The 57,671-nt window shown below is 68.2% G+C and carries 46 protein-coding genes and 1 tRNA gene (1 of these 47 only partly in view); 17 read left to right on the top strand and 30 right to left on the bottom strand.

Annotated features, from left to right (window positions below):
- Positions 1-5 precede the first annotated feature (5 nt).
- The 4 genes from ACZ0AA_RS17065 to ACZ0AA_RS17050 all read right to left on the bottom strand — a co-directional run bounded on the left by ACZ0AA_RS17065 (position 6) and on the right by ACZ0AA_RS17050 (position 3,731).
- On the bottom strand, positions 6-803 hold the full coding sequence (locus ACZ0AA_RS17065; protein WP_400862224.1) for a DUF1206 domain-containing protein: 798 nt from the start codon (positions 801-803) through the stop codon (positions 6-8).
- A gap of 64 nt (positions 804-867) precedes the next feature.
- A complete protein-coding gene (locus tag ACZ0AA_RS17060; protein ID WP_463513666.1) occupies positions 868-1,500 on the bottom strand; it encodes a GyrI-like domain-containing protein in 633 nt (210 codons plus the stop codon).
- A 109-nt stretch (positions 1,501-1,609) separates the two neighbouring features.
- Positions 1,610-2,473 carry an AraC family transcriptional regulator gene (locus ACZ0AA_RS17055; protein ID WP_463513665.1) on the bottom strand — a complete coding sequence of 288 codons (864 nt, stop codon included), beginning with the start codon at positions 2,471-2,473 and terminating at the stop codon, positions 1,610-1,612.
- Positions 2,474-2,561: 88 nt separating this feature from the next.
- Positions 2,562-3,731 (bottom strand): ROK family transcriptional regulator, encoded by a 1,170-nt coding sequence (locus ACZ0AA_RS17050; protein WP_463513664.1) that lies wholly within the window; start codon positions 3,729-3,731, stop codon positions 2,562-2,564.
- A gap of 86 nt (positions 3,732-3,817) precedes the next feature.
- Between ACZ0AA_RS17050 and xylA the strand changes: the two genes are divergently transcribed.
- Positions 3,818-5,005 (top strand): xylose isomerase, encoded by a 1,188-nt coding sequence (gene xylA, locus ACZ0AA_RS17045; RefSeq protein WP_463513663.1) that lies wholly within the window; start codon positions 3,818-3,820, stop codon positions 5,003-5,005.
- A gap of 5 nt (positions 5,006-5,010) precedes the next feature.
- A complete protein-coding gene (xylB, locus tag ACZ0AA_RS17040; protein WP_463513662.1) occupies positions 5,011-6,297 on the top strand; it encodes a xylulokinase in 1,287 nt (428 codons plus the stop codon).
- 151 nt (positions 6,298-6,448) lie between these two features.
- Here the strand turns inward: xylB and ACZ0AA_RS17035 are convergent, their stop codons facing one another.
- The 3 genes from ACZ0AA_RS17035 to ACZ0AA_RS17025 are packed head-to-tail and all read right to left on the bottom strand — an operon-like array spanning position 6,449 to position 9,368.
- Positions 6,449-7,510, bottom strand: a complete 1,062-nt coding sequence (locus ACZ0AA_RS17035) for a Gfo/Idh/MocA family protein (protein ID WP_463513661.1) — start codon at positions 7,508-7,510, stop codon at positions 6,449-6,451.
- The gene (locus tag ACZ0AA_RS17030) at positions 7,507-8,241 is read right to left on the bottom strand and encodes a cupin domain-containing protein (protein WP_463513660.1); all 735 of its coding nucleotides are present in this window, start codon (positions 8,239-8,241) and stop codon (positions 7,507-7,509) included. Before ACZ0AA_RS17030 ends, ACZ0AA_RS17035 begins: the two co-directional genes overlap by 4 nt.
- Positions 8,238-9,368 carry a Gfo/Idh/MocA family protein gene (locus ACZ0AA_RS17025; protein ID WP_463513659.1) on the bottom strand — a complete coding sequence of 377 codons (1,131 nt, stop codon included), beginning with the start codon at positions 9,366-9,368 and terminating at the stop codon, positions 8,238-8,240. The genes ACZ0AA_RS17030 and ACZ0AA_RS17025 overlap by 4 nt, the downstream gene beginning before the upstream one ends.
- A 100-nt stretch (positions 9,369-9,468) precedes the next feature.
- Here ACZ0AA_RS17025 and ACZ0AA_RS17020 point away from each other — a divergent pair, with 100 nt between their 5' ends.
- From ACZ0AA_RS17020 to ACZ0AA_RS17010, 3 genes are read left to right on the top strand one after another with little or no spacing between them, the layout of a single operon-like run.
- On the top strand, positions 9,469-10,455 hold the full coding sequence (locus ACZ0AA_RS17020) for a LacI family DNA-binding transcriptional regulator (RefSeq protein ID WP_463513658.1): 987 nt from the start codon (positions 9,469-9,471) through the stop codon (positions 10,453-10,455).
- Between the two features lie 31 nt (positions 10,456-10,486).
- Entirely contained in the window at positions 10,487-11,422 is a 936-nt protein-coding gene (locus ACZ0AA_RS17015) for an NAD(P)-dependent oxidoreductase (RefSeq protein WP_463513657.1), read from the top strand.
- A 39-nt stretch (positions 11,423-11,461) separates the two neighbouring features.
- Complete coding sequence (locus tag ACZ0AA_RS17010) at positions 11,462-11,857, top strand: VOC family protein (RefSeq protein WP_400862244.1); 396 nt, start codon at positions 11,462-11,464, stop codon at positions 11,855-11,857.
- Positions 11,858-11,864: 7 nt separating this feature from the next.
- Here ACZ0AA_RS17010 and ACZ0AA_RS17005 read toward each other — a convergent pair whose 3' ends face one another.
- The 3 genes from ACZ0AA_RS17005 to ACZ0AA_RS16995 all read right to left on the bottom strand — a co-directional run bounded on the left by ACZ0AA_RS17005 (position 11,865) and on the right by ACZ0AA_RS16995 (position 14,749).
- Entirely contained in the window at positions 11,865-12,839 is a 975-nt protein-coding gene (locus tag ACZ0AA_RS17005; RefSeq protein ID WP_463513656.1) for an NAD-dependent epimerase/dehydratase family protein, read from the bottom strand.
- A 40-nt stretch (positions 12,840-12,879) separates the two neighbouring features.
- The gene (locus ACZ0AA_RS17000; RefSeq protein ID WP_463513655.1) at positions 12,880-13,536 is read right to left on the bottom strand and encodes a GntR family transcriptional regulator; all 657 of its coding nucleotides are present in this window, start codon (positions 13,534-13,536) and stop codon (positions 12,880-12,882) included.
- Positions 13,537-13,708: 172 nt separating this feature from the next.
- On the bottom strand, positions 13,709-14,749 hold the full coding sequence (locus tag ACZ0AA_RS16995; RefSeq protein ID WP_400862250.1) for an aldo/keto reductase: 1,041 nt from the start codon (positions 14,747-14,749) through the stop codon (positions 13,709-13,711).
- A 188-nt stretch (positions 14,750-14,937) separates the two neighbouring features.
- Here ACZ0AA_RS16995 and ACZ0AA_RS16990 point away from each other — a divergent pair, with 188 nt between their 5' ends.
- Positions 14,938-16,269, top strand: coding sequence for a DUF1254 domain-containing protein (locus ACZ0AA_RS16990; RefSeq protein WP_463513654.1), 1,332 nt, complete (start codon positions 14,938-14,940; stop codon positions 16,267-16,269).
- Between the two features lie 181 nt (positions 16,270-16,450).
- Entirely contained in the window at positions 16,451-19,069 is a 2,619-nt protein-coding gene (locus ACZ0AA_RS16985; protein ID WP_463513653.1) for an excinuclease ABC subunit UvrA, read from the top strand.
- A 37-nt stretch (positions 19,070-19,106) separates the two neighbouring features.
- On the opposite strand, the gene ACZ0AA_RS16980 is transcribed toward ACZ0AA_RS16985, so the two are convergent.
- The 9 genes from ACZ0AA_RS16980 to ACZ0AA_RS16940 all read right to left on the bottom strand — a co-directional run bounded on the left by ACZ0AA_RS16980 (position 19,107) and on the right by ACZ0AA_RS16940 (position 28,418).
- Positions 19,107-19,195: transfer RNA gene (locus ACZ0AA_RS16980), tRNA-Ser, on the bottom strand.
- 206 nt (positions 19,196-19,401) lie between these two features.
- Positions 19,402-20,409, bottom strand: a complete 1,008-nt coding sequence (locus ACZ0AA_RS16975) for a LacI family DNA-binding transcriptional regulator (protein ID WP_463513652.1) — start codon at positions 20,407-20,409, stop codon at positions 19,402-19,404.
- A 43-nt stretch (positions 20,410-20,452) separates the two neighbouring features.
- On the bottom strand, positions 20,453-21,130 hold the full coding sequence (locus tag ACZ0AA_RS16970) for a hypothetical protein (protein ID WP_463513651.1): 678 nt from the start codon (positions 21,128-21,130) through the stop codon (positions 20,453-20,455).
- A gap of 2 nt (positions 21,131-21,132) precedes the next feature.
- Positions 21,133-22,074, bottom strand: coding sequence for a carbohydrate ABC transporter permease (locus ACZ0AA_RS16965; protein ID WP_400862259.1), 942 nt, complete (start codon positions 22,072-22,074; stop codon positions 21,133-21,135).
- Positions 22,071-23,072 (bottom strand): carbohydrate ABC transporter permease, encoded by a 1,002-nt coding sequence (locus ACZ0AA_RS16960; protein ID WP_400862261.1) that lies wholly within the window; start codon positions 23,070-23,072, stop codon positions 22,071-22,073. The genes ACZ0AA_RS16965 and ACZ0AA_RS16960 overlap by 4 nt, the downstream gene beginning before the upstream one ends.
- A 67-nt stretch (positions 23,073-23,139) precedes the next feature.
- Positions 23,140-24,435 (bottom strand): ABC transporter substrate-binding protein, encoded by a 1,296-nt coding sequence (locus ACZ0AA_RS16955; protein WP_400862263.1) that lies wholly within the window; start codon positions 24,433-24,435, stop codon positions 23,140-23,142.
- Between the two features lie 163 nt (positions 24,436-24,598).
- Complete coding sequence (locus ACZ0AA_RS16950) at positions 24,599-25,525, bottom strand: glycoside hydrolase family protein (protein WP_463513650.1); 927 nt, start codon at positions 25,523-25,525, stop codon at positions 24,599-24,601.
- Entirely contained in the window at positions 25,522-26,613 is a 1,092-nt protein-coding gene (locus ACZ0AA_RS16945) for a Gfo/Idh/MocA family protein (RefSeq protein ID WP_463513649.1), read from the bottom strand. The genes ACZ0AA_RS16950 and ACZ0AA_RS16945 overlap by 4 nt, the downstream gene beginning before the upstream one ends.
- Before the next feature lie 29 nt (positions 26,614-26,642).
- Complete coding sequence (locus ACZ0AA_RS16940) at positions 26,643-28,418, bottom strand: ABC transporter ATP-binding protein (protein ID WP_463513648.1); 1,776 nt, start codon at positions 28,416-28,418, stop codon at positions 26,643-26,645.
- A gap of 65 nt (positions 28,419-28,483) precedes the next feature.
- Here ACZ0AA_RS16940 and ACZ0AA_RS16935 point away from each other — a divergent pair, with 65 nt between their 5' ends.
- From ACZ0AA_RS16935 to ACZ0AA_RS16915, 5 genes are all read left to right on the top strand, one after another.
- Entirely contained in the window at positions 28,484-29,449 is a 966-nt protein-coding gene (locus ACZ0AA_RS16935; protein WP_463513647.1) for a serine hydrolase domain-containing protein, read from the top strand.
- Positions 29,450-29,717: 268 nt separating this feature from the next.
- A complete protein-coding gene (locus tag ACZ0AA_RS16930) occupies positions 29,718-36,005 on the top strand; it encodes a rhamnogalacturonan lyase family protein (protein ID WP_463513646.1) in 6,288 nt (2,095 codons plus the stop codon).
- Between the two features lie 109 nt (positions 36,006-36,114).
- Positions 36,115-36,522: an L-rhamnose mutarotase gene (locus ACZ0AA_RS16925; RefSeq protein ID WP_463513645.1), complete on the top strand. Its 408-nt coding sequence runs from the start codon at positions 36,115-36,117 to the stop codon at positions 36,520-36,522.
- Complete coding sequence (gene rhaI / locus ACZ0AA_RS16920) at positions 36,519-37,685, top strand: L-rhamnose isomerase (RefSeq protein ID WP_400862275.1); 1,167 nt, start codon at positions 36,519-36,521, stop codon at positions 37,683-37,685. The genes ACZ0AA_RS16925 and rhaI overlap by 4 nt, the downstream gene beginning before the upstream one ends.
- Positions 37,686-37,761: 76 nt before the next feature.
- Positions 37,762-38,592, top strand: a complete 831-nt coding sequence (locus ACZ0AA_RS16915; protein WP_463513644.1) for an alpha/beta hydrolase — start codon at positions 37,762-37,764, stop codon at positions 38,590-38,592.
- A 36-nt stretch (positions 38,593-38,628) separates the two neighbouring features.
- On the opposite strand, the gene ACZ0AA_RS16910 is transcribed toward ACZ0AA_RS16915, so the two are convergent.
- The 6 genes from ACZ0AA_RS16910 to ACZ0AA_RS16885 all read right to left on the bottom strand — a co-directional run bounded on the left by ACZ0AA_RS16910 (position 38,629) and on the right by ACZ0AA_RS16885 (position 45,695).
- Positions 38,629-40,044 (bottom strand): xylulokinase, encoded by a 1,416-nt coding sequence (locus ACZ0AA_RS16910; protein ID WP_463513643.1) that lies wholly within the window; start codon positions 40,042-40,044, stop codon positions 38,629-38,631.
- Entirely contained in the window at positions 40,041-41,096 is a 1,056-nt protein-coding gene (locus ACZ0AA_RS16905; RefSeq protein WP_463513642.1) for a 2-hydroxyacid dehydrogenase, read from the bottom strand. Before ACZ0AA_RS16905 ends, ACZ0AA_RS16910 begins: the two co-directional genes overlap by 4 nt.
- Before the next feature lie 95 nt (positions 41,097-41,191).
- Positions 41,192-42,190, bottom strand: coding sequence for a sugar ABC transporter substrate-binding protein (locus ACZ0AA_RS16900; RefSeq protein WP_463513641.1), 999 nt, complete (start codon positions 42,188-42,190; stop codon positions 41,192-41,194).
- A 60-nt stretch (positions 42,191-42,250) separates the two neighbouring features.
- Positions 42,251-43,255 carry an ABC transporter permease gene (locus ACZ0AA_RS16895; RefSeq protein WP_400862283.1) on the bottom strand — a complete coding sequence of 335 codons (1,005 nt, stop codon included), beginning with the start codon at positions 43,253-43,255 and terminating at the stop codon, positions 42,251-42,253.
- Positions 43,252-44,775, bottom strand: a complete 1,524-nt coding sequence (locus ACZ0AA_RS16890; RefSeq protein ID WP_463513640.1) for a sugar ABC transporter ATP-binding protein — start codon at positions 44,773-44,775, stop codon at positions 43,252-43,254. The genes ACZ0AA_RS16895 and ACZ0AA_RS16890 overlap by 4 nt, the downstream gene beginning before the upstream one ends.
- Before the next feature lie 170 nt (positions 44,776-44,945).
- Positions 44,946-45,695 carry a DeoR/GlpR family DNA-binding transcription regulator gene (locus ACZ0AA_RS16885; RefSeq protein WP_463513639.1) on the bottom strand — a complete coding sequence of 250 codons (750 nt, stop codon included), beginning with the start codon at positions 45,693-45,695 and terminating at the stop codon, positions 44,946-44,948.
- Positions 45,696-45,772: 77 nt separating this feature from the next.
- Here ACZ0AA_RS16885 and ACZ0AA_RS16880 point away from each other — a divergent pair, with 77 nt between their 5' ends.
- The 3 genes from ACZ0AA_RS16880 (at position 45,773) to ACZ0AA_RS16870 (ending at position 50,059) form a co-directional block, all read left to right on the top strand.
- Positions 45,773-46,537: a DeoR/GlpR family DNA-binding transcription regulator gene (locus tag ACZ0AA_RS16880; RefSeq protein ID WP_463513638.1), complete on the top strand. Its 765-nt coding sequence runs from the start codon at positions 45,773-45,775 to the stop codon at positions 46,535-46,537.
- Positions 46,538-46,628: 91 nt separating this feature from the next.
- Positions 46,629-48,665 carry a bifunctional aldolase/short-chain dehydrogenase gene (locus ACZ0AA_RS16875; protein WP_463513637.1) on the top strand — a complete coding sequence of 679 codons (2,037 nt, stop codon included), beginning with the start codon at positions 46,629-46,631 and terminating at the stop codon, positions 48,663-48,665.
- Positions 48,662-50,059 (top strand): rhamnulokinase, encoded by a 1,398-nt coding sequence (locus tag ACZ0AA_RS16870; RefSeq protein ID WP_463513636.1) that lies wholly within the window; start codon positions 48,662-48,664, stop codon positions 50,057-50,059. Before ACZ0AA_RS16875 ends, ACZ0AA_RS16870 begins: the two co-directional genes overlap by 4 nt.
- Positions 50,060-50,321: 262 nt before the next feature.
- On the opposite strand, the gene rhaS is transcribed toward ACZ0AA_RS16870, so the two are convergent.
- Genes rhaS through ACZ0AA_RS16850 form a run of 4 tightly spaced genes read right to left on the bottom strand, consistent with a single transcriptional unit; the run spans position 50,322 to position 55,033 of the window.
- Complete coding sequence (rhaS, locus tag ACZ0AA_RS16865; protein ID WP_463513635.1) at positions 50,322-51,371, bottom strand: rhamnose ABC transporter substrate-binding protein; 1,050 nt, start codon at positions 51,369-51,371, stop codon at positions 50,322-50,324.
- Positions 51,372-51,426: 55 nt separating this feature from the next.
- Positions 51,427-52,479 carry an ABC transporter permease gene (locus tag ACZ0AA_RS16860; protein WP_400862297.1) on the bottom strand — a complete coding sequence of 351 codons (1,053 nt, stop codon included), beginning with the start codon at positions 52,477-52,479 and terminating at the stop codon, positions 51,427-51,429.
- On the bottom strand, positions 52,476-53,507 hold the full coding sequence (locus ACZ0AA_RS16855) for an ABC transporter permease (protein ID WP_311244790.1): 1,032 nt from the start codon (positions 53,505-53,507) through the stop codon (positions 52,476-52,478). The genes ACZ0AA_RS16860 and ACZ0AA_RS16855 overlap by 4 nt, the downstream gene beginning before the upstream one ends.
- Complete coding sequence (locus ACZ0AA_RS16850) at positions 53,504-55,033, bottom strand: sugar ABC transporter ATP-binding protein (protein WP_463513634.1); 1,530 nt, start codon at positions 55,031-55,033, stop codon at positions 53,504-53,506. The genes ACZ0AA_RS16855 and ACZ0AA_RS16850 overlap by 4 nt, the downstream gene beginning before the upstream one ends.
- A gap of 150 nt (positions 55,034-55,183) precedes the next feature.
- Here ACZ0AA_RS16850 and ACZ0AA_RS16845 point away from each other — a divergent pair, with 150 nt between their 5' ends.
- Positions 55,184-56,191: a LacI family DNA-binding transcriptional regulator gene (locus tag ACZ0AA_RS16845; protein ID WP_400862303.1), complete on the top strand. Its 1,008-nt coding sequence runs from the start codon at positions 55,184-55,186 to the stop codon at positions 56,189-56,191.
- A 147-nt stretch (positions 56,192-56,338) separates the two neighbouring features.
- On the opposite strand, the gene ACZ0AA_RS16840 is transcribed toward ACZ0AA_RS16845, so the two are convergent.
- Positions 56,339-57,382, bottom strand: a complete 1,044-nt coding sequence (locus ACZ0AA_RS16840) for a M24 family metallopeptidase (RefSeq protein WP_463513633.1) — start codon at positions 57,380-57,382, stop codon at positions 56,339-56,341.
- 73 nt (positions 57,383-57,455) lie between these two features.
- On the opposite strand from ACZ0AA_RS16840, the gene ACZ0AA_RS16835 reads away from it, so the two are divergent.
- Positions 57,456-57,671, top strand: the 5' portion of a protein-coding gene (locus ACZ0AA_RS16835) for a LacI family DNA-binding transcriptional regulator (protein WP_463513632.1). Its footprint extends 789 nt past the window's final position; 216 of the gene's 1,005 nt are visible here — the first part of the coding sequence; the start codon lies at positions 57,456-57,458; its stop codon lies beyond the right edge, outside the window.

The following is a 57,671-nucleotide window of genomic DNA, read 5'->3' as shown; positions in this document are numbered from 1 at the left end:
GGACGTCACATCCGGGCGAAGCGCGCGCGAACCATCGAGAAGACGCCGTAGATCGCGAGTCCGACCCCGACGAGCCACAGGATCGCACGCCCCTGGGGCAGGTCGATCAGACTCCGCAGGGCACCGTCGAGGCCCGCCGCCTTCTCGGGATCCTGGGTCCACGCGGCGACGACGAAGAGCAACCCGGTCGTCGTGATCGCGATTCCCTTGGCGATATAGCCCGCGACGCCGAGGGCGATGATCCCGGGCCGCGAGGGCCCGTCCGGAACATCCATCGTCTTCTCGAAGCCTCGGGTGAATCCGATGACGATGAAACCGACTCCCACACCCGCCACGGTGAGTCCGAGGAGGATGAGCAGCACGATTCCGCCTGGCGCGCCGAGGATCACCGCGCTGAGAGTGCGCAGCGTCGTCTCGGACTCGACATGCCCTCCGAAGGCGAAGATCAGCGCCAGCCCGGCGATCACGAGGTACGCGCCCGCGATGCCGATCAGCTTCACCCTCATCCCCCACTTGCGGGGCTCCTTGCCGCCGGCGAGGAGACCGCTGGCGACCTGCCACACGGCCAGCGCGATCAGCGCCACCGCCACCACCCCGAGGACCAGTCCGCCGACGGGCGTGGAGCGGATCTGCTCCATCGCCCCGTCCTGATCGGCATCACCGCCACCGCCTGTGGCGATCGAGACGGCGATCGCCCCGATGATGATGTGCACGAGGCCGACCACGACGAAGCCCGCCCGCGCCGCGCGCCGGAATGCATCGGATCGCTGCGCCGTGCGCGCGGCGCCCTTCGCTGAGGTCATCCGAGCAGGATATCGCCCGGCACGAAGAACGTCAGAGGGGTTGCGCTAGCGCGCTCGGTCCCGCTCAGCCGGTGCGCTCGACAGGTTGGCGCAGGATCGTTCGGAGCTTCGCCGGTTCGACGCGCCTGACATCGCTGAGGTAGATCTCGTGATGCAGTCCCGTCATCGCCAGACCGTTCTCGGGGATGAACCGGTGGTGCAGTTCGTCGAGCACCGGGGCCTCATCGTCGTATGAGCCGACATGGAGGGTCTGCACGCACAGGCCTTCATCGAGAGTCTCGAGCCGCACGGAGCGCAGAGCGGGAGAAGGCTGCTTCTTCTTCGCGAGCTTTGCTTCGACCGCGTCGGTCGCCTGATCGAACATCTCGTGGGTGATGTGCTCCGGCACCATGATCATGAGCGTCCACTGCCACGCCGACTTGTCGCGGCGCGATGTGAACGATTCCATGTCGGGCGCGTGCCACTGCCCCTCGAGCGGCATCACGACCGTGTCGATCCCGAGCTGCGCCCTGCTCGCGAACTTGAGCGTGTAGGCGAGGGGGAAGAGTGCGGACACCGCATCTTGGTACGCCTGGGCACTGTTGGGATCACCCGCGCCGTCGACCATCAGGTATCGCATCGGGGGAACATCGAGGATGCGGAACTCACCGCGCTTCGCCCTGTAGGCGTCGAGGGTCTTCTTCGGGTCGAGCGCCATCGCCGGCTCCTCTCACGGCGGCATCCGCATCCGACCGTCGCCACAGTGTCGCACGGGCGGCGGACATCCGGTGGGCGGTGCATCATCCGCACCGCCCACCCGATCGTGCTCAGGCGGGCTCGACCGCGAGCCAGAGCTCGCACGACGCATGCGAGCCGGTGAACTCGAGGTACCGGACGATAGACGGGCCAGGACGCAGCCGCCAGGGATTCGACGGGAACCACTCGGTCGCCGTGGCCGCCCAGAGGGTCTGCAGGGTCTCGGGGAACGGCCCGGACGCGGCGAAGACCGCCCAAGCGCCCGCCTCGACCCTGATGACATCGAGGTCGCCGGGCACGGCAGTCGTCGGCTGCACGGAGACGCCGTGCAGATACGTGAGCTCGGTCCCTTCCGCGGCATCCGGAGCGATGTCGCCGGTCACGGCCAGGATGCCCGCAGGCTGCGCATCGCTCAGCGCCTTGAGCCTCGCGTGCTCCTGCGGCGCGATCGACGCGATGTGCGCCTGGATGTGAGGGTTCGCGCCCTCATGGATGAGAGGCACTCGCGCGGCATGGCCGACGAGCACGAGCTCGGGGGTGGTGGTGATGGTGACGTCCATCTGGATGCTCCCTTCGACGCTCAGGCGGAACCGGAGCGTGGGTTGTGTGCGGAGAGGGCCCCCGTCTCGGCGCGCATCGACCGGGCCGATCCCGTGCACGGCACGGAAGGCGCGACCGAAAGCCTCGATCGACCCGTATCCGTGTCGCACCGCGACATCGAGCACGTTCGGGGCTCCGGCGGCGAGTTCCGCCCCGGCGAGCGTCATCCGGCGACGGCGGACGTACTCCGACAACGGCATTCCGGCCAGAGCCGAGAACATCCGCCGCAGGTGGTACTCGGTCGTCCCGTGAACCCGAGCGAACCCGGCGACATCGACCTCGTCTGCGGTGCCCGCCTCGACGAGATCGACCAGTGCGTTGAGCGTTCCGATCATGGGGTCCTCCTTTCCTCACCATCGTGCGGTCCGAGGGCGACCCGTGACCCGACTTTCCGCGTCGGATCCGATCAGCGGCCTCGACCGGTCAACTGCGCTCCCCCGGATCGGCGAGCAGGTCCGCGAAGGCCAGTTCGGCCGCGCCGATCAGCAGCCGGTCGGCGCCGAGAGCGGCAGGACAGATCTCGAGCGCCTCGGCGCTCTCCGACATCGCGAGCGCCTTCACATCGTCGGCGATCTGATCCGCCCGCAGGTCGGCGAGCGTGGCCAGGAATCCGCCCAGCACCACGAGAGCAGGATTCAGCACGTTCACGGCGTTGGCCAGCGCCCCCGCGAGCACACGCGCCTGACGCGTGATCTCGTCGGCCACCACGGCCGATTCGGACTCCGACAGCTCGACCTCGAGCGTCTCGTCGTCAGCCGCATCGAGGCCCACCGCGTCGAGCAGCAGTCGGCGACTCACCTCTGCTTCGAGCACGCCGTCGGCGGTGCGTCGATCGGCGTCCGCGGAGATCCGCGGCCTGTTCTGACCGAACTCCCCCGCGTAACCGCCCGCGCCCGCGACCGGCTTGCCGTTGACGATCAGGCCGCCTCCGATGCCGGACGCGCCGCCGTTCAGATAGACGACGTCGTCGATCCCCCGGCCTGCGCCATAGCGGTGCTCCGCGATCGCCCCGAGCGTCGCGTCATTGTCGACGAAGGCCGCAGACGACGTCGCCGTGCCGACGAGGCCCGCGAGAGGCACGTCGGTCCAGCCCAGATGGGGCGCGTTGCGCACGACTCCGTCGGAGGTGCGCACGAGACCGGGCACGGCGATTCCGACAGCCGCGATCCGCACGTCCGCGAGGGGCCCCGCGCGCCACGCGGCGATGCGCTCGGCGATGGTCGCCACGACGACTGCGGGTGTCGGCACGGTCTCGTTCGGCAGGCGCTCGCGCACGAGGATGCTGCGGTCGAGGCCGACCGCGGCGATCTCGATCGCGTCGACCTCCGGGTTCACCGCGATGGCGACGACGTGAGCCGAGGCCGTCACGACCGGCGAGGGTCGACCCACGCGACCGGCGACGTCGGGGACCCGCTCGTCGACCAGACCCCGCCTGACGAGCTCGGCGACGAGGTCGGCGATCGTCGAGCGGTTGAGCCCCGTCTGCTCGGTGAGAGCCGCTCTCGACTGGGCGCCGTTCTCGTGCACGAGCCGCAGGATGAGGGAGAGATTGTGTGGGCGGGTGCCCAGCGCGGGGCTCGACTGCGACGGCATCCCTTCACTGTAGGGGGTGGACGGAGCTCCTGTCATGAGATATGTTGTCAACCACAACTTATTCGCTGACCTGCACAGGAGCAGACATGCCCACTCCCACCCGTGACGACAAGTTCTCCTTCGGCCTGTGGACCGTCGGCTACAACGGCGCCGACCCGTTCGGCGGCCCCACCCGCCCCTCGCTCGACGTGGTGCATGCCGTCGAGAAGCTCGCCGAACTCGGCGCATACGGCCTGACCTTCCACGACGACGACCTGTTCGCCTTCGGCTCGACCGACGCCGAGCGCCAGACGCAGATCGATCGGCTCAAGGGTGCTCTCGACGACACCGGTCTCGTGGTGCCGATGGTGACCACCAACCTCTTCAGCGCGCCGATCTTCAAGGACGGCGGCTTCACCTCGAACGACCGCGACGTGCGCCGCTACGCCCTGCGCAAGGTGTTCCGTCAGCTCGATCTCGGCGCAGAGCTCGGCGCGAAGACCTTCGTCATGTGGGGTGGCCGCGAGGGCGCCGAGTACGACTCCGCCAAGGACATCCGCCAGGCGCTCGAGCGCTACCGCGAGGCCGTGAACCTGCTCGGCGACTACGTCACCGACAAGGGCTACGACATCCGCTTCGCGATCGAGCCGAAGCCCAACGAGCCGCGCGGCGACATCCTGCTGCCGACCCTCGGCCACGCGATCGCCTTCATCGACTCGCTCGCACGCCCCGAACTCGTCGGCGTGAACCCCGAGGTCGGGCACGAGCAGATGGCGGGACTCAACTTCACCGCGGGCATCGCTCAGGCTCTGTTCCACGGCAAGCTCTTCCACATCGACCTCAACGGCCAGCGCGGCATCAAGTACGACCAGGACCTCGTGTTCGGTCACGGCGACCTGCACAACGCCTTCTCGCTCGTCGACCTGCTCGAGAACGGCGGCCCCGGTGGAGTGCCCGCCTACGAAGGCCCCCGCCACTTCGACTACAAGCCGAGCCGCACCGAAGACGAGAAGGGCGTGTGGGAGTCGGCCGCCGCCAACATGCGCACGTATCTGCTGCTCAAGGAGCGGGCGGCCGCATTCCGCGCCGACCCCGAGGTGCAGGAGGCGCTCGCCGCAGCCCGCGTCGACGAACTCTCGACGCCGACCCTCAACCCCGGAGAGAGCTACGACGACTTCCTCGCCGACCGCTCGGCATACGAGGACTTCGACGCGAACTCCTATTTCGGCGGCAAGGGCTTCGGCTTCGTCCGCCTGCAGCAGCTCGCGACCGAGCACCTGCTCGGCGCTCGCTGATCGACATGCCGCTGGTTCTCGGGGTCGACTCGTCGACCCAGTCGTGCAAAGCCGTCGTCATCGACACGGCGACCGGAGCGGTCATTCGCTCCGGCCGCGCGTCGCACCCGGAGGGGACGTCGGTCGACCCCGAAGTCTGGTGGCGTGCCCTGAACGCGGCGATCGCCGAGGCCGGTTCTCTCGATGACGTCGAGGCCTGGTCGATCGGCGGGCAGCAGCACGGCCTCGTCGCGCTCGACGAATCCGGCCGGGTGATCCGCGACGCGCTGCTGTGGAACGACACGCGGTCGGCTGGCGCGGCTCAGGACCTGATCGCCGAGTTCGGCGCATCCGCTCTGGCCTCCCGCACCGGACTCGTCCCGGTGGCCTCGTTCACGATCACGAAGCTGCGCTGGCTGCGCGATCACGAGCCCGAGAACGCGGCGCGGGTGGCCGCTGTCGCTCTGCCGCACGACTGGCTGACGTGGCGCCTGCGCGGCTTCGGGCCCGAGAACCCGGTGCTCGACGAGCTGGTGACCGATAGGTCGGATGCATCCGGCACGGGCTACTGGAACCCGTCGACGGGCGAGTACGACCGTGAGCTGCTGGTCGCCGCTCTGGGGCACGATGCGATCCTGCCCAGGGTGCTCGAGCACGATGAATGGACGACGGATGCCGGTGGGCGACGCGTCGGCGCCGGAGCCGGAGACAACGCCGCTGCCGCACTCGGACTCGGCGCCGTGCCCGGTGATGTGGTCGTGTCGATCGGCACATCCGGCACGGTGTGCGCGATCAGCACCACCCCGCTGAGCGACGCGAGCGGAACCGTGGCCGGGTTCGCCGATGCCTCGGGCAACTTCCTGCCGCTGGTGGCCACTCTCAACGCGGCCCGGGTCGTCGACGTCACGGCCGCGCTGCTCGGCGTCACGCACGACGAGTTCAGCGACCTCGCCCTGCACGCGTCACCGGGTGCGGACGGCCTCACGCTGCTGCCCTACTTCGAAGGCGAACGCACACCCAACCTGCCGGATGCGACGGCGTCGCTCTCGGGGATGACGCTCGCCTCCACGACGAGGGCGAACCTGGCCCGTGCAGCCGTCGAAGGGATGCTCCGCGGACTCGGCGCCGGACTCGACGCGCTGCGCGACCTCGGCATCCCTCTCGAGCGAGCACTGCTGATCGGCGGCGGCGCGCAGTCCGAGGCCGTGCGCCGCATCGCGCCCGAGGTCCTGGGCCTCCCCGTCGAAGTGCCGGAGCCCGGCGAGTACGTCGCGCTCGGCGCCGCCCGCCAGGCGGCACAGCTCGTCGGCTGAGCCTGCAGAAGCGCACCCCGTCGGGAGGAGATCTCCTCGTCGGGAGGACGAATTCGCCGCATCCGTCCTCCCGAAGCGCAGTTCTCCTCCCGAGCGGATGCCGTTCGCGTCGCGTGCGCCGCTCCGACGCAGCGCGATCAGGCGGATGCCGTCAGCCGGCGAGCACCCGAGCGTCGCGCTGGGCGACGATGCTCAGCTCGGCGGCCGTGAATGCATGCTGCTGGGTCATGGCATGTTCCGTGCGGTCGAGGCAGTCGCGGATCAGCTGACCGAAGAACGGGAACCCCGTCCTGCCCGTCGCATCGAACCGGAACTGCCCGTCCTCGTTGACGAGCAGCACCTGCCCCCCGCCGTTGTCGGTCGTGATGTCGGTGTACTTGCGCAGCTCGATGTAGCCGTCGGTGCCGAGCAGCACCGTGCGCCCGTCGCCGAAGACATCGAGCCCTGCCGGCGTGAACCAGTCCACACGCACGTAGCCGGTCGTTCCGTTGTCGAGCACCACGTGGGCGTCGCCGAAGTCCTGCAGCCCCGGGGTCTCGGGATGCGCGTAGTTGGCGACCGTCGAACTGACCACCTCGCCGTCCGTCGCGCCCGTGTAATAGAGCATCTGCTCGAAGTTGTGGCTGCCGATGTCGCAGATGATGCCGCCGTACTGCTCGGGGTCGTAGAACCAGTCGGGACGCCCGGTGCCGATGCGATGAGGCCCGAACGACGCGACCTGCAGCACCGTTCCGATCGCGCCCTGGTCGATCAGCTGGCCGGCGAGGATCGCCGCCTCGGAGTGCACCCGTTCGCCGTAGTAGACGGCGAACTTCTGCCCCGTGCGATCGACGGCGTCACGTGCCGCGGCGAGATCGTCCATCGTCGTGATCGCAGGCTTGTCTGCGAAGAAGTCCTTGCCCGCGTCGAGCACCCGCACCCCGAGCGAGGCTCGCCTGTTCGCGATCGACGCGCTGGCGACGAGTCGCACCCGCGGGTCGTCGAGCACCTCCTGCTCGTCTGCGGCCGCCCGCGCCTGCGGGAACCGCTCGACGAAGTCCGCGACCTTCGCAGGGTCGGAGTCGAAGACGAGCGACAGAGTGGCGCCTGCGTCGATGAGCTGCTCGACCATGCCGAAGATGTGGCCGTGATCGAGCCCCACCGCGGCGAACACGAACTCGTCGGGGTCGACCACCGGCTCCGGCAGCGGATCGAAGGTGTAGGTGCGGGTCATCGTGGGGTCTCCTCATCGTTCACGTCATAGGTGCGCAGTCGTCCGCACATGCCGAATCCGCGATCTCCCACCGAGGGTACGGCCTGGTGCACGCGGGCGTCGGCGAGGTGGTCGACGGATCCGGATGCCACGGCGTCGGCGAGCGCGAGCGACTGCCGCGCCTGTGCGAGCGGACGCTCTCGCACCAGGTCGCCCCACGCCGCGGCACGGTCGCGCACGAGCGCACCGGCGGCGGAGTGGAAGGCGTCGAGAGGGGCGCGGTCACCGCGAGCCACGGCGGCCCGCAGCGTCTCGAACCCGGCGACGGCGAGGTCGCGACGCGCAGAAGCCCTCTCCGCCCGCCCGTCTGCGTCATCGTCTCCGAGAGAGGCAGCGGCAGCGTACGCGCTCGGGTTCGCCACGACCTGCGCGGGGAAGGTCATCACCGCGTCCCCCGCCTCCGGCAGACCCGAGTTGCTCATCAGCACGACGACCCGAAGATCGCCGCGATTCACGGCGCGATGGATCGTGCCAGGAGTGAACCAGACGACGGAGCCCGGAGCGAGCGGCGTCTCGCGGAATCCGTCGGCATCGATGGTCTGCAGCGCACCGTCCCCCGAGATCACGACGTAGGCCTCTGTCGAGACGAGGTGCATGTGGGGGCTCCCTCCGCAGATCCCGTCGGGCGCGGCGTCGGCATACACGTCGAGGTGCGACAGCGATGTGCCCCCGGGGAACGAGGATGCGGTCACGAGGCCGCCTCCACCAGCGACGAGGTCTTCTCGAAGAAGTGCGGAGCATGCGCGACCAGCTGCCCGGCTCGGTAGTACGGATCGGATGCCGCGATCGGCAGCGATACGAACTGGCGCTCGAACCCCGCCTTGTAGATCGCGGTGACCACCTCGACCGCATCGCGACCGTCCTGACCCGCGGCGATCGGGGGGCGTCCGTCGCGGATCGCGCCGATCAGATCGCCGATCTGCCCCTCGTGACCGAGGTGCGCGAGCGGCGTGCGACCGGCGACGAGAGCCTCGATGCGTGCCACCACGTCGGGGGCCCCGCCCTCTTCGGGGAATCCGTCGCGCCGCGACTGCTCTGCGACGACGGAGAAAGGCTGAGACACCCGGGCATTCGCGCCCTGGATCACGATCGCCTGCTCCTCACCATGATGGACCACCGAGCTGGTCAGCTGGGCGAGCCCGCGGTCGTAGCGGAAGATCGCGACCGAGAGATCCTCGACCTCGGCGTTGTCATGCTGCGCGTTGGCGAGCATGGCGGTGATCTCGGTCGGACTGCCCAGCAGCCACAGCAGCAGGTCGATGTGGTGGATGGCGTGATTCAGCGTGCACCCGCCGCCCTCCCGCTCCCACGTGCCGCGCCACCAGAGGTCGTAGTAGGGCAGTCCTCGCCACCACGCCGAATCGACACGGACGTGCGAGATCGAGCCGAGCAGACCCGAGTCGACGACGTCTTTCAGCGCGGCGAGATCGTCGCGGAAGCGGTTCTGCGCGACGACAGACAGCACCTTGCCCGACCGCTCCTGCGCCGCGAGCATCGCGTCGCATTCTTCGAGAGAGGGGGCCATCGGCTTCTCGACGAGCACGTGGATCCCCGCATCGAGGGCGGCGATCGCCAGCGAGGCGTGCGTCGAAGGAGGGGTCGCGATGCTCACGACGTCGAGGCCCCCGCGGGCGATCATCTCGAGCGGGTCGTCGAAGGTCGCCGCATCCGTCAGTCCGAAGCTCTCCGCCTTCTGTGCCGCCCTGCCGGGGACCACGTCGGCGAGCGCTGCGATCTCGCAGTCTCCCGCGAACGCGAGGTATCCGCTGATGTGTGCATCCGCGATCCCGCCGGTGCCGATGATTCCGATCCTGAGCATTCGCTGCCTCCCCGATGAGGTGTTACTACGTATTACTAAGACGTAGTAGATACTATCGAGAAGCACACCGGTCGCGTCAAGCCCGGAAAGGACGGATGCCATGGAGAAACGGCCGACGAGTCACGACGTCGCACACCTCGCCGGAGTCTCGCAGTCGACGGTGTCGTTCGTCTTCACCGGACGTGCCGGAATCTCGGAGGCCACTCGCGACCGGGTTCTTCGAGCGGCATCCGAGCTGAACTACCGGCCGAACCTCGCCGCCCGATCCATGCGCACCCATCGGACGGGGCGGCTCGCGGTCGTCGTGCCGATCGCGACGATGAACCCGCTCACCCTGCTGTCGGGCGCGATCTCCGCCGCGCGCGAGGAGGGTTACGTCGTCGAGGTGGTGAGCCTGCCGGAGGGCGCCGCGGCACGCGACGAGCGCCTCGCCGACCTCGTCGACTCGGGGCAGTACGAGGGTGTGCTCGCATTCACCCCGCTCCCCCTCGTCGACACGAACGGCGGCGGCGGACCCGTCGTGCTCTCGGTCGGCGAGTTCGACGACGACATGCACATGACCGGTGAGTTCACCGACTCACGTCCGATCGCCGAGATGATCGAACGCCTCGCCGCGCAGGGCCACCGGAGGTTCGTGCACCTCGCCGGCCCAGACGACTTCCCCTCCGCTCGCGCCCGCCGCACCGCCTACCTCGACACGATCACCCGTCTCGGACTCGAGTCGCTGGGGGTGTTCGGCGGGGAGTGGAGCGGCAGCGCCGGCGAGGCCGCCATCGATGGACTGCCGACGGACGCACCGCCCTTGGCGGTGATCGCGGCGAACGACGTCATCGCGACGGGCGCGATCCGCGCGGCGACCAGGCGCGGATGGAAGCTGCCCGATGACGTCGTCGTCACCGGATGGGACGACCACCCGCAGAGCGCGTTCCTCGTGCCAACTCTCACGAGCGTGTCGCAGGACCGCGAGAGACTGGGCGCTTACTCGATGCATCGCCTGATCGCGGCCGTGCGTGGTGGAGAACCGCCGAAGAAACCCCGCGGTCTGCTCACCGTCATCTGGCGCGAGTCGACCGAATCCCCTCACTGACAGCCATAACCGCCACGATCTGGAGGCACACATGAAGATCCTGATTCCGAACACCATCGAACTGCCGGTGACCGCAGACGTCGAGACCGTCGTCTACGACATCGACGCGGACATCCCCGAGGAGCACCGTGACGCCGAGGCGCTGGTCGTCTGGCACAACTCCTCATCGTGGCTGCAGGAGGCTGCCCGCGTGCTGCCTCGACTGCAGCTCGTGCAGGCGCTGGCCTCGGGGGCCGACGCGGTGCTGAACGCCGGGTTCGCTGCGGATGTGCGCATCTGCTCCGGTCGCTCGCTGCACGACGGCCCCGTCGCCGAGCACGCCCTGGCACTGATCCTGAGCGCCGTGCGCCGCCTCGACCGGCTGCACGACGCGCAGCGGGACCACCGCTGGGACGACGAGTTCAACGACGTGCAGAGCGCTTCCGACACGCAGCGGTCGTACACGCTCGACGGTGCTCGCGTCACCATCTGGGGCTTCGGCTCGATCGCCTCGACGCTCGCTCCATTCCTCACGGCGCTGGGTGCCGAGGTGCAGGGCATCGCCCGCACCGCGGGGCGGCGGTCGGGCTTCGAGGTGCACGCGGATGCCGATGCGGCCGATGTCCTGGCCCACACCGACGTGCTGGTCTCGATCCTGCCCGCCACCGACGCGACCGCCGACCTGTTCGATGCCCGGGTGTTCGCGGCGCTCAAGCCGGGCGCGGTGTTCGTGAACGTCGGTCGAGGAGCGACCGTCGACGAGGGTGCGCTGATCGCGGCCCTCGAGTCCGGGCAGCTGCGCGCAGCGGCGATCGATGTCGCGAAGTCCGAACCGCTCCCGGCATCCGATCCGCTGTGGGATGCACCGAACCTGCTCATCACCCCGCACATCGCCGGCAACCGGCCCGTGGGGGCGGCTCGGCTCGTCGACGACAACGTCACCCGGCTGCTGGCGGGCGATGCTCTCGTGAACCAGGTTCGCCCATAGGGTCTGGACACCTCGCCGGGAGCGGCGCATGCTGAACGCATGACCGCCTTCCAGACAGCACACGCGTTCAGCGGATTCAGCGTCGACGACATCGACGCCGCCCGCTCCTTCTACGGCGACACCCTCGGCATGGACGTCACCACCAATGCCATGGGGTTCCTCGACATCAGCCTGCCCGACGGCGGGTCGATCCTCGTCTACGCCAAGCCGAATCATGAGCCCGCGAGCTTCACGATCCTCAACTTCCCGGTCGACGACGTCGAGGCCGCCGTCGATGAACTAAACGGGCGCGGTGTCGTGACGAAGATCTACGACGACTCGGAGTTCGCCACAGACTCCAAGGGAATCCTGCGCGGAGGACCGGACAAGGGGCCCGACATCGCCTGGTTCAAGGACCCCGCAGGGAACGTCCTCGCCGTGCTCGCTGCCGGCTGATCCGGCGTCAGGCGAGAAGGCGGTCGAACAGCGCGTTGAGGCCTGGATCGATACGCTGCAGTTCGGGGTGCGCGTCGTGCCACTCGATGATCTCTCGCGCCGCCGTGTGCAGAGGTACCACCGGGTTGAAGTCCGGCACGACTCGGCGGATCTTCGTGTTGTCGAAGACGACCGAGTGCGCCATGTCGCCGGAGAGCTGACCTGCGCGGTCGGGCGCAGCATCCTCGATCGCCGCACTCGTCGCATAGCGGATCCGCGGCTCGGCCCCGGCCGCCCGCCCGAGGATCGAATAGATCTCGTTCCAGGTGTAGACGAAGTCGCTGGTGATCTGGAACGTGTCGCCGTATGCGAGCGGATTGCCGAGCAGGCCGGCGAACCCGACCGCGAAGTCGCTCGAATGGGTGAGCGTCCACAGTGACGTGCCGTCGCCGTGCACGATGATCTCCGCACCGCGGCGGATGCGGTCGATCGCCGTCCAGCCGCCGAACGCAGGGATCGTCCACTTGTCGTACGTGTGCGAGGGGCGCAGCACCGTCACCGGGAAGCCGCGATCGCGATAGGCGGCCGTGAGCAGGTCTTCGCACGCGATCTTGTCTCGTGAGTACTGCCAGTGCGGGTTGCGCAGCGGCGTCGACTCGGTGATCGGCAGGCGGGCGACGGGCTTCTGATACGCGGACGCCGAGCTGATGAACACGTACTGACCGGTGCGGCCTTCGAAGCGGTCGATGTCGCGCTGCACCTGGTCGGGCGTGAACGCGATCATGTCGGCGACGACGTCGAACTCGCGCCCGGCGAGCGCGGCGTCGACCGCAGCGGCGTCCGTGATGTCGGCCGTCAGCACCTCGACGCCCTCCGCGGGCTCCCGACGCGACTGCCCGCGGTTCAGCAGCGTCACCTCCATCCCGCGGGCCGCGGCGAGCGCACTCGCCGCGGAGGAGATGATTCCGGTCCCACCGATGAACAACACCTTCGTCGCAGCCATGGTTCGACTCTAGCGACGCGACACGCAGCGAGACCGCCGATCAGACGAGGTGCCCGAAGAGCGCGCGAACCGCAGTCTCAGTGACATCCGGGTCGCCTGCGCGCATCGCCTGCGCGACGGCGTCAGCCGCGGCGGATCGCACCTGCAGCGCCTCGTCACCGCGAGTGACCCCGGAGAACTGCAGCGCGCACTGGGCCAGGATCGTGGCCTCGACGAGGTGTATCACCTGCCGGGGATGCTCGATGAGGTCGGTCGCGGCGGCGAGGAAGGCGATCACCGCGGCATCGCGGCTGGCGGTCGTGTCGGCGCCACCGATCTCGTCGACCTGGGCAGCGAGATCTGAGCGCAGGTCCTCGGGGATCGCCGGCAGTGCCGTTCTGAGCGCTGTGCCGGCCAGCACACCCGCATAGCTGACGGCAGCATGCGGATCGGTGGCGGTGAAGTCGGCGACCTTGGTGTAGCGAGCAGGAGTAACCTCCACCAACCCGATGTCTCGGAGCCGGATGATCGCTTCACGGATCGGGTTCAGCGACATGTGGAGCTCTTGAGCGAAGCGCGCTGTGTCGAGCTTGTCGCCGGACACGTAATCTCCCCGGAGGATCGCCGAGAGGATGTGCTCGTATGCCAGTTCGGGCAGTGGAGCGGGGCTGCGCTGAATCCACGGGCGCGCCCTGAACTCCACGTTGGCGATGGTCATCTGATGCTCCTCGGGATCTGTTGCGGAAGCTCCCATCGAGGGGGCTTCCACTAACCAGACCCGCTGCCGCCCGGAATATTACGCGCGGCCGCCGAAAAGTCCGAAGGACCCTCCGACAGCCCGAGCGTGCGTCCGGACTTCACCACCGCGCGAGCGTGACCGCTCGATTCGTTCAGACCACGCTGGCGCCCGGTGCCGCAGCGAACTGCTCGAGCGCGCCGACGACGTCGTCCGACAGCTCGACTCGGCTCGCAGTCACGGCGTCGTCGATCTGGCCGGTGCGCGAGGCTCCGATGATCGCGGTCGTCACCACCGGGTCGCGCAGCACCCACGCGATGGCGAGCTGCGGGATCGACAGTCCCGCCTCCTTCGCGACGCGATCGATGCCCCTGATGCGCTCGAGATAGCTGTCGGTGAGGGCCGATCCGTTGAGGAAGTGGCTGTTCGCGGCGCGCGAGTCGGCGGGGACGTCACCGTCGATGTACTTGCCGGTGAGCAGTCCCTGGGCGAGCGGCGAGAAGACCGCGCTGCCGACCTTCAGCTCGCGGAGCGCCGGGAACAGCTCGGCCTCGGGAGTGCGGTCGAACAGCGAATAGCGGGGCTGGTGCAGCAGCAGCGTCACTCCCTGGTCCGCCAGCAGCTCGTAGGCACGACGAGCGAGCTCGGCCGGGTAGTTCGAGATGCCGACGTACAGCGCCTTTCCGCTGCGGACGATGTCGACGAGTGCCGTGACCGTCTCCTCGAGCGGGGTCTCGGGGTCGGGGCGATGCGAATAGAACACGTCGACGTAGTCGGTGTTCATGCGCTGCAGGCTCTGCTCGAGCGAGCGGGTGAGGTACTTCCGGGAGCCGCCGTCCCCGAACGGCCCCGGCCACATGTCGTATCCGGCCTTGGTCGTGACGAACAGCTCGTCGCGGTAGCGGGCGAGGCCGCTGCCGAGAACAGCGCCGAACGTCGACTCGGCGGATCCGTACGGCGGGCCGTAGTTGTTGGCGAGGTCGATGTGCACGACCCCGCGGTCGAAGGCGTGCAGCACGATCTCACGCTGGCTGTCGAAGGTGCGATCGCGACCGAAGTTCTGCCAGAGCCCCAGCGACACCTTGGGCAGCTGGATGCCGCTGGACCCTGCTCGCTGGAACGGCACATCGGTGTAGCGGGTGGACGCAGCCTCGTAGGCGTGCGTCAGGCGGGGGTCATCAGCGGCGATGGGCATGAACGATGCTCCTATGCAGGCGGGGAAGGCCTTCAGGATAGCGCTTGCCGCGCTGCGGGGGCCGTATCTCCGTCGCTTCGCGATCAGTCATCCGAAGAGGGTGAGCGTCCCGCACGAGATGCGGAATCCGAGGCTACCGTGGGGCGGCAGGCATCATCGGCCGCACGACGGAGGAACAGGAGCCCACCATGACCCCCGACCTGACATCGCTCGCCACGGAGGCGTACGTCTTCGGCTTCCCGCTGGTCTTCAACCTCGACCAGGTGCAGAGATACGTGAAAGAGGGCGTCGGAGCGAACCCGGCGGCTCCCTTCAATTCATTCAGCCATGCGCGCACGATGGCAGGACCCGCAGACACCTTCGTGACCATCAACAACGACACCCTGTACTCGATGGCGCAGATCGACCTCAGCGTCGGCCCCGTGCTCCTGCAGGTGCCGGACACGGCGGGGCGTTACTACGTCCTGCAGTTCGTCGACGCATGGACCAACAACTTCGCCTACGTCGGGCACCGCGCCACCGGAACGCAGGCGGGAGCGTTCCTGCTCGTCCCTCCCGGCTGGTCGGGCGATGCGCAGGACGACGTCACCACGATCGAGTTCCCCACCCGCATCGCGTCGATCGTCGGCCGCTGGGCGTGCGCCGGGGACGACGACCTCGCATCGGTCGCCGCATTGCAGGACGGCACCACGTTGACGGCGCTGGACCCGGAGGCTCTGCCGACCGGCATCCCCCGACCTGCCGACTACGACTCGGACGCGCTCGTCTTCTTCGACAAGCTGCGCCTGTGGAGCGAGGAATTCCCCGCCCCGGAACGCGACCAGCACCTGCAGGCATGCCTCACACCTCTGGGGATCAACGATGCCGATCGGTCGATACCCGACGTCGATGAGGCGACCGCGGCCGCACTCATGGCGGGCTACGAACAGGGTCGAGCACTCGTCGACAAGGTGCTCCACTCGGGCGGCACCAGCCCGGAGGTGAACGGCTGGAAGCTCACCTTCCACGCGTTCGACTACAACCTCGACTACTTCCGGACCGGTGCACTGGACGACCCGAGATTCAAGATCGACGACCCCAAGATGCGCATCATCGAACGAGCTGCCGCCGCGGCAGGAGGTCTGTGGGGAAATCACGCCTATGAAGCGGCGTACATCATGACCTACGTCGATGATCACGGTGACCAGCTCACCGGATCGCGCACGTACACCCTGCACCTCGACCCCACGCCTCCGGTGGGCGCTTTCTGGTCGCTGACGATGTACGACGTGCCGAACTTCTTCATGGTGGAGAACCCGATCGACAGATACTCGATCGGAGATCGCACGCAGGGCATCGTGTACGAGCCGGACGGTTCGCTCACGATCACGATCAGCCACAGTGAGCCGGTCGATCCCCGTGCCCGAGCGAACTGGCTGCCCTCGCCGGCGGGCGATTTCCGCCCCGTACTGCGCATGTACGAACCGGCGGAGGCAGTGCTCGACCGCAGCTACGAGGTTCCCGCGATCGTTCGCAGCTGACGCGCCCGCCGGGCATGGAGAACGCGCAGCCCTGAGCGATCTTCACGGAGACGGTCTGAGCGGGGCCTGAGCGCGCCCGCTGTCAACCACGCCGACGAAATCGAACGGTCGAGGTAACGTGGCGCAGAGCCGGCGATCGCCGCAGCCACCCCCGCGCTCCGCGCGAAACGAGAAGAGGTCCATGATGGGCGGGACCCCACCGTCGAAGCTCTCCGGCACGTCGAACGCCATCGTCGTGACCGGCGCACGTGTGCACAATCTTCGCGATGTGAGCGTCGGGATACCCCGCGACGCCCTCGTCGCGTTCACCGGCGTCTCCGGCTCGGGAAAGAGCTCGCTCGCTTTCGGCACCCTCTACGCCGAGGCCCAGCGTCGGTACTTCGAGTCGGTGGCGCCCTATGCGAGGCGTCTGATGAGCCAGGTCGACATCCCCGACGTCGATGCCATCGACGGGCTGCCCCCGGCTGTCGCCCTCCCCCAGCAGCGCACCGCCGGCAGCGCTAGGTCGACCGTCGGCAGCGCCACGTCGATCGGCAACGTCGTGCGCATGCTGTTCTCGCGCGTCGGCACGTACCCGCCCGGGGCGGAGCCGTTGTTCGCGGAAGACTTCTCCGCGAACACCGTGCAGGGCGCCTGCCCTCGGTGCCACGGCATCGGACAGGTGTACGACGTGCCCCTGCACCTCATGGTGCCCGATGAGTCGCTGACGATCCGCGATCGCGCTCTCGGCGCCTGGCCGCGAGCCTGGCACGGCAAGCAGCTCATCGACAGCCTGATCTCTCTGGGCTACGACATCGACATCCCGTGGCGCGATCTGCCCGAGGAGCAGCGTCAGTGGGTGCTGTACACCGAGGAGTCCCCTCAGGTTCCGGTGTTCACCGACCGCGGTCCGGCACAGGTGCGCAAGGCCGTCGCGGCCGGCATCGAGCCGTCGTACATGAGCACGTTCGTCGGCGTGAAGCAGTACGTGCTCAACACTTTCGCCCACTCGAAGAGCGCGAAGATGCGCGAGAAGGCGGCGGGCTTCATGGTCAGCGTCCGCTGCCCGATGTGCGAGGGACGACGGCTGAAGCCCGAGGCACTCGCCGTGACGTTCGCCGGTCTCGACATCACACAGATGGCCGCGCTGCCACTCGCCGACCTCGCGGCTCTCCTCGAGACGGCACTCGACCCATCCCGCGGCGCGGGTGCCGATGCATCCGCCGGCGAGGCTCTCTCACCTGAGAAGCAGCTCGCGGCGCAGCGCCTGGTCAACGAGCTGCGCGATCGGGTCTCGCCCATCATCGAGCTCGGTCTCGGCTACCTTTCGCTGGATCGTTCGACGCCCACGCTCTCGTCCGGGGAGTTGCAGCGGATGCGGCTTGCCACCCAGGTGCTCTCGCAGCTGTTCGGGGTCATGTTCGTGCTCGACGAGCCGTCTGCCGGGCTCCATCCCGCCGACGGCGAAGCGCTCGTGCGCATCCTCCGCTCGCTCAGAGATTCAGGCAACACGGTCTTCTTCGTCGAGCACTCGCTCGACGTGATCCGGCATGCGGACTGGATCGTCGACATCGGCCCTGGTGCGGGAGCGACCGGAGGCGAGATCGTGTACTCCGGTCCGATCGACGGACTCCGCGAGGCGGAGCACTCCCAGACCCGGCGATACCTGTTCGCCGATGAGCTGCGCGCCGAACAGCCGAAGACGCCGCCGACGGCCTCTCGCGAGCCCGACGGTGAGCTCGTGCTCACCGATGTCTCGCGCAACAACCTCCGCAGCGTCTCGGTGTCGATCCCCCTCGGCTGCCTCACCGCCGTCACCGGCGTCTCGGGCTCGGGCAAGTCGTCTCTCGTCACCCAGGCCCTGCCCGATCTGCTGCAGAAGAGCCTCTCCAGCGAGGTGGACGGCTCGACGATCGACGCGTCGCGAGAGGAGCAGAGCAGCACGGCGGCGGATCCGCTGTTCTCCTCGCCGACGGCCGAGACCACGGGGCGGGCTTCCGGACCCGCAGGCCGCGTACGGCGCGTCGTGCAGGTCAGTCAGAAGCCGATCGGCCGCACGTCACGATCCAACGTCGCGACGTATACGGGGCTGTTCGATCGTGTCCGCGCTCTGTTCGCAGCGACTCCCGAAGCACGCCGGCGGCGGTACGCCGCGAGCCGGTTCTCGTTCAATCTGCCGAGCGGACGATGCCCCACCTGCAAAGGAGAGGGCACGGTCGAGGTGGAGCTGCTCTTCCTCCCCACCGTCCACGCCCCCTGCAGCACGTGCGGCGGCACCCGCTACAACCCGGACACCCTCGAGATCGAACTCCACGGGCACACGATCGCCGACGTGCTCGCCCTGAGCGTGAACGACGCGCGTGTCCTGTTCGCCGAAGATGCCGACGTCACACGACACCTCGATGCCCTTCTCGACGTGGGCCTGGGCTACCTGCCGCTCGGTCAATCGGCGACCGAGCTCTCGGGCGGTGAGGCTCAGCGCGTGAAGCTGGCGTCCGAACTCCGGCGTGCCCAGCACGGCGACACCCTCTACCTGCTCGACGAGCCCACTTCCGGACTGCATCCGTCGGACACCGACCGGCTGCTGGTGCACCTTCAGCATCTGGTGGATGCCGGCAACACGGTCGTGATGGTCGAGCACGACATGCGCGTGGTCGCGCAGGCCGACTGGGTGATCGACATGGGCCCGGGGGCCGGAGACCTCGGAGGCACGGTCGTGGCGCAGGGAACTCCGCGCTCCATCGCCTCGGAGAGTGGGAGCACGACGGCGTCGTACCTTGCGGCTGCCATCGCCGCGCAGGAGTTCCGAACCAGCGTCTGAAAACAGAGAATCCCTGCCGAGGCAGGGATTCTATCTGCGGAGACGAGGGGATTTGAACCCCTGGTCCCCGTGAGGGGACTCCACCTTAGCAGGGTGGTGCACTCGGCCGGACTATGCGACGTCTCCAGGCATCCGCTCCGTGAAGACCGGATGCACCTTGCAAGCATAACGGGTTCCCGTGGCGGGAACGAATCGGGAGTCAGCGGTCCTCGGCCGGGCCGTCTGCAGGACGAAAGCACGTCTGCAGGACGAAAACCGACGGATGCTCCCGCATCCGTGCCCCGGTCCTGCACACGGCACGGGTTCAGAGCGTGCCACCCTCCGACGATCGCTCAGCGACCGCCGGAGCTCGACTCCCGCACGACGAGCTCGGGCTGGAAGCGCACGCGACGGTCGTGCTCGACGCCGTCGAGTTCCTTGAGCAGGAGGTCGACGCCGGTCCAGCCGAGCAGCCTGGCGGGCTGGCGCACCGAACTCAACGGCACGACGGTCGCCGAGGCGAAGTCGATGTCGTCGTAGCCGACCATGGCGATGTCGTGAGGCACTCGGATGCCGGAGCCGAAGCTGAACGCCTGCAGCAGACCGACGGCGAGCAGATCATTGGCGGCGAAGACAGCATCGGGTCGAGACTCCGACGGTCGCCGCGCGATGGCCTCGCCCGCGGCCCTCCCCTGGAGCACCGTGAGCGCGGACTGCTCGAACACCTCGAGCGTCACATCGGGGTGTGCTGCGACCGCCGCCTGCACGCCGCGAAGACGGTCAGCGACCTGCTGCACCGACTGCGGTCCTCCGACGAAGGCCAGACGCCGACGCCCCGAAGACAGCAGATGATCTGCGGCCAGCCGCCCGCCCTCGACGTCGTCGACGGAGACCGAGGGCAGTAGGCCCTCTTCCACCTCGCGGTCCACGAGGATCACCGGCATCCCACCGGCAGCGAAGCGGTGCACGGCCGTGAGGTCGTCCGTCGCCGGGGTCAGCAGCACGCCATTCACCCGCTGCTCCTGGAAGAGCTCGAGGTGGGCCAGCTGGCGCTCGTCGCGCTCGTCGCTGTTGCCGAGCAGCACGGTCATGCCGGCATCCGCCGCTCGGTCTTCCGCTCCGCGCACGACCTCCGCGAAGAACGGGTTGCCGATGTCCGGCACCACGAGTCCGATGCTGCGGCTGCGACCGGCGCGCAGCTGCCTGGCCGCGTCGTTGCGCACGAAGCCGAGTTCCTGGATCACCCGCTGCACGCGTTCGACCGTCTTGGCGGACACGCGCTCCGGCTGATTGAGCACGTTCGAGACGGTGCCGACCGAGACGCCGGCCGCAGCCGCGACGTCCTTCACCCCTACCGCCATGGCGTGCCTCCGTCCGTCCGCGCGTGCGCCAACGACTACCTTCTCATCCCTCGCGGTTCTCACCACGCCTGCGACGCCCCGGCACGGCGACGACGGCGAGCGCCGCGCAGCCGATTCCGGCGATGAACAGGGGCGCGAGCGCCCAGGTCACGACACCGGTGAAGATGGCCGCAGCCGCGATGTAGGCGGCACCGGCGGCATCCGCCGTGATCGCTCCGGGCACCGCACGCACGGCGTCCTTCCACCCGAGCGTCGGCGACCAGGCTCCTGCGGCGAGGAGCACGGCGACGGCGAGAGCGAGCAGTCCCGCCCAGCCGACGACCGCGATGGCCTCGCCACCGGGCAGCACGCCGGACCCTGCGAGCACCACGTCGATCGTCAGCACGGTCGCGATCAGCGCAGCGGGCACGCCGACGATGAGCGAGGGCAGGATGCCGGCGCGCACGTCCTCCCAGAACAGTCCGGCCCGCGAGTCCTCCGCGGCGACGAAGCGACGCAGATGACGGATGCCTGCGGCGAGCGCGATCGGCAGCGTGACGACGCCGAGCGCGACCACGGTCATCATCAGGCCGATCGTGAGCACCTCGCCGAACAGTCCGAACTTCGCGGTCGCTCCGGGGTTGGCGCCCGGTTCGACACCGGCGACCGTGGGCCCTGCGCCCGAGCGCGCCTCACGTTTCGCCGCTCGGTGCGCACGGCGCTCTCCGCTGATGACAGACATGACTAACCCTTGAGTCCCTGCGTGGCCACGCCGTCGACGAGGAAGCGCTGGAACACCACGAAGAACAGCAGCACCGGCAGCAGTGCGACGAACGAGGCCGTGACCGTGGCGCCGTAGTCGGACGAGGAGGTCTGGTCGTTGTAGAGACGCAGTGCGATCGGCAGCGGGTAGTTCTCGGGGCTCGTCAGGTAGAGCAGCGGGCCGAGGAAGTCATTCCACGCCCAGATGAACGAGAAGATCGCGCAGGTGATCAGCGCCGGCTTGATGAGCGGCAGGATGATCGACCAGAAGATCCGCACGTGACCGGCGCCGTCGATGCGCGCCGCCTCATCCATGTCGCGCGGCATCTGGCGGATGAACTGCACGAGCAGGAAGACGAAGAACGCCTCGGTGGCGAGGAACTTCGGCAGGATCAGCGGGATGAACGTGTCGACCCAGCCGAGCTGGTTGAAGATGATGTACTGCGGGATGATCACGACGTGGAACGGCAGCAGCAGCGTGCCGATCATCGCGGCGAAGAGCACCCCGAGTCCCTTGAACTGCACCCGGGCGAACGCATAGGCGGCGAGCGCCGACGAGAGCACCGTGCCGACGACGGCGGATGCCGCGAGGATCAGCGAGTTCAGGAAGAAGCGCCACATCGGCACTCCGGCGATGCCCTCCATGACCTTGCCGTAGTTCTCGATCGTCGGTGCCTGCGGGAACAGCCCCGGGTTCTGACCGAACTCGGAGTTCGGCTTGAACGTCGACAGGAAAAGCCACAGCAGCGGGTAGAGCACCACCGCGGTGAGCACGATCAGACCGATGAACCAGATGACGGTCTGCCAGGTCTTGCGCTTGATCTTGCGACGAGGCGCGGGCGGGCCTGCGGGCGTCGTCTGCTGTGCGGCGAACACCGGCGTCGATGCCGCACCGGACGTGGTGGCCTGGTTGGAGGTACTCATTTGTCGTCTCCCGAGTAGTGCACCCACGACCTCTGGGTGCGGAAGAGGATGAAGGCGATGATCGCGACCACGACCAGCAGCACCCAGGCGATCGCCGCGGCGTAGCCCATCTGCCCGTCGGAGAATCCGCGCTTGTACAGGTACACGGTGATGAAGTTCGTCATGCCTGCAGGACCGCCGGTGCCGTTCGAGATGATGTACGCCGAGGCGAACACCTGGAAGGCGCCGATCAGGCCGAGCAGCAGGTTGAAGAACATCACCGGAGAGAGCATCGGGATGGTCACGGCGCGGAACCGGCGGTATGCGTTCGCGCCGTCCATCTCTGCCGCCTCGTAGAGCTCCTTGGGGATCTGCTTGAGGCCGGCGAGGAAGATCACCATGGTGGCTCCGAACTGCCACACGGCGAGCAGGATCATCATCGGGAGCACGAGGCCGGGGTTTCCGATCCACCCTCCGAGGTTCACCCCGAAGATCTGCAGACCGCTGTCGACCGGACCGTCGGAGGAGAACATCGCCCGCCACACGATGGCGACCGACACCGAACCGCCGATGAGGGACGGGGCGTAGAACGCCGAGCGGAAGAAGCCCGCACCCTTGTCGCGGTAGTTCAGGAGCATCGCGACACCCAGCGCGGCGGCGAGGGTGATCGGTGTGCCGATGAAGACGTAGACCAGGGTGATCTGCGCCGACTGGATGAAGTTCGGGTCGCTCGTGAAGAGACGGATGTAGTTGTCCAGCCCGATCCACTTGGGCGGCTGGAAGATGTTGTACTTCGTGAAGGACAGGTACAGGGAGTACACCATCGGCACGCCGGTCAGTCCGAAGAAGCCGATCAGCCAGGGTGTCAGGAATGCGTAGCCTGTCGCCGTCTCGCGGCGCAGACGGGCCTTCTGGCCGGGCCGTGCGAGTTCGTTCTCGGGGCGGCGGCCGCTGCGCAGCGCCCGCCCTCGCCCGGACTTCTTGCCCGTGACGATCGTCCTGGTCGCCGTCGTGCTCATGACAGCTCCTTCCGAAGTGGGTGGTGTGCGGTGGGCCGGGCGGATGCCACCCGGCCCACCGACGGAATCACTGGTTGAGGACGACGTCCATCTCGGCGAAGAACTGGGTCACAGCGTCGTCGACGGTCGTCGTGCCGAAGTTGAGCTCGGTGCCCAGCACGCGGAACTTCTCTTCGAGCGTGCCGTAGCCGACGATCGGCACGGGCGGGGCGTCGCCGAGGCGGTCGGAGATGGACTCCTCGTAGTCCTTGACGAGCTGGCTCATCGGGTCGAGGTCGGCCGCATCGAGAGCGGTCTCGGAGGCCGGAAGGCCGCGGTTCGTGCCGAAGATCTCCCCGGACTCAGGCGAGTTCACCAGGAAGTTGACGAGCGTCGCCGCCGCCTCCGGGTGCTCGGTCTTGGCCGAGATCGTGTGCAGCATAGACGGCTTCAGGTAGAGGTCCTTCGCGCCGTCCTTGGTGACGGGAGGGGCCACGAGACCGAGCTCGGTGTAGCTCTCGCCGAGGTTGGCGAGGTAGCCGGCGCCGAAGTTGTCCCACGTCAGCTCGCTGGCGTTCTTCGCCGCATCGAAGGCGCTCAGCGGGTTGAGCTCCTCGACGGTCTGCTGCGGCACGACGGCTCCGTCGCGGATGTCATCGCCGGACTCCCAGAACTCCTTCAGGCGGTCCTCGTCGAAGCCGGGGGTGCCGTCTTCGTCGAACAGGTTCTTGCCCTCGCTGCGCAGCTGGATCTCGAAGTTCTGGATGCGGCCGGTCCAGTCGGACCCACCCCAGAACGCGCCGCCGCTGGCATCGGTGACTTCGCCGATCCACTCGTCGTAGTCTTCCCAGTCGCCGCCGGCGAACTGCTCGACGCCGGCGGTCTCGAGGAGCTGCGGGTTGGTGAACATGCCCCACGCGTTGGTGGAGGTCGCGATGCCGTAGGTGGTGTCGTCGACGACGCCGATGCCGAGGATGTTCTCGGGCAGCGGGTCGGTCTCGATGACCGATCCGAGGTAGGGCTCGAGGTCGAGCAGCAGGCCGTTCTCGGAGTACTGACGCAGGTAGGAGTAGTCGAACTGCATCACGTCGGGGAGTCCGCCACCGGCGGCCTCGGTCTGACGCTTCTCCCAGAACTCCGGGAATCCGAGGAACGTCGCGTTGACCGTGATGTTCGGGTACTCCTCGTTGAACGCCTCGATCGCCTGGTTGTACAGGTCGGCCCGGACGTCGTTGCCCCAGAACGCGAGGTCGAGCGTGACCTTCTCGTCAGGGTCGTAGGTGGCCCCGCCCTCGGGGGTGCCACCGCCGGCGCAGCCGGCGAGTACCAGCGCTGCGCTGGTGGCGACGGCCGCTGCGGCCGCCAGACGCTTCTTGCTGAACATCGTTGTCCTCTCTGGTGAACGTCCTCGTTCGGCAATGCCGCGGAACGCCTGTGTCCATGTGGTGCGGGAAGCGATCCCCACGGTGTGGGGAAAACGCTTACCTGCACGCTAATCCAGATTGAAACGTTTCGCAACCGGCAATTCGCGACGGGGATTACAACGATTACCGCGGGAGCTTCCAGTCTTTCACGACCAGGTTCCCGCCCTCGACCTCGAGACCCAACCGATATACCGCGGCTCGCCTCTGCTCGCCCGTCGCGGCGTGCACTGGTGCTGCCTCCGCGGTGCCGAAGAAGTAGAACCACAGCTCGTCGCCGTGGTGCACATGAGCGCCGTGATTGCCGTGGCCTCCCCCGGGAGCATCGGCGAGGATGACGGCATCGTCATCTCCTTGACGCAGCCAGCGGATGCCGTCGTCGGAGCGGTACACGCCCATCCCCCGCCACTCGTCGACGATCATCCACCAGAACCCGCCGAGCTCGAAGACCGTCGCCCCCTCATGCGGGCGTCCGCCGATCGCGACGCCGTCGAGCCGCCATTCGCCGAGGTCGGGCGACGAGGCGACCATGGTCACCGAGTCCGCCGCTTCGTCTTTGTACCAGATCCGCCAGAGGCCGTCGGGGGTGCGGGCGACCGCCGCATCGATGACCCGATCGCTGCTCAGCGCGAGCGGTCCGCGTCGCTCCCAGTGGCGGAGGTCGTCCGAGACGTACTCGACGATCTCGCGCACGAATCCCGGCCACCGATCAGGGATGCCGTCGATCTCCGTCAGGTACATGTGCCACTGCGCGCCGTCCCAGACGACCTCGGGCGCCCAGTGCGTGCGGTCGATGCCGACAGGCGGCGGGCCCGGCTCCAGGACGAGGTCGGATGCCGCGGGCTCGAGAGTGCCGTCGTACCTCCACTCGACCCCGTCCTCCGACGTCGCGACGCCGATCCGGCTGCCATGGATCCACGAGACCCCCGGGCCTGCATCCTCGAGGCTCGCGCGCCGCTGCGTGTAGAACATCCACCACCGCCCGCTCTGGTCGATCACGACCCGCGGATCGGTGGCCCCGTCGTAGACCGGGTCTCGGTAGAGCTCGTTCACCGGCGGAGATCGGTGACCGGACTCGCGAAACCAGCCCGATGCGTGGGGTGCGAACCGAGCACTTCGGGAGTGATCGCGATGCCGTCAGCCGCGGCCGAGGCATAGATCGCCGCGACGATCTCCAGCGAACGCGCGGGTGCGTCGGCGGTCGCCGGAAGCGGCCCGCCGTCGAGCAGGGCGTCGAACACATCGCGCAGCAGCGGCGTGTGGTCGCTGCGCTCCTCGACATCCGGGAACGCCCATCCCTCGGCCTCCGTCTCGAACCCCGGGGCGGGAGTGATGCGCCAGTTCTCGTGGCCGTGTCCGTAGACGTGATCGACCGTGATCGTGGCCTTCTGCGTGTCGATGCGGATCGAGCTCGCCTCCCGCGGCGACACCGCACTCGTGACGACCTGCGCGACCACGCCCTGATCGAACACGATCGTCGCGGTCGAGACATCTTCGGTCTCGGTCTCGCGGTCGAGCCGCCAGAGCCTGCCCTGCACCGACGACCAGTCGCCCAGCAGGTGCGCGAGCAGATCGATCTGATGGATGCCGTGCCCGAGCGTCGTGCCGCCGCCCTCGGTCTCCCACTTGCCCCGCCACGGCACGGCGAAGTAGTCGGCGTCACGGAACCAGAGCGTCTGGCACACTGCGACGAGCGGGCGCCCGAGCGCGCCGCTCTGCAGCAGCGAGCGCACGTGCGCTGCCGCTGTGCCGGTGCGCTGCTGGAACACGACAGCGAGCTGCTTGTCGACCGCGAGTGCGCCCGCGAGCATGTCGTCGAGCTCGTCGAGCGACGGTGCCGGTGGCTTCTCGACGATCACGTGGGCGCCTGCCGCGAAGGCGGCGAGCGACTGCTCGCGGTGCGGCGCCGGCGGGGTGCAGATGAGCACGACATCGGGGTGCTCGGCGGCGAGCATCTCGTCGAGGTCGCCATAGGCGGAGGCGATGCCGTACCTGCCCGCGAACTCCTCGGCCTTGTCGAGGCTGAGGTCTGCGACGGCGACCAGCTCCGCCCGGGGGTACGCGGCAACGGCGCGGGCGTGCGAGTTCGCCACGGAGCCGGTGCCCACCAGGGCAGCGCGAAGGATCTTCTCGGATGTCATCGGTCCTCCTCAGGACGGTGAGTGGGGGGTCATCTCAGGCCGTTCTGCACCAGGTGCAACCGAGCGTATCGCCCGTCTGCGGCCAGCAGATCGTCGTGCGGGCCCTGCTCTACGATGCGCCCGTGCTCGAGCACGACGATGCGGTCGGCCTGTCTGATCGTCGACAGACGGTGTGCGACGACCAGAGTCGTGCGGCCGCGCATCAGCCGCTCGAGTGCCTCTTTGACGAGTCCTTCGGATTCGGGGTCGAGTGCACTGGTCGCTTCGTCGAGCAGCAGGATCCGCGGGTCGCGCACGAGCGCGCGGGCGATGGCCAGGCGCTGGCGCTGACCACCCGAGAGACGAGCTCCTCGCTCTCCGACGACCGTGTGCCACCCCTGTGGCTGCTCGCTCACGAACTCCCAGGCATTCGCGTCTCGCAGAGCCTGCTCCACGCGGTCCGGCGTGACGTCGGGCATGCCGTAGGCGATGTTGTCGAAGACCGACCCCTCGAACAGCACGGACTCCTGCGGCACCACTGAGATCGACCGGCGCACGGTGCGGAGGTCGAGCTCCTGCATGTCCTGGCCGTCGAGTCTGATGCGGCCGCTGGTCGGTCTGACGAAGCCGAGCACCAGATTCAGGAGCGTCGACTTGCCCGACCCCGATGAGCCGACGAACGCGACCGTCTCGCCGGGCGCGATGCGCAGATCGATCTCGAACAGGGCGTCCTCTTCAGCATCCGCGTAGCGATGCGTGGCAGAGTCGAGCACGATCTCGCCCCTCACCGTCGAGACGACGCGCTTGCCGGAGTTCTGCTCGACGTCGGGCTCCTGCAGGACCTCGGCGATCGAGCGCACCGACTCGAGGCCGCGGGCCCCGACCGGGATGAGCATCAGCAGCTGGGTGAGTCCGCCGGTCAGCAGGGTGAAGTAGCTCGAGAGCATCACGACCTCGCCGGGCGTGATCGGCAGGAACCCGGTCAGTGCGCATACGGCCGCGAGCATGAGGCAGGCGACGCCGAGCAGCTGCATCGCCACCCACGAGATCGACGCCACTCTGCCGTTCAACAGGTCGAGGTCGAGGCCGGCCTTGCGTACTCCGTCTGCGCCGCCGGCGACGCGGCTGATCGCCGTCTCCTCGAGTCCGTGAGCGCGAGTCACCGGAATGAGCGACGCCATCTCACCGACTCGGGCAGACAGCGTCTCGATCTCGCGGCGGAACACCTCGTTGCGACGCTGCGAACGATTGCGCATGCCGTAGCGGATGCCGATGGCGATCGGCACGGCGAGGGCGTAGACGGGAAGGAACTGGGGCACGGTGATCGCCGTCATCCCCAACGCTCCGAGCATCACCATGGTCGATGACAGCAGCGGATGCGTGACCTGCTGCAGCATGAGCTCGACGTTCTCGACGTCGCGCACGACCTTCGTCTGCACGATCGATGAGCTCATGCGCGTGTGGTACCCGATCGACAGGCTCTGCAGGCGGGCGGTGAGCGCGTTGCGCAGGTCGGCGCCGAGATCGCGCACGACCGTCATGAAGTTGCGCGTGTAGATGATGTGGTTCGGGTAGTTCTGCAGCAGGAGCACCGCGGCGAGGGCGAACCACCACAGCACCTCCGTCACGTCGCCGTCACTCGCCACGACGTCGATGATCGCGGCGGTGATCACCGGTAGGAACCAGAGCGGGATCTCCTTGATCGCGAAGGCCGTGATCGCGAAGGTGAGGCGCCAGGGCCGCCGTGCGACCAGGCGCAGCACAGAACGGGTCGGGTGCTGACCGTCGATGAGCGCGGCCGGATGGGAAAGCGCTTTCTGTACCATGGTCCTATCGTAGAGTCACCACCGTCGCCAGTGAAGCGCGACCACCCGGATCGACAGGAGCACCCATGACCTTCGACGCAGCATTCGACTGGGCCCGTCGTCACGTGCAGGCGGAACGGCTGCCGACAGCGGTGCTGGGCATGGCCACGGCGGACGGCATCGTCGACCTGGAAGGCTTCGGCGCCGCGACCGACGCCGTGTATCCGTTGTTCTCGATCACGAAGGTGCTCACCGGCATCACCGCGGCGCGAGCCGTCGAACGAGGCCTGCTGACCCCGAACACTCCCCTCACGGACGCCCTGCCCGACTTCGGATCGTCTCGTGACGACATCGTGCGACTCTGGCACCTCGCGTCGCACACCTCGGGCATCTCCGAGCCCCCGCTCGACACCGCACTTCCGCTGCGCCATGAACTGCTCACCCGTGGGCGGGACTTCGCCGCCGGAACCGCCTCGCGGTATTCGACTCTGGCCTTCGAGGGCATCGCGGCGCTGATCGAGCACGCGACGGACACGACGTGGGACGACGGCACTCTCGACTGGGCCCATCGCATCGGCGCGATCGGCCTGACCCTCGACACCGCGCAGTCCGTCGGCGTGCCGGATGCGGCGGCGGGCGGGCTCGACCTCGACCGGTTCCACGCGACGCGAGCACCCGGTGCGGGGATGCTGGGCCGCGCCGAGGATCTGCTCCATCTCGGCGCCGAGTTGCTGCGCATCGGCCGCGGCGAGCGCGACAGCATCCTGTCTCCCGCCGGGCTGGCGATGATGCTGCGCCCGCTGACCGGCGACATCCCCCGACTCGACCCCTACCCCGACGGGCGCGGTCAGGACTGGGGCTTCACGTTCAACCTGCGCTCGCGGGCGCCCGGGCTCGTCGATCGGGATGTCTACGGCCACGGAGGGTGGGCCGGCACCGAGTTCTGGGTGCACCCGGGGGCGGGAGTGGCGTGGGTGCTGCTCACCAACGCCGCCGTTCGACCGGGCGTCGACGCCGACGAGCTCGACAACGCGGTGGTGAGCGCGCTCTAGCGCGGCCTGCCCGCTCGACGGTCGGCTCCCGAGCGACGCGCGTCTCATCTCGAGGCGTTCCTGAAACGTCTCAAGAAAGTTGTTGCCACCACGTCCGGCGACATGCAAGGATCGGTGCCAACCCCCGGGAATACGTTTTCCGGGCCATTCGGATCCATCGATCGGCCGAGACGAAGTGGTCTCTTCGCCCCGGCTCCCCCTTTTGATATCCGCACCGACGCGGGTCTCTCAGTCGTACCCCTTAGCCAGTGATGTCCAAGGAGGAACCGTGGAGCATTCCACCCGTTCTGCACGAAAGTCCCGTTCGTTCCCGCGCCTGCGCGCAGGGTTCGCCGCCGCCACGATCGCCGCCGTGATCGGGGCGACCATGACCGCCGTCCCGGCGGCGGCCGCGCTCGAACCGGCCGCCGATGGCGCCTGGCGCTTCGACTTCGGCACGGCCACGAGCCCGGTCGCCGAGGGATACGAGCCGGTGCTCGCGACCTCGCTCTACACGGCCGCATCGGGATGGGGAGTGACGGTGCCCGACGGCGTCGCACTGTTCGCCCGTGACCGCACCGGCAACCGCACTCCGGCGGATCCGGTGGCCGAGGACTTCGTCGCGGGGACCTCCTGGGGCTTCCTGCTCGACAGCGTCCCCGCCGGCGAGTACGACGTGACCGTGACCATCGGCGATGCGCTGACGACGGCGTCGAGCACGAACGCGACGCTCACGCTCGAGGGGGTCGCGCAGACGCGACTGCTGTCGCCCAAGGGCGGCTCGACCACCGAGACGTTCCGCACGAAGGTCGAAGACGGTCAGCTGACCGTGGGCTTCACGGGGAGCGGCCTCGGGGCCTACGTCAACGGACTCGTCGTCGCCCCGGTGCTCCCTGCGGTGCCCGCCGACCTCGCTGTCGCCAAGGTCGCCTGGAACACGGTCGACCTGGCGTGGACGCCCTCCGATGGCGCCACGGCCTACCGCGTGCTGCGAGCCGACGTCGATGGCGATGCTGTCGGCGAGTTCAGCCGGATCGCCGAGATCGAGACGACGACGTTCTCCGACACCGCCGTCGCCGAGGGCGACACCTTCGCCTACGTGGTCGAGGCCGTCAACTCCTATGGGCTCGTGTCCGCCCGCACCGCCGAGGTGCGCAGCGGCGCCGTCCCGGCGCTCGCCGTGCCGGCGACCCCTGAAGGACTCGCGGTCGCGCAGGTGACGAAGGATGCCGTCGCGCTGACCTGGACCGCGACGCCCAACGCCGACGAGTACGCCGTCGAGCGCGCCGGGACCGACGGACTCTTCTCCGCCGTCGCCACCGTGTCCGCACCTGCATTCACCGACACCGTCGACACGTCCGAGACGTGGACGTACCGGGTGACGGCACGCAACGCGGCAGGCACCTCCGATGCATCCGTCGCCGTCGACTCCGCGGTCTACGCGGCGCCCGCTCCCCTGCCCACCGGCGACAGGATCGTCTTCGACTTCGGCCCCGGCGCCCTCGCCGACGGCGCCGTCGGCGTCACCTCGGCCGTCGGGTTCTCCGACGAATGGGGATACGGCTTCAGCACGGCTCCGGTCTCTGCAGAACCCGATGTCGATCGCGGTGGCGACGATCCGCTGCGCGGAGACCACGTCGCAGCCCAGGGCGGCACCTTCGAGGTGCAGCTCGGAGCAGGCGACTACATCGTCAGCGTCATCGCGGGTGACCGGAGTGCCGCGAGCGAGATCGCGATCACCGCGGAGGGCATCGCCAAGGTGCAGACGACCACGAAGCCCGCCGGGGAGTACCTCGAGATGGCCTTCCCGATCGCCCTCATCGATGGTCGTCTGACCCTGCAGGTGGGCGGCTCGGCGGCCGCACTCGACGCACTCACCATCACGCGCCAGACGAGCCGCGCGCCCGGAGCGCTGCCGACGGTGTACCTCGCCGGCGACTCGACCGTCCAGACCTACACCGACACGTTCGCACCGCAGGCCGGGTGGGGGCAGATGATCGACCGCTTCTTCGCCGACGACGTCGCGTTCGCGAACCATGCGATCGGCGGACGGTCCTCGAAGAACTTCATCACGCAGGGCCGTCTCGACGAGATCCTCCGCGGAATCCGTCCCGGCGACTACCTGTTCGTGCAGTTCGGCCACAACGACGCGACTCAGGGCGTCGACGATCGCTACGCGTCTCCCGCCGACTACAAGGAGTATCTGCGCAGCTACGTGCACGGAGCGCGCCAGCGCGGCGCCACCCCCGTGCTCGTCACCCCCGTCTCGCGCCGCAGCTTCGACGCCACGACGGGCGCCGCCAACGTGAGCTTCCCCGAATACGTGGCGAAGATGATCGAGCTCGCGCAGGAGGAAGGAGTCGCGCTCGTCGATCTGTCGGCATCGAGCCGTGCCTACCTCGACGAGATCGGCCCCGAGGCCGCGAAGTCGGTGTTCCTCTGGGTTGATCCTGGCATCTTCCCCGGGCGCCCGTCCGGCACCCAGGACGACACGCATTTCCAGGACTACGGCGCGATCCAGATGGCTCGTCTGATCGCCCAGGACGTCGCCGCCCTCGACGATCCCCTCGCCGCGAAGGTCGTCGACGTCGAGCCGCCAGCCTCGGTGCCGGTCGCGCCCGCGAATCTCGTGGCCGGCTCCATCTCGAATGCCGGCGCGGTGCTGCAGTGGAACGCGTCTTCGGGAGCCGACATCTATCGCATCGAACGCCAGGCGACCGCCGACCCGGAGCAGGTCTGGTCGCTGGTGACGACGACCACGCAGACGAGCGCCATCGTGCAGGGCCTCGCCGAGGGCGCGGGATACCGCTACCGCGTGTTCGCGGTGAACGGCCGGGGCGTCTCGGACGCGTCGAACACCGTGAGCTTCTCGACCAAGCAGGCGAAGTGGAAGTTCGACTTCCAGCTCACCGGCGGGGTCGTGATGCCGGGCTACACCGAGGTGAACCCGGACGACGGATACACGGCTGACGCCGGATTCGGCTTCGCGGCCCCCCTGGCGGCGAACGCCGGGCGCGACCGCGGCACCGCGGGTGGAGCGAGCGACCTCGAGCGCGACTTCGTGCTCCCGGGCGACTCGAGCGAGTTCCTGCTGGACGTGCCCAATGGCACCTACTCGGTCAAGACCTACTCGGGCGACTGGATCGGCTCCACCCGGACGAACTTCGACATCGAGGGCCAGGCCTTCGGAACGGGCAATGCCGGATCCGGATCCGTGAACGCGTCGGTCCGCGGCCCTGTGCTCGTCACCGACGGTCAGCTCACCGTGCGGGTGCACGGAGCCGCCGCAGGAACACGCCTCAACGGCATCGAGGTGACTCCGATCCTGCTCGGCCCGGCCGGCCTCGAGGTGACCGACGTGAACGCGGATCCTGCTGCGCCGACCGTCTCTCTCACCTGGACCGCCGAGCCGGGGATGACCTGGAAGGTGTATCGCACCTCGGCGTTCGAGAAGTCGTCGACCCTGATCGGCGAGACGGCGACGGCCTCGTTCGTCGATGCCGGCGCCCGCCTGGGGCTCGATTACGCCTATCACGTCACTGCTGTCGACCAGACCGGACTCGAGTCGGTGCCCTCGACATCCGTCGACGTGTCACTGGTGGACCCGGCTGTCGACGCTCCGTCGGCCCCCACCGCACTCGCAGTCGACCGGCTCGAGAAGCGCGAGGTCGAGATCTCGTGGGCGCAGCCGAGCACCGCCGTGTACACGATGGTCTTCCGATCCGAGATCGAGGGTGAGCGCGGTGAACTCGCCGGCTTCGCCAGCTCGAACCGCTTCGTCGACACGGCCGTGCTGACCACCATCCCGTACCACTACACCGCTGTCGCGGTGAATGCCGGTGGTGCGGGGCCCGACTCCGCGCAGCTGAGCACGGAGGCGGCCACCGTGCTGCAGCGGCAGGCCGAGTACCTCGACCGTGCGCCCGCAGCGGTGCAGACGGACGACGGAGTCCTGGTCAGCTGGCGCATGCTCGGCACCGACCCGGATGCGATCGCCTTCCACGTCTATCGCGACGGCACCCGCATCACGGACGAGCCGATCACCGACTCGACCAACCTCCTCGACGCCGACGGTGCGGGCGACTCGACGTACTTCGTCACCAGCCTCCTCGATGATCGCGAGGTCACGGTGACCGACGAGTTCGGAGTGCAGGACGGCGACCACCTCTCGATCCCGCTCGACAAGCCTGCCGACGCGTACACGAAGGACGGCCAGCCGTACTCCTACCGCGCCAACGATGCGAGCGTGGGCGATCTCGACGGCGACGGGCAGTACGAGATCCTCGTCAAATGGGACCCCTCGAACTCGAAGGACAACTCGCAGTCGGGCTACACGGGCAACGTGTACCTCGACGCCTACCGTATCGACGGCACGCGCCTGTGGCGCATCGATCTGGGCGTGAACATCCGGGCAGGCGCGCACTACACGCAGTTCCAGGTGTTCGACTACGACGGCGACGGCCGCGCCGAGGTGATGATGAAGACCGCCGACGGCACGATCGACGGCGCGGGGCAGCCCATCGGCAACGCCAGCGCCGACCACCGCAACAGCACGGGCTACGTGCTGACCGGCCCCGAGTACCTCAGCGTCTTCAACGGACTGACGGGGGCTGCGGTCGACACCGTGGACTACGTGCCGGCCCGAGGCGATGTCGGCTCGTGGGGCGACGCCTACGGCAACCGGGTCGACCGGTTCCTGGCGGCGACCGCCTACCTCGACGGCGAGCACCCCAGTGCGATCTTCAGTCGCGGGTACTACACCCGGGCCGTGATGGCGGCGTACGACTTCGACGGCACGACGCTCACTCAGCGCTGGGTGCTCGACTCGAACGACCCGGGCAACGAGGGCTTCTACGGAATGGGCAACCACAACCTGTCGGTCGCCGACGTCGACGGCGATCAGAAGGACGAGATCGTCTACGGATCGGCCACGGTCGACGACGACGGCACACTCCTGTACTCGACCGGCCTCGGCCACGGCGACGCGATCCACGTCTCGGACCTCGTGCCCTCGAACCCCGGCCTCGAGGTGTTCGCCGCACACGAGGAGATGAACGCCTCGGGCAACGTCGGGGCGACGATGCGCGACGCGCGTACGGGTGAGGTCCTGTGGTCCGTTCCCGCGGCCAAGGACACCGGTCGTGCCGCCTCCGGCGACATCGACCCGCGGCATGAGGGCGCCGAAGGCTGGGCGATCGGCGGTGATGCCGCGTGGAACTCCCCCGTCGGCCAGCTGAGGTCGTCCACGGGCGAGCTCATCGGCGAGCGCATCCCTGCGGCGAACTTCCTCGCCTGGTTCGACGGTGACCCGCTGCGGGAGATCGTCGACCACGACTGGAACGCCGAGACGTCCACGGGCGTGCCGACGGTGTCGAAGTGGAATTGGGAGACCGAGTCCAGCGACGTGATCCTGAAGGCCGAGGGTGCGCTCTCCAACAACAGCACCAAGGGCACGCCGAACCTGCAGGCGGACCTCTTCGGCGACTGGCGCGAGGAGATCGCCTGGCGCTCCGACGACTCGACCGAGTTGCGGATCTACTCGACCACCGACGAGACGGATCTGCGCCTGCGGACCCTGATGCACGATCCCGTGTATCGACTCTCGGTCGCGTGGCAGAACACCGGATACAACCAGCCGCCGCAGACGAGCTTCTTCCTCGGCGACGGCATGGAGCAGCCGCCGGCTCCGCGCATCGCGGTCACCGGCGACCCGTCTGGGGCAGTCGACCAGACGGCTCCCGTGGTGTCGGGGATGCCTGCCGACGGCACCCTGTTCGCCAGCACGTCGACCTTCACCGTGGACGTGACGGCCGCCGATCCCGAGTCGGGGGTGCGGACACTCGACGTCGCCTTCGACGGAGACCCCGTCGCACCGGGCCAGACGATCGACCTGGCCGACCTCGTCGGACCCCACACGGTCACGGTGAACGCGGTCAACCACGACGGCCTGGTCACCCGTGCGGAGGCTCAGATCCTGGTCTACGACGACGAGCGCCCGACGGCGAAGCCCGCACGGGGCACGCTGTCGACCGACTCCGGGTGGGACACCGGTCTGCATGACGGTGCGTTCACCGTGTCGATGAACCTCTGGCACGGCGTGAACGGCTCGGTGTTCCGGCTCTTCGAGAACGGCACGCTCATCGCGACGAAGCTGCTCGATGCCGACTCGCCTGAAGCCCAGCTCACCACGGTCTCGGTGAGCGGCCGCCCCAACGGCACATATGTGTACACGGGCGAGCTGGTCAACGCGAAGGGCACGACGTCGACGACATCCGTCACTGTCAAGGTCAAGGACGCCGCCCCCGGGGTGCCCGTGGTCAGCCACGACAACTGGGATCGCGACGGCAGCTACACCGTGACCACCGATCTCTGGTGGGGCACGAACGGCACCGAGTACCGGCTCTACGAGAACGGCGCTCTGATCGACACCCAGGCGCTGGTGACTGCCTCCCCCTCGCCGCAGCGCGCGAAGACGGCGATCACCGGTCGCGCGCCCGGCACATACGCCTATGTCGCCGAGTTCTCGAACGCTGCGGGCACGACCGCCTCGAGGAGTGTGACTGTGACGGTGAGGTGATCCGGCGATCCAGCCGAGGCATGGCCGGTCGCTTGACAGAGCGACCGGCCATGCTAGTGTTGGGACATTGAATGAAACGATTCAAAACCTCGATGAAGAGAGAACAACCATGACCCGCGTCGCGTTCCAGTTGCAGGTGCGTCCTGAACTGCTCGACGAATACCTCGCCCGTCACTCGCCCGTGTGGCCCGAGATGCTGGCTGAGATCGCGGCCGCCGGCCGCCGCAACTACTCGCTGTTCCTGGCCGACGGTGGCACGCTCGTCGGCTACTACGAGACCGATGACGATGCCGCGGCGCAGGCCTACCTCGCCGCCTCCCCCGTCGCCGCGCGCTGGGAGGCCGAGATGGGCCGCTTCTTCGTCGATCTCGACGGGCGCCCCGACCAGGCCGCCACCGCGCTCACCGAGGTGTTCAACCTCGAAGACCAGCTCGCCGACGCCGGCAGCTCCGCAGCATCCGACATCGATCACCACGACACCGACAACCGCAACGACACCGAAGGCAGCGCCTCATGAGCATCCTCTCGTCCGACAACCTCGCAGCTCTCGAGCAGCAGGGCATCGAGCTCCCCAGCTGGGCGTTCGGCAACTCCGGCACCCGCTTCAAGGTGTTCGGCACGCCTGGCACCCCGCGCGACCCGTGGGAGAAGATCGCGGATGCCGCGCAGGTCAACAAGTACACCGCGCTCGCCCCGTCCGTCGCCCTGCACATCCCGTGGGACCTCGTCGACTCGTTCTCCGATCTGCGCAAGCATGCCGAAGACCTCGGCGTGACCCTCGGCACGGTCAACTCCAACACCTTCCAGGACGACGACTACAAATTCGGCGCCCTGACCCATGAAGACCCCACGATCCGCCAGAAGGCGATCGACCACCACCTCGCCTGCATCGACGTGATGGATGCCACGGGCAGCCGCGACCTGAAGATCTGGCTTGCCGAGGGCTCGAACTACCCCGGCCAGGCCGACCTGCGCGGCCGGCAGGACCGCCTGCAGGAGTCGCTGCAGCAGATCTACGCACGGCTCGGCGACGACCAGCGACTCGTGCTCGAGTACAAGTTCTTCGAGCCGGCGTTCTACCACACCGATGTTCCCGACTGGGGTACGTCGTACGCTCAGGTCTCCTCCCTCGGCGACAAGGCGATGGTGTGCCTCGACACCGGCCACCACGCCCCCGGCACGAACATCGAGTTCATCGTCATGCAGCTGCTGCGCCTCGGCAAGCTCGGCTCGTTCGACTTCAATTCGCGCTTCTACGCCGATGACGACCTCATCGTCGGCGCGGCCGACCCGTTCCAGCTGTTCCGCATCCTGTTCGAGGTCGTCCGCGGCGGCGGCCTGAACAACCCCGACGTGGCCTTCATGCTCGACCAGTGCCACAACGTCGAAGACAAGATCCCCGGCCAGATCCGCTCGGTGCTGAACGTGCAGGAGATGACGGCCCGCGCGCTGATCGTCGACCGCGAGGCACTGTCCGCCGCGCAGAAGTCCGGCGACGTTCTGGCAGCGAACGCCGTCTTCATGGATGCGTTCTACACCGACGTGCGTCCGGCTCTCGCCGAATGGCGCGAGTCGCGCGGCCTCCCCGCCGACCCGATGGCGGCCTACGCCGAGTCGGGCTACCAGCAGCAGATCGCCGCCGACCGCGTCGGCGGCGTGCAAGCCGGCTGGGGCGCCTGAGCCCGCACCCCGACCCGTCGGGATGCGGGAGCCGATCCCCGCATCCCGACGTCCCACCGACAGAACGGATGACGCTGTGAGCGACGAGGTGCTCGACGGCCCGCATGGGCCGCTGCGCGTGCGGGTGTACGCGCCGACCTCCCCCGCAGGGCCCGGCCTCGTCTGGGTGCACGGAGGCGGCTTCGCGGCCGGCGAGCTCGAGATGCCCGAGGCAGACTGGGTCGCGCAGAGATTCGCAGACCGCGGCATCGTCGTGGTGTCGGTGGATTACGCGCTCGCTCCGTTCCCGCGCACCTGGCCCGCAGCGTCGGGAGCCCCCGAGCGAGACGGCGTGCACTATCCCGTCGCGTCCGACGAGGTCGAGGCCGCGTTCCGCTGGGCCACGGAGTCGGATCTTGCCCGAGGCCCCTGGTCGATCGGCGGAGCGAGCGCCGGCGGCAACCTCGCCACGGGGGTGGCTCTTCGCCTCAGCCACGGCACGGGTCCGGCACCCGCACTCGCCGTGCTCGCGTACCCGACGCTGCACGCCGTGCAGGGCACGCCGGATGCCACGCTGCGCTCAGCTCTCGACGCGAACCCTGACGCCGACGTGTTCGGCCCGGAGCCGGTGCGCGGGATGTACGAGAACTACCTCGGCGGGCCGGCCGAAAGCGGCGACATCTACGCCGTGCCCGGCACGGCATCCGTCGCCCAGCTGTCGCACTTCCCCGCCACGATCATGATCAACGGCGAGGTCGACGAGCTGCGCGTCTCGGGCGAGGCGTTCGGCGCCTCGCTGCGCGACGCCGGCGTCGACCTCGACATCTCGACCGAGCCGGGCACCCGCCACGGCCACCTCAATCAGCCCGAACTCGCGGCAGCGGCAGCATCGATCGACCGCTTCGCCGCACGCATCCTCGCTCTCTGAACGGCTCGTCGCTGCGGCCGGTCGCCCGCTCGCGGTTCAGCTGACCGCCACGAGCTCATCGAAGCGCGCTCGCCTGGCCGCGTAGGCGTCGTGGCGACGGGCATCGGGTCGGAACTCGGCCTCGACGGCGTGCGCGATGCTTCGCGTCGACTCGAACGAGGCGAGACGGCCCGTGGCGACGCCGGCGAGCATGGCCGCTCCCTGTGCTGCACCATGCCCACTGGCCGGTCGATAGACAGGGATGCCGAGCACATCGGACTTGATCTGCAGCCAGGCGTCCGACGAGGCCCCGCCTCCCGTGCTGATCAGCTCATCGATCGCATAGCCGGCGGCTCTCATCGCGTCGATATCGCGGGCCAGAGACAGAGCGTTCCCTTCCATCGCCGCGAGCATGAGGTCGGTGCCGTCTGTCGTGAGATCGACACCGGCGATGAGGCCGCGCGCGTCGGCATTCCAGGTGGGAGTGCGCTCGCCGGCAAGACTCGGCACCATCGTCACCCGACCGGGTCGGTGCTTGGAGAGGATGCGCTCTGCCGAACGGAGATCTGCGGACGAATCGAGCCCGTTGACCCAGTCGATCGTCGCGCCGGCAGTCACCTGAGCCGTGATCAGCAAGTCGACGTCCGGCACGCAATGCCGGGAGTGGATGAAGCCGACGACGGCTGCTCCGCGAGGGACCGCGAGCATCGTGACACTCGAGAAGCCGGTCATGTCGACGAGCGGATCACCCGCCGTGAGCACTCCGGCCTCGAGCGCTGATCCGATCGCATCGATGCCGCCGGCGACCACCGGCGTGCCGGCGGGAAGCCCTGTATCGGACGATGCAACGAGAGTCACCACTCCGACCACGTCGGTTGACCGCACCAGCGGCGCGAGCAGCGAGAGAGCGGGCACCGCATCGCGAAGCCGATCGGGGAAGTCGCCGACCTCGTCGTTGAACCCCTGCATCAACGATGCGGTGGTGTCGTCGAGCGCACTGACTCCCGTCAGCCTGCGCACCAGGTAGCCATTGGTCGAGAGCACGGCGGCCGCGGCGTCCAGGGATTCGGCGCGGTGCTGCGTCAGCCAGAGCAGCTTGGCCGTTCCGAAGAACGGGTCAGCGCCGTTACGCGAGTGCGGCACGAGCTCGCCGATGGTGCGGGCCTCCGATGCCGCCCGCCGGTCGAGCCAAGTGAGCGCTGGGCCCGTGGCGTCGCCGCTCGCATCGACGGGAACGAAGGTCGGCGCCTGAGAGGTCACGGCGACGGCGAGCACCTCGAGCCCGGGGATCACCGCGGCGAGCGCTGCCCGCAGGGCGGTCCACCACTGGCTCGCGTCCTGCTCGGCGCTCGCCCCGTCTGTCTTCGTGGGGTACGCGACCGAGTGGTCGGCGACCCTCCGCCCCTCGAGATCGATGGCGACGACCTTGACGGAGCTGGTGCCGGCATCGATCCCCAGAAGCGCGGCCGTCACAGCAGCGCCGCCCGGGCACCGTCGGTGAGCGGGTTCATCGCCGGCTCCCCGTGCAGGAACCGACGCAGCTCCTCTGCGACTCCGCGCGCCGCCCGCACCGCAGTCTCCTGGCTCGCACCGGCGATGTGCGGCGTGACGACGACGTCGCGGCCGTCCTTCGCAAGGCGGAACAGTGCATGGCCGAAGTCGACCGGCTCCTCGGGATACACGTCGAACGCAGCGCCGCCGAGACCTCCGCTCTCGATCGAAGCGGCGACGGCGTCGTAGTCGACCAGACCGCCGCGCGCGGCGTTGACGAGCAGGGCACCCGGCTTCATGAGTGCGAGCGTATCGCCGTTCACCATGTGCGCGGTCTCGGGCGTCAGTCGGGCGTGCACCGACACGAGGTCACTGCGACGGAAGACCTCGTCGGAGGTCGACACCTGCTCGATGCCGTCCGCGAGTCGCCCGGAGGGGAGATAGGGGTCGAACACCAGCACCCGCGCGCCCATCGCGGCGAAGGTCCGCGCGACGTGCGAGCCGACGGCACCCGCTCCGAGGAGGCCGATCACAGAGCCCGCGACCTCACGACCCACGGCGTCGGAGCGATACAGGTCGCCGCGCCAGTTCGACGCCATCATGCTCGCCTGCGCCAGGGGTATGCGACGCATCAGGGCGAGCGCCAGCCCGATCGTCATCTCCGCGGTGGCGACGCCGTTGCGGCCCGGCACGTTGGCGACCTGGATGCCACGATCGCGGGCCGCCTCGATGTTGACGTTGGTGGGCCCTCCGCGCGAGACGCCGATGAACCGCAGCTCGGGCACGGCATCCATCACCCTTTCGGTCAGGGGCGCGAGCTGGGTGACGATTGCCGTCGAGCCCTGCAGCGAGTCGATGAGCTCGTCCTCAGACCCTGACGCCTCGTCGACCTCACCCACGCGTCCGAACGGGACGTCGGGCCAGCCGAACTCGGTCTCGACGATGTCGATGCCCTCGGGCAGCGCTCGCTCGAGCTCCTCCCGGAACAGGGAGGAACGGATGAAGCGGTCACCGGCGGCGAGCACTCGGATCATGATGGTGCTGGTCCTTTTCCGTCGCGGTCGAGCCGCGACATTCAGGGGAGGGACTACAGAGTGGCCACCCGCGCTCACGGGTGGCCACCGGGGCGTCAGCCGCCGTAGATCTCGTCGAAGTAGTCCTGGGCGTTGGAGCTGTCGATGACCTCGATGGGCATGTACTGGTCCTTCTCCACGTCCTCACCCGCGAGCAGGTCGAGGGTGATGTCGATCAGGGCACGACCGTGGGCCTTTCCGCCGCCGAGGCTGATCGACGTCTTCTGCGGGTCGCCGTTGATGATGTTCTGGATCTCGTTCTCGGTAGCATCGATGCCGAAGAGCCCGAACGAGTCGTAGTCGGTGACACCGGCGGACTTCACGCCCTCGTTGCCGCCGACTGCGCCGCCGCCGCCGATCGTGGCGATCACCTTGAGGTCGGGGTTCGCCTGGAGGAAGTTCTCCGCATTGGCGACGCCGTCCTCTGCAGTGAGTGCGGGCGCGGTGCCGACGAGCTCGGCGTTCGGAGCCAGCTCGGCGATGGCCTCCTTGATGCCGTTCGCGCGGTCGATGATCTCGGGGAAGCGCGGCAGGTCCATCAGCGCCCACTGCACGGTCTCGTCCGCGTCGAAGTTGTCGTTGATCCAGGCGGCAGCCGCCTCGCCGTTGGCGTAGCCGGTGTTGTAGGCGTCGACCAGGTACTGCGCGTCGTAGTTCTCGAGGACCTGCGTGTAGCCGACGACCTTGATGCCGGCGTCCTGGGCCTTCTTGGTGACGTCGACCAGCGCGTTCGCGTCGACGGCGCAGATGATGATCGTCGAGACGCCCTGCTGGATGAAGTTCTCGATCTGGGTCACCTGGGCGGCGGCATCGTTGCGCGCGTCCACGTACGTGACGCTGAGGCCCTCTTCAGCGCCGTACGACTCCGCCTCCTGCACGAGCTCCGCCCAGACGGGGTTGCTCAGGTCGGAGAACGTGATGCCGACGCTCTGATCGCCACCGGCCGAGGCATCTCCGCCACCGCCCGGTCCGCTCGGAGAGACGGCGGTGCAGCCGGAGAGCAGCAGTGCAGCGACGACGCCGGCGACTGCGGCGATCTTGCCGAACTTCTTCATGATGGTTCCTTACTGTGTCGGGTGCGGTCGTCCGTCTTTGAAACGACCGCCGGAGGGGTGTCAGGAGGTGGATGCCGGGACGGTCGGCACGGTGAGCGGCACGCCGCCGATCTGCTTGCGTCGGCCGGGAGAGTTCTTCGACATCGCGTCATAGATGACGGCGATGAGGAGGATGGCTCCCTTGATGAGGAGCTGCACGTACTCGCTGACATTGATCAGCACGAGTCCGTTGTCGAGGACGCCGACGATGAGGACGCCGATGAACGCCCCGAAGAGCCGACCGCGCCCACCCATCACGCTGATGCCGCCGAGCACACAGGCCGTCAGCACGCTGAACTCGAAGCCGGCGCCCGTGGCGGACTGCGCCGAGTTCAGTCGCGAGAGGAGCAGGATCGCGCCGATCGCAGTGAAGAAGCCGCACAGGGCGTACACGAGGATCAGGGTGCGGCGGGTGTTGACGCCGGAGAGTCTGGCCGCCTCGACGTTGTTGCCGATCGCATAGAAGTAGCGGCCGATGTACGTCTTGTTGAGGACGAAGAGGCCCACACCCCATACGGCGATGAGGAAGAACAGCGAGACGGGGATGATGCCGAACACCGCGCCCTGGCCGAGCAGCGAGAACTCCGCGGGGAATCCGAAGATCGGCAGACCTTTGGAGATCAGGTAGCTCAGTCCGTTGAGCATCATCATCATCGACAGGGTCACGATCAGGGGTGCGACTCCTGTGAGCGTGATGATGAGACCGTTGATGACGCCGATCAGCGTGCCGAGCGCGAGCGCGGCGAGGCAGGCCAGGTACCAAGGGAGCCCGACCTGCGCCATGAGCATGCCCGTGACGACCACGTTGAGTGAGATCTGATAGCCGACCGACAGGTCGATGCCACCGGTGATCAGCACGAAGGAGAAGCCGACGGCGACGATGCCGAGCGTCGCGACCTGCCGCGCGATGTTGAAGATGTTGCTCGGGTCGAGGAAGTTCGGGGTCATCAGGCTGAATGCGATGATGAGGACGACGAGCACCAGGACGATGCCGATGTCCTTGATCCGTGGCAGTGCGATTTTCATGCGGGCTCTCCTTGCGCGGCCAGGGCCATCACGGTCTCCTGGGTGATCTCGTTCTTGTGGAGGATCCCCTCCTGGTTGCCTTCGCGGAGCACGACGACGCGGTCGGACATGCCGATCAGCTCCTCCATGTCGGACGAGATCATCAGGATCGTCTTGCCCGCCGCAGCGAGCCGGTTCATGATCAGGTAGATCTCAGCCCTCGCTCCGACGTCGATGCCGCGGGTCGGCTCGTCGAAGATCAGCACCTCCGGGTCGGTCGCAAGCCATTTCGCGAGGACGACCTTCTGCTGGTTTCCTCCGCTGAGGTTGCCGACGATCTCAGCGCCGCTCGGGGCCTTGATGCGGAGGTCGGTCATGTACTCGGCCGTGAGGTCGCGCTCGGCCTTCGGCGAGATGACCGTTGCCCGAGACAGCTGCTTCTTCAGCAGAGGCAGTGTGATGTTCTCGGCGATACTGAAAGGCAGCACGAGGCCGTGTCGCTTGCGATCCTCGGGCACGAGCGCGATGCGATTGCGGATCGCCTGGATCGGCGACCGCGAGACGACCGAGCGTCCGTGCAGCGTCACCTCTCCCGCGTCGATCCGCTTGGCGCCGAACAGCAGCTCCATGAGCTGGGTCCGCCCCGCGCCGATGAGGCCGGCGAAGCCGAGGATCTCCCCCGCTCGCGCCTCGAAGGTGATGCCTCGCACGCCGTTGCCGCTGACGCCGTCGACCCGCAGGGTGACCTCGCCCGGCGAGAAGTCCCTGGTCGGGTATCCCTCGGTCAGCTCGCGGCCGACCATCAGGTTGATGAGCTCGCGCCTCGTGGTCTCGGAGGTGTTCTTCGTGGCGATGTACTGACCGTCACGCAACACCGATACCCGATCGGACAGGCGGAAGATCTCCTCCATACGGTGCGAGATGTACACGATCGTCATGCCCTCGGCGCGCAGCGCGTCGACGACCTTGTACATCGCCTCGACCTCGGAGGCCGTGAGGGGGGCGGACGGCTCGTCCATGATGAGCAGCCGAGCGTTGCGAGACAGAGCCTTCGCGATCTCGACGATCTGCTGGTAACCGGTGGTCAGGTCGCCGACGAGCTCGCGCGGGTCGATCTTCACCCCCAGCCGGGAGAACAGCTGCTCCGCCTTGGCGTTCATGCGCTTGCGATCGAGCACAGGCCCCCGCAGCAGGTAGTGCCCGAGGAACACGTTCTCTGCCGCGTTCAATGTCGGCACGAGCGTGAACTCCTGATAGATCACTGCGATGCCGAGGTCCTGCGCGAGGGCGGGGGTGAGCTTGTCGTACGCCTGGCCGTCGACGACGATCGAGCCGGCGCTGGGCTCGACAGCGCCGGCGAGGATCTTGATGAGCGTCGACTTGCCCGCCCCGTTCTCGCCGACGATCGCGTGCACCTCGCCGGCGCGCAGGTCGAGCGACACACCACCGAGGGCAGTCACGCCGGGGTAGAGCTTGGTGATGTCCGTCAGCGCGACGTCGATCGCCGAAGGTGTCGGCAGGGCTTCGTCCACGACGCTCATCCGCTCACCACGGTTCGGTTCGGATTCGGGCTCCGAGTAACCATGAACACACTCCTTCGTGCTGACCTGTTCGAACCAGAATGTTCGATCAAGTTAGCTTTTGTCAAGTTCTGTGTGAAAAGAATCACACGACAGAACATCGACCAGACGTCGGAGTGGAGGGCGCCGGGTCAGAGGATGGTCGGAACCGCCTGTGCGTACAGGGCGAGTTCCGGCGAATCCGCATCGAGTTCGGTGGCGAGGGCAGCCACCTTGGCGAGGGGCACGGAGGCCGCCGTGGCAGTCCCGTCGAGCTTCTCGGCATGCACGCCGATCACGATGTGCGCAGACGATCGGGCGAAGGCGCGCTTGAGCTCCGCCTCCTCCAGGGTGTCCTCGTAGCAGGCGCGATCATCGACCGCCGCCGCCGAGGCGAAGAAGCTCGAGAACCGCATGCTCTCGAGAAACGCCGTCGCGACCGGTCCGATGAGGGAATCCGACCGCCGATCGGCGGCCCCGCCAGTGAGAATCGCGGTCACGCCTGGCTTGTCCTGAAGCGCATGGAACGTGGAAAGCCCATTCGTCACGACCGTGAGATCGTCGCTGGCGACGATCTCCTGAGCGAGCCGGTTGATCGTCGTGGACGAGTCCATCGCGATCACTCCGCTCGTGGGCACGAGCGGAAGCAGCTTCGCGGCGATGAGCGCCTTCTCCTCAGCATGCGACCGCTCACGCCCATGAAAGCTGACCGGGCCGCTGTACACGGCGCCACCGCGGACACGACGTGCGATTCCGCGCTCCTCCATCGCGGTGAAGTCGCGGCGCACGGTCATCTCACTCACTCCCAAAGAATGCGCCGCATCGGCGAGCGAGATCGCCTTGGACTCCTTGAGGCGCGCGAGAAGCCAGTTCCACCGTTCCTCAGCCGCCAGTGACTTCACATGTTCAGTATATGAAAGGGGCAAGATCTCACACGATCTAACACGGGGATTCGCGGCAGCCCGGATAGATTCCTCTTATGGGTCTCACGGGCAATCTCGATGCACAGCGCCGACGAGAGGAGTTGGTCAGCCTCGCCGGGTCGCCTCAGGGAGTGCAGATCGACGCCGCGGCTGAGCTGTTCGGGGTGTCGAGCATGACGATCCGCCGCGACCTCCTCGAGCTCGAGGCGGAAGGGCTCATCCGACGCATTCGCGGCGGCGCCACCGCCTCGCCGCGAGCCCGCCCCTTCGATGCTCGTCGGGCGATCCGCGCATCGGCGAAACGCTCCGCCGCCGAGAAGGCGCTGCGGTTCGTGCCGCAGGCGGGCACGATCGCCCTCGATGCGTCAACCACGATCAGCATGCTCGCCTCGATGATCGGCCCCCGGAACGGTCTGACCGTGTACACGAACTCCTTCGAGACGTTCCAGATCCTGCATCCCGTCGACGGAGTGACCGCTGTCCTGTCCGGAGGAGTCGCAGAACCGAGCACAGGGAGCTTCGTCGGGCCCGTCGCCAGACAGAGTCTGCGCTCGGTCTACTTCGACGTCTTCTTCACCTCAGCCGATGCCGTGGATGCAGAGGACGGCACCTCGGAGGTGTCGCCGGATGAGGCGGAGCCCAAGCAGGCCATGGCGGCGAACGCATCGACCGTGATCCTGTGCACGGACTCCAGCAAGCTGGGGCGCCGATCAGTCGCACGGGCACTGCATTCGACCGACTTCCAGGTGCTCGTCACCGAACTCGACCCTCAGCACGCAGCTCTCGACGAATTCCGCGTCGGGGATCGGGAGATCCTGTAGCACCCTTCCCTTGGCCGTCACATCATGTTAGATTTCACATGACATCACATTCCGCATTCGGCCGACTGTGCTCTGACGTCAGGGAGACTCCATGACCAACCCCACCGCCGCCGCCCTCATCGAGCGGTCGAACCGCCTGGGCGCCGACCCGAAGAACACCAACTACGCCGGCGGCAACACGTCGGCGAAGGGCACCGAGACCGACCCGGTCACGGGTCAGCCCGTCGAGCTGATGTGGGTCAAGGGTTCGGGTGGAGACCTGGGGACGCTCAAGGAGCAGGGGCTCGCCGTGCTGCGCCTCGACCGCATGCGCGCACTCGTCGACGTCTATCCGGGTCTTGACCGCGAAGACGAGATGGTCGCCGCGTTCGACTACTGCCTGCACGGCAAGGGCGGTGCAGCTCCGTCGATCGACACCGCGATGCACGGCCTCGTCGACGCCGCGCACGTCGACCATCTGCACCCCGACTCGGGCATAGCGATCGCCACCGCGGCCGACGGCGAAGAGCTGACGGCGAAGATCTTCGGAGACAAGGTCGTATGGGTTCCGTGGCGTCGCCCCGGCTTCCAGCTCGGACTCGACATCGCCGCGATCAAGGCGAAGAACCCGCAGGCGATCGGCACGATCCTCGGCGGCCACGGCATCACGGCGTGGGGTGACACGTCGGAGGAGGCCGAGGCCAACTCTCTGTGGATCATCGACACCGCAGCCGCCTACATCGAGGCGAACGGCAAGTCCGACCCGTTCGGCGGCATCCGCGCCGGCTTCGAGGCGCTTCCCGAGGCCGAACGCCGCGAGCGCGCTGCGGCCCTCGCCGGCACGATCCGCGGCATCGCGTCAACCGACAAGCCGATGGTCGGCCACTTCACCGACTCCGACGTCGTCCTCGACTTCCTCGCCTCGGATCGCGCCCCCGAACTCGCAGCCCTCGGCACCAGCTGCCCCGACCACTTCCTGCGCACCAAGGTCAAGCCGCTGATCCTCGACCTGCCCGTCACGGCGTCCGCCGAGGAGCAGATCACCCGCCTGCACGAGCTGCACACCGAGTACCGCGCCGACTACCAGGCCTACTACGACGCCCACGCCACCAGCGAGTCGCCCGCGATCCGCGGCGCCGACCCGCTGATCGTGCTCGTGCCCGGCATCGGGATGTTCTCCTACGGTGCGAACAAGCAGACCGCCCGCGTCGCCGGAGAGTTCTACGTCAACGCGATCAATGTGATGCGCGGCGCCGAAGCGCTGTCGACCTACTCCCCCATCTCGGACGCCGAGAAGTTCAACATCGAGTACTGGGCGCTGGAGGAGGCGAAGCTGCAGCGCATGCCGAAGCCGAAGTCGCACCAGGGTCGCATCGCGTTCGTCACCGGAGCCGCCAGCGGCATCGGCAAGGCCATCGCCACGCGTCTCGCTGCCGAGGGTGCGTGCGTCGTCATCGCCGACCTCGACCTCGAGAAGGCACAGGCCGCTGCGGCCGAGCTCGGGAACACCGACGTCGCGATCGGCGTCGCGGCGAACGTCGCGGATGCGGATGCCATCCAGGCCGCGCTGAACGACGCAGTCCTCGCGTTCGGTGGTGTCGACCTCGTCGTCAACAACGCCGGACTCTCGCTGTCGAAGCCGCTGCTCGAGACCACCGAGAAGGACTGGGACCTGCAGCACGACGTCATGGCCAAGGGCTCGTTCCTCGTGTCGAAGGCCGCAGCGCGCGTGCTGATCGACCAGAAGCTCGGCGGTGACATCATCTACATCTCGTCGAAGAACTCGGTCTTCGCCGGCCCGAACAACATCGCCTACTCGGCGACGAAGGCCGACCAGGCGCACCAGGTGCGGCTGCTCGCGGTCGAGCTCGGCGAGTTCGGCATCCGCGTCAACGGCATCAACCCCGACGGCGTCGTGCGCGGCTCGGGCATCTTCGCCTCCGGCTGGGGCGCGAACCGCGCAGCCACCTACGGCGTCGCCGAAGAGGACCTCGGCCAGTACTACGCCAACCGCACGATCCTCAAGCGCGAGGTCGTTCCCGAGAACGTGGCGGATGCCGTCTACGTGCTCACCGGCCCCGAGCTCAGCCGCACCACGGGCCTGCACATCCCGGTCGATTCCGGCGTCGCCGCGGCGTTCCTGCGATGACGGTCCGGTCCGTCGCCGCCGTCGACCTCGGGGCGACCAGCGGTCGCGTCATGATCGGGCGGATCGGCGACGGCCGGCTCGACCTCGAACTCGTCTCGCGGTTCCCCAACGGGCCTGTCGAGCGCGAGGACGGCCTGCACTGGGACTTCGGCGCGCTCTACGAGCACGTGGTGGCAGGTCTCGCCGAGGCCGTGCGCCGGGAGCCGGGCATCGAGAGCATCGGCATCGACTCCTGGGCCGTCGATTACGGCCTGCTGAAAGACGGCGAGCTTCTCGCCGAGCCGTTCCACTATCGCGACGAGCGCACGGCGCGCGGGGTCGACGAGGTGCACGCCGAGGCTCCGTTCGCCGAGCTGTACGGGCGCAACGGACTGCAGTTCCTGCCGTTCAACACGCTCTACCAGTACCGCGTCGACGCCCGCCTCGCCGATGCCGACACCGCCCTGCTGATCCCCGACCTCATCGCGTTCCTGCTCACCGGAACAGCTGTGGCCGAGCGGACCAACGCCTCGACGACGGGCCTCTTGGGCGTCGAGACGGGCGAGTGGGACGCAGAGCTCGCCGAGCGCCTCGGCATCCCGTCGAGCATCCTGCCCTCGCTCGTCGACCCTGGCGAGACGATCGGCACACTCCGCGCAGAGCTGGCCGAGCGCATCGGCAAGGAGCTGCCCGTGATCGCGGTCGGCTCGCACGACACGGCATCCGCTGTCGTCGCCGCTCCCCTGTCGACGCCGCACTCGGCCTACATCTCGTGCGGCACCTGGGGACTGGTCGGCGTCGAGCTGACCGAGCCGGTGCTGACGGATGCTGCGCGCGAGGCGAACTTCACTCATGAGCTCGGCGTCGACCGGCGCTACCGCTTCCTGCACAACGTCACGGGGCTCTGGCTGCTGAGCGAGACCGTGCGCGCGTGGGAGGCGGAAGACGGATCGTCGATCGACCTCCCGGGGCTGCTGGCCGCGGCATCCGCTGTCACCGATGATGTGCCGATCTTCGACGCGAACGACTCGTCGCTCAGCGCACCCGGAGACATGCCCGCACGCATCGCGGCGCTGCTCGGGGGTGCCGCGCCGACGACGCGGCCCGCGTTCGCCCGCTCGATCGTCGAGTCGATCGCGACGGCTTTCGCGGACGCCGTGCAGACGGCATCCGATCTGTCGGGGCGCGAACTCGACAGCATCCATCTGGTGGGAGGCGGCTCGTTGAACCGTCTGCTGTGCCAGGCGACGGCCGATCGCACCGGTCTTCCGGTGCTCGCAGGCCCCGTCGAAGCGACCGCCCTCGGCAACGTGCTCGTGCAGGCGCGAGCCCTCGGCGCTGCCCCTGCCTCTCTCGAGGAGCTGCGCGCCTTGGTCGCCGCCACGCACGAGCCGGAGCGCTTCGACCCGCGCTGACTCACACCCGTCGCAGCCGCACATTCGGCTGCCCGGATCACGGATGGATGCCGAGAACACCCTTTCTCAGCATCCATCCGTTTTTTCGGCATGCATCTGTACCCGTCGACGCAGGGGCGGGTGCAAAATGCCGGTGCGGGATGCCGGTGCGGGATCCCCGTTCGGATGCGGATGCCGGCCGCGTCGGGCGCCGAAGAAGGAACGATCCCGACACACGAAAAGGGCGCCGGAGCCGAAGCCCCGACGCCCCCACGAATTCGACTCAGAAGTCGAACTCGCCGATGTTGTCTGCGTTGAACTCGAACGGGTCGCCGAGCAGCACGACGCCGTCAGCGCCGACCGTGTACTCGCCGAGCTCGCCGGCCTCGAAGGTGTCGCCCTCTTCGCCGGTGATGTCGCCCTCGATCAGTGCCTTCGACGCGAATGCCGCCAGGTAGCCGAGGTCGGCCGGGTTCCAGAGTGCGAAGGCGGTGACGGTGCCGTCCTCGACGTACTCGCGCATCTGGTTCGGGGTGCCGAGACCGGTGATCGCGACCTTGCCCTTGTAGTCCGAGGTCGAGACGTAGCGAGCGGCAGCAGCGATGCCGACCGTGGTGGGCGAGATGATGCCCTTCAGGTTCGGGTGGCTCTGCAGAAGGGCTGCGGTCTTGTCGAACGACGTCTGGTCGTCGTCGTCACCGTAGACGGTCTCGACGATCGTGATGTCGGGGTACTCGCTGGCGACGTACTCCTTCATCAGGTCGATCCAGGCGTTCTGGTTGGTCGCGTTGGCCGATGCCGACAGGATCGCGACCTCGCCGGCTCCGCCGATCTGGTCGGCGATCAGGTCGACCTGCACCTTGGCGATGCCCTCGGAGTCGGCCTGGTTGATGAACAGGTCGCGGCACTCGGGGTTGGTGTCGGAGTCGAAGGTGACGACCTTGACGCCCGCGTCACGCGCCTCGTTCAGGGCGTCGCAGATCGCCTTCGGGTCGTTGGCCGAGACGACCAGCGCGCCGACGGCCTGCTGCGTCGCGGTGTTGATGTAGCTGACCTGGGCGTCGGGGGTGGCCTCGGCCGGCCCGACCTCGGCGAACGTGCCGCCGAACTCGTCGACGGCGGTCTTGCCGCCCTCGCTCGAGGTGTCGAAGTACGGGTTGCCGAGGTTCTTCGGCAGGAACGTGATCGACAGGTTGTCCGATCCGCCGCCCTCCCCCGAGCCCGAACCGGAGCCGCCCGAGCCGCCGCTGGTGTCGGCGCAGCCGGTCAGCACGAGCGCTGCGGCCACGGCGACCGCCGCGAACCCCCCGATCTTCTTACGTGCAAACATCATTGTTCTTCCTTTCGTGATGATCACCGCTGGCGGGTGCCGACGATGTGAGGCTGCCTCATGGTGCGGGAGAGGCTGCTACGCGGAGTGGCGGACCGGCTTTCGCTCGCACGCGCTGCGCCCAAGCGAGGACGCTGGCTGCGACGACCGAGAAGATCAGCAGACCGCCGGTGATGATGTTGATGACGTCGGAGGTGACGCCCGCGAGGCGAAGGCTGCTGCCGAGCACCCCGATCAGGAGCACCGCTGCGACGACACCGTGCAGGTGCCCGCGACCGCCGAAGACCGAGACGCCGCCGAGCACCACCGCCGCGATCACCTGCAGCTCGAGCCCTGTGGCGTTGTCGCCTCGGGCGCTGCCGAACCGCAGCGTGTAGAAGATGCCCGCGAACGCGGCGACCACACCCGAGAGCACGAACAGGATGAACTTCGTCCGCTCCACGTTGACGCCCGAGAAGCGTGCGGCATCCTTCGACAGCCCGATCGCGAACACTCCGCGACCGAACGGGGTGAAGTGCAGCAGCACCGCGAACAGCACCAGCAGGATCAGGAACGGGATCACGATGTACGGGATCGTGGTGCCGGCGATCTTCGCCTTCGCGAGAGCGGTCCAGGTCTCGGGGAAGTCGGTGACGGCTGTGGTGCCGAGCAGGCCGACCGCGAGACCGCGGAAGAGCGCGAGCGTGCCGATCGTGACCGCGAGCGACGGGAGGCCGACCACCGTGACGAGGAAGCCGTTGAACGCGCCGCCCACCACGCCGACGAGCAGGGCGGCGAGGGCGGCGACCTCGAACGGAGCGCCGGATTCGGTGAGCACACCGGTCACGACACTGGCGAGACCGACCATGGATCCCACCGAGAGGTCGATCTCCCCGGTGATCATGACGAGCGTCATCGGCAGGGCGATCAACAGGATCGGCGCGACGTCGAGCAGCAGGTAGTTCGCCGTGATCGGCTGGGCGAATCCGCGGATCGTGACAGCCGCGACGATCGTCACCAGGACGAGCAGCGCGATGATCGCGAACTCGCGGTTGATGAAGATGCGCCGCCAGAGCGGACGGTCGTAGTCGCGGATGACGCGCGTCGACATGGTCGTCGTTGTCGTGGTCATGATTCGTCCCTCGCCTCGATGAGCTGGCGTCTCTGTCTGACCGCGAGCACCCGGTCGAGCACGATGGCCCCGATGATGAGCACACCGACGACGGCACGCTGCCAGAAGTCCGGGATGCCGAGAATGGGCAGGGCGCGGTTGATGGTCATCAGGAGCATCGCGCCGATGGCCGCGCCCCAGACCGTTCCGACGCCGCCGGTGATCGCGATGCCGCCGATGACGGCGGCACCGACCGCATCCAGCTCCCAGCCGCTGCCCGCCTGAGAACTGATCGATCCGTAGCGGGCGGCGTAGAAGACGCCGGCGAGACCTGCGAGTGCGCCCGAGAGGACGAACGCCGAGAGCACGCGGCGGGTGACCTTGAGACCGTAGAGCTCTGCGGCAGACGGGTCGGATCCGATCGCGTAGTACTCACGACCGCCGCGGATGTTGCGCAGATACCAGGCGGCGAGCGCGAGCACGATCACCGCGATGATCGTCAGCACCGGGATGAAGAGGATCTGCTGCGTGCCGAGCGCGAGGAAGCCCTTCGGCATGTCGGAGGCGTTGATGCGGTCGCTGCCGGTCCAGAGCACGTTTATGCCGCGGTAGGCATACAGCGTGCCGAGGGTGATCACCATGGCCGGCACCTTCGCGAACGCGACCAGCGCGCCGTTCACGAGGCCGAGGAACGCGCCGAGCAGCACGGCTGCGATCACGACGACCACGATCGGGATGCCGGGCACGTCGACGAACAGGCGTCCGGTCAGGTAGGCCGTCAGGCCCATCACCGATCCGACCGACAGGTCGACGTTGCGCGTGATGATGACGATCGCCTGACCCACCGCGACGAGCATGAGGATCGACGGCGTCAGCAGCAGGTCGCGCCAGCCGTCGGAGCTGAAGAGGAAGGCGGGGTTCTTCACCGTGGCGGCGATCACGACGAGCACGAGCGCGGCGAGGATGCCGAACTCACGTGCACGGCCGATGCCGCCGGGCTTCTTCGCGATCGCCGGAGCGGCGGCCGCGGGTGCGGTGGTGGTGCTCATGAGTGCAGCTCCGATGAGTGGGTGGCGGCGAACATGACGTTCTCACTGGTGGCGTCGTCGCGGGAGATCTCGGCGGTGATGCGGCCCTCGCGCATCACGAGCACGCGGTCGGCCATGCCGAGGACCTCGGGCAGCTCGGACGAGATCATGAGGATCCCCAGGCCTTCGCCCGCGAGCTGCGAGAGCAGCCGGTGCACCTCGGACTTCGTGCCGACGTCGATGCCTCGGGTCGGCTCGTCGATGATCAGCACGCGCGGATCGGTGGCCAGCCACTTGGCCAGCACGACCTTCTGCTGGTTTCCTCCGGAGAGGGTGGATGCCACGGTGTCGAGCGCATGCGTCTTGACCTCGAGGCGGGAGGCCCACTCCTTGGCCGCGCGGTTCTCGATGCCGCTGGTGATCAGACCCCACTTCGACAGGCGCCGACGGATCGCGAGCGTGATGTTGCCTCCGACACCCGCATCGATCACGAGACCCTGTTTTCGGCGGTCTTCGGGCACGAGAGCGAGTCCGCTGCGCATCGCGGCGGTCGGATTGCGGCGGGCGACCGTAGCGCCGAGCATCCGCACCTCGCCCTCGCTGTAGGGATCGACGCCGAAGATCGCGCGGGCGACCTCGCTGCGGCCGGCTCCGACGAGACCGGCCAGTGCGACGATCTCGCCCGCTCGAACGGTGAACGAGATGTCGTGGAAGACCCCGGGGCGGGTGAGCCCCGCGACCTCGAGCAGGGGGTCGCCGACGACGGCCGCCTGCTTGGGGAACAGCTCGGTGACGTCGCGGCCGACCATCTGGCGCACGAGATCGTCGACCGTCGTCTCGGCGATGGCCGTGGTGTCGATGTAGGCGCCGTCGCGCATGACGGTGACGGTGTCGCACAGGTCGAACACCTCGTCGAAGCGGTGCGAGATGAAGAGGATCGCACGGCCCTCGTCGCGGAGGCTCCGGGCGACCGCGAACAGACGGTCGACCTCGACGCCGCTGAGCGCGGCCGTCGGCTCGTCCATGATCAGCACACTCGCATCGAGCGAGATCGCCTTCGCGATCTCGATGATCTGCTGGTCGGCGATCGACAGCCCCTCGGTGATGCGATCGGGGTCGAGCGCTACGCCCAGGCGACGGAAGATCTGGTCGACCTCGGTTCGCATGGCCTTGCGGTCGATGCGGCCGAGGAAGCCGGTGGGCTGGCGCCCCATGAAGATGTTCTCGGTGACCGAGAGGTCGGGGAACAGCGTCGGCTCCTGGTAGATGACCGCGATGCCCGCGGCCTTCGACTGAGCCGTGCTGGTGAAGTCGACGTCCTCGCCGTGCAGGCGGAAGTCGCCCGAGTCACGGCGATAGAGACCGGCCATGATCTTCACGAGCGTCGACTTGCCGGCGCCGTTCTCGCCGATGAGGGCGTGGATCGAGCGGGGGCGGAGCGTCAGGCTGCCGGAGCGGAGTGCGACGACGGGGCCGAAGGACTTCACGACCCGATGCAGCTCGAGCGCGGTGGGGGGAGCGCTGCGGGCGGAGGCTGCGTCTACCACTGGCTTTCCTCTCCGTTGAGGGGGATGATGATCGGAATGAACTTTACCTGAATCGATTCAAGCTCGTTTCAGGCTAGTGTATGTGATGCCGGTCTCAGGTCAACCCCCGATGCCGAAGCGTGATCCGCCCGACGACGAGAGGACAGCCGAATGCCGATCAGCATCCGCGATGTCGCCGTCCGTGCGGGCGTCTCGGTGGGCACGGTCTCGAACGTCCTGAACCGTCCGGACGAGGTCTCGAGCGACTCGGTCGAACGCGTCACCCAGGCGATCGAAGAGCTCGGCTATGTGCGCAACGATGCAGCTCGCAAGCTCCGCGCCGGCGTGAGCACGACCGTCGGATTCGTCGTGCTCGACGGCCAGAACCCCTTCTACAACGACGTGGTGCGCGGTGCTGAAGATGAGGCGTCCAGCCACGGCATCGCGATCCTCTACGGCAACACCGACGACGACCCCTCTCGCGAGAAGGTCTATCTCGACCTCTTCCGCGAGCAGCAGGTGCGTGGTCTGCTCATCGCCCCCTACGGCGACGTCATGACGCAGCTGCGAAAGTTCCGGGCGAGCGGCATCGCCACGGTCCTCGTCGACCGGTTCAGCGCCGACAGCGGGTTCTCGTCGGTGTCGGTCGACAGCGTCGCGGGCGGGCGGCTCGCGGTCGAGCATCTGATCGAAGGAGGTCGACGGCGCATCGCCTTCGTCGGCGGCCCCTTCGACATGCGACAGGTCACCGACCGCCTCGCCGGAGCACGCGCCGCGGCGGAGAACGCCGCTGTGCACGTCGAGCTCGAGGTCGTGCCGACCTCGGCGATGACCGTCGAGGAGGGCGTCGCCGCCGGCACCAGGCTGCTCACCCGCCCTCGCCGCGAGTGGCCGGATGCTCTCTTCGCCGCCAACGACCTGCTCGCCCTCGGTCTGCTGCAGTCGCTCGTGTCCGGCGGCCGTGTGCTCGTACCCGACGAGATCGCGCTGATCGGCTTCGACGACAACCCGTTCGCTGCGGCCGCCGCCGTGCCCCTGTCATCCATCCGCCAGCCCAGCCGCATGATCGGCCGCACTGCGCTGCGCATCGTGCTCGAAGAGGCGGCCGACCCCGAGAGCATCCCCCGTCAGACCGTGTTCCCTCCCGAGCTGATCGTGCGCCGCTCGACCGGCGGCTGATTCGAGTCCGCTTGTCGCCGGGCGTCCTCGGCGACTCACGCACATCTGCATGCCGAGAACACGGATGCATGCCGAGAACGGCCTTCCCGGCATGCATCCGCCATCTGAGCATGCATTCGGCGCCGGGCCCCTCGCTATGCCCCGCGATCAGGCTCCGTATGCCCTCGCGACCGGCCGACGCAGCCCCTCGTACTCGACCGAGGGCCAGCGGTCATCGGCCGTGAGCACTTCCCACCCGTCCGCTGTGCGCAGCATCGTGTCCTCGACCTTGGCGCCAGGCGCTGTCGGATTCCAGGCGAACGCCTGATTCGCGACGAGCAGATCGGTCGTGGATGCCGTGGCGCGGGGGTCGCGTCCGGCATAGCCGGTCGGCCCGCCCTGGTGGTGCCGCTGCCACTCATCCGCATCGAAGCCGAAGCGTGCGTACGCCGCGGTGCCCGCCGCGAAGGCGTCGTCGAGACGAGCGCCCGGCGCCGACGCGTCGAGGAACGCGCGCTCGACGCCGAGCAGCGGCTCCTCGTCGACGGGAGCCCCTATCCACCGGGTTGCGTTGGCGATCAGCCCACCCCGGCGACCGCACACGACGACCATGGCCCGCTCTCCGAGCACGCCGGCGGTCGGAAGCGGATGCCGGAAGCCACCGCGCGGCGCACCGGCGACGAGCACCACGAGAGGATCAATCCCGCGGGCGGTGAGCTCAGCGGCGATGAGGGCCGCGACGGCGCGCTCGGTCTGGGCGGGGTCGACCGGAGCGAGGACATCGGTCAGAGCCTCCGCTGTCTCGCGCCCCAGCGACCGATATCTCGCACGCTCGGCCGGCAGCATCCGCGCCCGTGCCGCGCGCAGCCGCGCGGCGGCATCCGCTTCGGGAACCCCCGGGATCTCCGCCGCCGCGACGGCCGGTGAAATCCACCACGGCACCCGCACGACTCGCTCGGCGTCCTCAGGAAGCAGCTCCTCGGCGATCAGCCGATCGGCTTCGTTGTCGGCCACGAAGAGCACATCTCCGTGCGCCTCCACCCGCACCGCGAGCACGGGAGGACCCGCGAACGATACGTGGGTGCGCGCGCCCTCGAGGTACCACGACACGGCCTCGTGCGAGGTGAGCACGAGCGGCGCTCCGCCGAGCTCCTGTCGCACCCCCGCGAGGCGATCCTGCTTCTCGATGCGGTCATCGGATGCTCCGGCCATGCGACTCTCCCTGTAGAACGTTTTCTCGTAGTATGACGACAGCCGCGACCGATCGCGGAACGGAGGGATGCTGATGGCACGCCAATCGTCACGCCCCGGCATCACCGACGTCGCGAAGCTCGCCGGCGTCTCGCTCTCGACCGTGTCGCGCGCGATGAACGGAAACCCGTCGGTCGACTCCGCTCTCGCCGAACGAGTGCATGCCGCTGCGGCAGAGCTCGGCTACACCGCGAACCCCCTCGCCCGCAGCCTCGTGCTCGGCCGCACGCAGACGGTCGCCGTCGTCATC

It is taken from the genome of Microbacterium sp. AC035 (assembly GCF_979258485.1).
This window is presented reverse-complemented; position numbering and strand designations above follow the sequence as displayed.

Bases quoted from the DNA above. Each gene is read 5' to 3' on its own strand.
- ACZ0AA_RS16995 (WP_400862250.1), bottom strand. From the start codon at position 14,749: ATGCCCATCGCCGCTGATGACCCCCGCCTGACGCACGCCTACGAGGCT.
- ACZ0AA_RS16990 (WP_463513654.1), top strand. From the start codon at position 14,938: ATGACCCCCGACCTGACATCGCTCGCCACGGAGGCGTACGTCTTCGGC.
- xylA (WP_463513663.1), top strand. From the start codon at position 3,818: ATGCCCACTCCCACCCGTGACGACAAGTTCTCCTTCGGCCTGTGGACC.
- ACZ0AA_RS16985 (WP_463513653.1), top strand. From the start codon at position 16,451: ATGATGGGCGGGACCCCACCGTCGAAGCTCTCCGGCACGTCGAACGCC.
- ACZ0AA_RS16880 (WP_463513638.1), top strand. From the start codon at position 45,773: ATGGGTCTCACGGGCAATCTCGATGCACAGCGCCGACGAGAGGAGTTG.
- ACZ0AA_RS16870 (WP_463513636.1), top strand. From the start codon at position 48,662: ATGACGGTCCGGTCCGTCGCCGCCGTCGACCTCGGGGCGACCAGCGGT.
- ACZ0AA_RS16940 (WP_463513648.1), bottom strand. From the start codon at position 28,418: ATGGTACAGAAAGCGCTTTCCCATCCGGCCGCGCTCATCGACGGTCAG.
- ACZ0AA_RS16855 (WP_311244790.1), bottom strand. From the start codon at position 53,507: ATGAGCACCACCACCGCACCCGCGGCCGCCGCTCCGGCGATCGCGAAG.
- ACZ0AA_RS16955 (WP_400862263.1), bottom strand. From the start codon at position 24,435: ATGTTCAGCAAGAAGCGTCTGGCGGCCGCAGCGGCCGTCGCCACCAGC.
- ACZ0AA_RS16845 (WP_400862303.1), top strand. From the start codon at position 55,184: ATGCCGATCAGCATCCGCGATGTCGCCGTCCGTGCGGGCGTCTCGGTG.
- ACZ0AA_RS17055 (WP_463513665.1), bottom strand. From the start codon at position 2,473: ATGATCGGAACGCTCAACGCACTGGTCGATCTCGTCGAGGCGGGCACC.
- ACZ0AA_RS16960 (WP_400862261.1), bottom strand. From the start codon at position 23,072: ATGAGCACGACGGCGACCAGGACGATCGTCACGGGCAAGAAGTCCGGG.
- ACZ0AA_RS16975 (WP_463513652.1), bottom strand. From the start codon at position 20,409: ATGGCGGTAGGGGTGAAGGACGTCGCGGCTGCGGCCGGCGTCTCGGTC.
- ACZ0AA_RS16895 (WP_400862283.1), bottom strand. From the start codon at position 43,255: ATGAAAATCGCACTGCCACGGATCAAGGACATCGGCATCGTCCTGGTG.
- ACZ0AA_RS16890 (WP_463513640.1), bottom strand. From the start codon at position 44,775: ATGAGCGTCGTGGACGAAGCCCTGCCGACACCTTCGGCGATCGACGTC.
- ACZ0AA_RS16925 (WP_463513645.1), top strand. From the start codon at position 36,115: ATGACCCGCGTCGCGTTCCAGTTGCAGGTGCGTCCTGAACTGCTCGAC.
- ACZ0AA_RS17005 (WP_463513656.1), bottom strand. From the start codon at position 12,839: ATGGCTGCGACGAAGGTGTTGTTCATCGGTGGGACCGGAATCATCTCC.
- ACZ0AA_RS17015 (WP_463513657.1), top strand. From the start codon at position 10,487: ATGAAGATCCTGATTCCGAACACCATCGAACTGCCGGTGACCGCAGAC.
- ACZ0AA_RS17035 (WP_463513661.1), bottom strand. From the start codon at position 7,510: ATGACCCGCACCTACACCTTCGATCCGCTGCCGGAGCCGGTGGTCGAC.
- ACZ0AA_RS16935 (WP_463513647.1), top strand. From the start codon at position 28,484: ATGACCTTCGACGCAGCATTCGACTGGGCCCGTCGTCACGTGCAGGCG.
- ACZ0AA_RS16965 (WP_400862259.1), bottom strand. From the start codon at position 22,074: ATGAGTACCTCCAACCAGGCCACCACGTCCGGTGCGGCATCGACGCCG.
- ACZ0AA_RS16875 (WP_463513637.1), top strand. From the start codon at position 46,629: ATGACCAACCCCACCGCCGCCGCCCTCATCGAGCGGTCGAACCGCCTG.
- ACZ0AA_RS16840 (WP_463513633.1), bottom strand. From the start codon at position 57,382: ATGGCCGGAGCATCCGATGACCGCATCGAGAAGCAGGATCGCCTCGCG.
- ACZ0AA_RS17050 (WP_463513664.1), bottom strand. From the start codon at position 3,731: ATGCCGTCGCAGTCGAGCCCCGCGCTGGGCACCCGCCCACACAATCTC.
- ACZ0AA_RS17065 (WP_400862224.1), bottom strand. From the start codon at position 803: ATGACCTCAGCGAAGGGCGCCGCGCGCACGGCGCAGCGATCCGATGCA.
- ACZ0AA_RS16900 (WP_463513641.1), bottom strand. From the start codon at position 42,190: ATGAAGAAGTTCGGCAAGATCGCCGCAGTCGCCGGCGTCGTCGCTGCA.
- ACZ0AA_RS16860 (WP_400862297.1), bottom strand. From the start codon at position 52,479: ATGACCACGACAACGACGACCATGTCGACGCGCGTCATCCGCGACTAC.
- rhaS (WP_463513635.1), bottom strand. From the start codon at position 51,371: ATGATGTTTGCACGTAAGAAGATCGGGGGGTTCGCGGCGGTCGCCGTG.
- ACZ0AA_RS16905 (WP_463513642.1), bottom strand. From the start codon at position 41,096: ATGATCCGAGTGCTCGCCGCCGGTGACCGCTTCATCCGTTCCTCCCTG.
- ACZ0AA_RS17025 (WP_463513659.1), bottom strand. From the start codon at position 9,368: ATGCTCAGGATCGGAATCATCGGCACCGGCGGGATCGCGGATGCACAC.
- ACZ0AA_RS17010 (WP_400862244.1), top strand. From the start codon at position 11,462: ATGACCGCCTTCCAGACAGCACACGCGTTCAGCGGATTCAGCGTCGAC.
- xylB (WP_463513662.1), top strand. From the start codon at position 5,011: ATGCCGCTGGTTCTCGGGGTCGACTCGTCGACCCAGTCGTGCAAAGCC.
- ACZ0AA_RS17020 (WP_463513658.1), top strand. From the start codon at position 9,469: ATGGAGAAACGGCCGACGAGTCACGACGTCGCACACCTCGCCGGAGTC.
- ACZ0AA_RS16970 (WP_463513651.1), bottom strand. From the start codon at position 21,130: ATGTCTGTCATCAGCGGAGAGCGCCGTGCGCACCGAGCGGCGAAACGT.
- ACZ0AA_RS17060 (WP_463513666.1), bottom strand. From the start codon at position 1,500: ATGGCGCTCGACCCGAAGAAGACCCTCGACGCCTACAGGGCGAAGCGC.
- ACZ0AA_RS17000 (WP_463513655.1), bottom strand. From the start codon at position 13,536: ATGACCATCGCCAACGTGGAGTTCAGGGCGCGCCCGTGGATTCAGCGC.
- ACZ0AA_RS16945 (WP_463513649.1), bottom strand. From the start codon at position 26,613: ATGACATCCGAGAAGATCCTTCGCGCTGCCCTGGTGGGCACCGGCTCC.
- rhaI (WP_400862275.1), top strand. From the start codon at position 36,519: ATGAGCATCCTCTCGTCCGACAACCTCGCAGCTCTCGAGCAGCAGGGC.